The sequence below is a fragment of the Streptomyces yerevanensis genome (assembly GCF_000716805.1).
Lineage (GTDB): Bacteria > Actinomycetota > Actinomycetes > Streptomycetales > Streptomycetaceae > Streptomyces > Streptomyces flaveus.
The window spans coordinates 168,839-226,509 of sequence record NZ_JNWJ01000007.1 but is presented as its reverse complement, the minus strand read 5'-3'; the positions used below and the strand labels follow the sequence as shown (position 1 = coordinate 226,509).

50 protein-coding genes and 3 pseudogenes (1 of these 53 cut by a window edge) are annotated in these 57,671 nt (G+C 68.3%); 20 read left to right on the top strand and 33 right to left on the bottom strand.

The annotated features are described in order from the left end of the window. From OP79_RS09535 to OP79_RS09525, 3 genes are all read left to right on the top strand, one after another. Positions 1–401, top strand: partial view of a response regulator transcription factor gene (locus OP79_RS09535; protein WP_033319588.1) — the 3' portion only. It extends 259 nt beyond the left edge of the window; the window shows 401 of its 660 coding nt (coding positions 260–660); its start codon lies beyond the left edge, outside the window; it ends in the stop codon at positions 399–401. Positions 402–655: 254 nt separating this feature from the next. Beyond that, positions 656–2,587 (top strand): 2-oxoacid:acceptor oxidoreductase subunit alpha, encoded by a 1,932-nt coding sequence (locus OP79_RS09530; protein WP_033319587.1) that lies wholly within the window; start codon positions 656–658, stop codon positions 2,585–2,587. After that, positions 2,580–3,659, top strand: coding sequence for a 2-oxoacid:ferredoxin oxidoreductase subunit beta (locus OP79_RS09525; protein ID WP_033319586.1), 1,080 nt, complete (start codon positions 2,580–2,582; stop codon positions 3,657–3,659). The genes OP79_RS09530 and OP79_RS09525 overlap by 8 nt, the downstream gene beginning before the upstream one ends. A gap of 55 nt (positions 3,660–3,714) precedes the next feature. Here the strand turns inward: OP79_RS09525 and OP79_RS09520 are convergent, their stop codons facing one another. From OP79_RS09520 to OP79_RS09510, 3 genes are all read right to left on the bottom strand, one after another. Continuing rightward, the gene (locus OP79_RS09520; RefSeq protein ID WP_245685259.1) at positions 3,715–3,972 is read right to left on the bottom strand and encodes a hypothetical protein; all 258 of its coding nucleotides are present in this window, start codon (positions 3,970–3,972) and stop codon (positions 3,715–3,717) included. 98 nt (positions 3,973–4,070) lie between these two features. After that, complete coding sequence (locus OP79_RS09515; protein ID WP_051744538.1) at positions 4,071–4,559, bottom strand: DUF6082 family protein; 489 nt, start codon at positions 4,557–4,559, stop codon at positions 4,071–4,073. Between the two features lie 99 nt (positions 4,560–4,658). Next, positions 4,659–5,063 (bottom strand): winged helix-turn-helix transcriptional regulator, encoded by a 405-nt coding sequence (locus OP79_RS09510; protein ID WP_033319585.1) that lies wholly within the window; start codon positions 5,061–5,063, stop codon positions 4,659–4,661. Between the two features lie 92 nt (positions 5,064–5,155). Here OP79_RS09510 and OP79_RS09505 point away from each other — a divergent pair, with 92 nt between their 5' ends. Together OP79_RS09505 and rarD are read left to right on the top strand one after the other, a co-directional pair. Next, positions 5,156–6,010: an SDR family oxidoreductase gene (locus OP79_RS09505; protein WP_033319584.1), complete on the top strand. Its 855-nt coding sequence runs from the start codon at positions 5,156–5,158 to the stop codon at positions 6,008–6,010. Between the two features lie 268 nt (positions 6,011–6,278). Then, complete coding sequence (rarD, locus tag OP79_RS09500; RefSeq protein WP_245685266.1) at positions 6,279–7,202, top strand: EamA family transporter RarD; 924 nt, start codon at positions 6,279–6,281, stop codon at positions 7,200–7,202. A 30-nt stretch (positions 7,203–7,232) separates the two neighbouring features. Here rarD and OP79_RS09495 read toward each other — a convergent pair whose 3' ends face one another. After that, positions 7,233–8,447, bottom strand: coding sequence for a 4-hydroxybenzoate 3-monooxygenase (locus OP79_RS09495; protein WP_033319583.1), 1,215 nt, complete (start codon positions 8,445–8,447; stop codon positions 7,233–7,235). Between the two features lie 184 nt (positions 8,448–8,631). Here OP79_RS09495 and OP79_RS09490 point away from each other — a divergent pair, with 184 nt between their 5' ends. Further along, a complete protein-coding gene (locus OP79_RS09490; protein WP_033319582.1) occupies positions 8,632–9,096 on the top strand; it encodes a VOC family protein in 465 nt (154 codons plus the stop codon). Positions 9,097–9,142: 46 nt separating this feature from the next. Here the strand turns inward: OP79_RS09490 and OP79_RS09485 are convergent, their stop codons facing one another. The 6 genes from OP79_RS09485 to OP79_RS09460 all read right to left on the bottom strand — a co-directional run bounded on the left by OP79_RS09485 (position 9,143) and on the right by OP79_RS09460 (position 16,069). Further along, positions 9,143–10,108: an ABC transporter permease gene (locus OP79_RS09485; RefSeq protein WP_078491691.1), complete on the bottom strand. Its 966-nt coding sequence runs from the start codon at positions 10,106–10,108 to the stop codon at positions 9,143–9,145. Then, positions 10,095–11,087 (bottom strand): ABC transporter ATP-binding protein, encoded by a 993-nt coding sequence (locus OP79_RS09480; RefSeq protein ID WP_033319581.1) that lies wholly within the window; start codon positions 11,085–11,087, stop codon positions 10,095–10,097. Before OP79_RS09480 ends, OP79_RS09485 begins: the two co-directional genes overlap by 14 nt. Positions 11,088–11,163: 76 nt before the next feature. Then, positions 11,164–12,378 carry a LolA family protein gene (locus tag OP79_RS09475; protein ID WP_033319580.1) on the bottom strand — a complete coding sequence of 405 codons (1,215 nt, stop codon included), beginning with the start codon at positions 12,376–12,378 and terminating at the stop codon, positions 11,164–11,166. Positions 12,379–12,668: 290 nt separating this feature from the next. After that, on the bottom strand, positions 12,669–13,703 hold the full coding sequence (locus OP79_RS09470; protein WP_033319579.1) for a CHRD domain-containing protein: 1,035 nt from the start codon (positions 13,701–13,703) through the stop codon (positions 12,669–12,671). Positions 13,704–13,888: 185 nt separating this feature from the next. Then, on the bottom strand, positions 13,889–14,899 hold the full coding sequence (locus tag OP79_RS09465; protein WP_033319578.1) for a polyprenyl synthetase family protein: 1,011 nt from the start codon (positions 14,897–14,899) through the stop codon (positions 13,889–13,891). 312 nt (positions 14,900–15,211) lie between these two features. Continuing rightward, a complete protein-coding gene (locus tag OP79_RS09460) occupies positions 15,212–16,069 on the bottom strand; it encodes a Cof-type HAD-IIB family hydrolase (protein WP_051744537.1) in 858 nt (285 codons plus the stop codon). 262 nt (positions 16,070–16,331) lie between these two features. Between OP79_RS09460 and fahA the strand changes: the two genes are divergently transcribed. Further along, positions 16,332–17,546: a fumarylacetoacetase gene (fahA, locus tag OP79_RS09455; protein ID WP_033319577.1), complete on the top strand. Its 1,215-nt coding sequence runs from the start codon at positions 16,332–16,334 to the stop codon at positions 17,544–17,546. Between the two features lie 47 nt (positions 17,547–17,593). Here the strand turns inward: fahA and recQ are convergent, their stop codons facing one another. The 15 genes from recQ to OP79_RS09380 form a co-directional block, all read right to left on the bottom strand. After that, entirely contained in the window at positions 17,594–19,612 is a 2,019-nt protein-coding gene (gene recQ / locus OP79_RS09450) for a DNA helicase RecQ (RefSeq protein ID WP_051744536.1), read from the bottom strand. A gap of 204 nt (positions 19,613–19,816) precedes the next feature. Continuing rightward, on the bottom strand, positions 19,817–21,466 hold the full coding sequence (nuoN, locus tag OP79_RS09445) for an NADH-quinone oxidoreductase subunit NuoN (protein ID WP_033319576.1): 1,650 nt from the start codon (positions 21,464–21,466) through the stop codon (positions 19,817–19,819). Further along, on the bottom strand, positions 21,463–23,034 hold the full coding sequence (locus tag OP79_RS09440) for an NADH-quinone oxidoreductase subunit M (protein WP_033319575.1): 1,572 nt from the start codon (positions 23,032–23,034) through the stop codon (positions 21,463–21,465). The genes nuoN and OP79_RS09440 overlap by 4 nt, the downstream gene beginning before the upstream one ends. A 5-nt stretch (positions 23,035–23,039) precedes the next feature. Then, positions 23,040–24,986 (bottom strand): NADH-quinone oxidoreductase subunit L, encoded by a 1,947-nt coding sequence (gene nuoL / locus OP79_RS09435; protein ID WP_033319574.1) that lies wholly within the window; start codon positions 24,984–24,986, stop codon positions 23,040–23,042. A 14-nt stretch (positions 24,987–25,000) separates the two neighbouring features. Continuing rightward, complete coding sequence (nuoK, locus tag OP79_RS09430) at positions 25,001–25,300, bottom strand: NADH-quinone oxidoreductase subunit NuoK (RefSeq protein ID WP_033319573.1); 300 nt, start codon at positions 25,298–25,300, stop codon at positions 25,001–25,003. Then, entirely contained in the window at positions 25,297–26,106 is an 810-nt protein-coding gene (locus OP79_RS09425) for an NADH-quinone oxidoreductase subunit J (protein WP_033319572.1), read from the bottom strand. The genes nuoK and OP79_RS09425 overlap by 4 nt, the downstream gene beginning before the upstream one ends. Further along, the gene (gene nuoI, locus OP79_RS09420; RefSeq protein WP_033319571.1) at positions 26,103–26,744 is read right to left on the bottom strand and encodes an NADH-quinone oxidoreductase subunit NuoI; all 642 of its coding nucleotides are present in this window, start codon (positions 26,742–26,744) and stop codon (positions 26,103–26,105) included. The genes OP79_RS09425 and nuoI overlap by 4 nt, the downstream gene beginning before the upstream one ends. Next, the gene (gene nuoH / locus OP79_RS09415; protein ID WP_033319570.1) at positions 26,737–28,116 is read right to left on the bottom strand and encodes an NADH-quinone oxidoreductase subunit NuoH; all 1,380 of its coding nucleotides are present in this window, start codon (positions 28,114–28,116) and stop codon (positions 26,737–26,739) included. Before nuoH ends, nuoI begins: the two co-directional genes overlap by 8 nt. Further along, on the bottom strand, positions 28,113–30,617 hold the full coding sequence (locus OP79_RS09410) for an NADH-quinone oxidoreductase subunit G (protein WP_033319569.1): 2,505 nt from the start codon (positions 30,615–30,617) through the stop codon (positions 28,113–28,115). The genes nuoH and OP79_RS09410 overlap by 4 nt, the downstream gene beginning before the upstream one ends. Further along, a complete protein-coding gene (gene nuoF / locus OP79_RS09405) occupies positions 30,614–31,972 on the bottom strand; it encodes an NADH-quinone oxidoreductase subunit NuoF (RefSeq protein WP_106972336.1) in 1,359 nt (452 codons plus the stop codon). The genes OP79_RS09410 and nuoF overlap by 4 nt, the downstream gene beginning before the upstream one ends. Beyond that, entirely contained in the window at positions 31,969–32,778 is an 810-nt protein-coding gene (gene nuoE / locus OP79_RS09400) for an NADH-quinone oxidoreductase subunit NuoE (protein ID WP_373302372.1), read from the bottom strand. Before nuoE ends, nuoF begins: the two co-directional genes overlap by 4 nt. 50 nt (positions 32,779–32,828) lie before the next feature. After that, a complete protein-coding gene (locus tag OP79_RS09395) occupies positions 32,829–34,151 on the bottom strand; it encodes an NADH-quinone oxidoreductase subunit D (protein WP_033319566.1) in 1,323 nt (440 codons plus the stop codon). After that, complete coding sequence (locus OP79_RS09390) at positions 34,148–34,897, bottom strand: NADH-quinone oxidoreductase subunit C (RefSeq protein ID WP_033319565.1); 750 nt, start codon at positions 34,895–34,897, stop codon at positions 34,148–34,150. The genes OP79_RS09395 and OP79_RS09390 overlap by 4 nt, the downstream gene beginning before the upstream one ends. Then, complete coding sequence (locus tag OP79_RS09385) at positions 34,894–35,448, bottom strand: NuoB/complex I 20 kDa subunit family protein (protein ID WP_010041554.1); 555 nt, start codon at positions 35,446–35,448, stop codon at positions 34,894–34,896. Before OP79_RS09385 ends, OP79_RS09390 begins: the two co-directional genes overlap by 4 nt. 32 nt (positions 35,449–35,480) lie before the next feature. Beyond that, entirely contained in the window at positions 35,481–35,840 is a 360-nt protein-coding gene (locus OP79_RS09380) for an NADH-quinone oxidoreductase subunit A (protein WP_033319564.1), read from the bottom strand. An 813-nt stretch (positions 35,841–36,653) separates the two neighbouring features. On the opposite strand from OP79_RS09380, the gene OP79_RS09375 reads away from it, so the two are divergent. Continuing rightward, positions 36,654–37,499: a C40 family peptidase gene (locus OP79_RS09375; RefSeq protein WP_033319563.1), complete on the top strand. Its 846-nt coding sequence runs from the start codon at positions 36,654–36,656 to the stop codon at positions 37,497–37,499. A 91-nt stretch (positions 37,500–37,590) separates the two neighbouring features. On the opposite strand, the gene OP79_RS09370 is transcribed toward OP79_RS09375, so the two are convergent. Beyond that, on the bottom strand, positions 37,591–38,895 hold the full coding sequence (locus OP79_RS09370) for a geranylgeranyl reductase family protein (protein WP_033319562.1): 1,305 nt from the start codon (positions 38,893–38,895) through the stop codon (positions 37,591–37,593). Between the two features lie 98 nt (positions 38,896–38,993). On the opposite strand from OP79_RS09370, the gene OP79_RS09365 reads away from it, so the two are divergent. Further along, a complete protein-coding gene (locus tag OP79_RS09365; protein WP_033319561.1) occupies positions 38,994–39,500 on the top strand; it encodes a GNAT family N-acetyltransferase in 507 nt (168 codons plus the stop codon). Between the two features lie 183 nt (positions 39,501–39,683). Further along, positions 39,684–39,995, top strand: coding sequence for a PASTA domain-containing protein (locus OP79_RS09360; RefSeq protein ID WP_033319560.1), 312 nt, complete (start codon positions 39,684–39,686; stop codon positions 39,993–39,995). Positions 39,996–40,033: 38 nt separating this feature from the next. Here the strand turns inward: OP79_RS09360 and OP79_RS09355 are convergent, their stop codons facing one another. Then, positions 40,034–40,729, bottom strand: a complete 696-nt coding sequence (locus OP79_RS09355; RefSeq protein ID WP_033319559.1) for a demethylmenaquinone methyltransferase — start codon at positions 40,727–40,729, stop codon at positions 40,034–40,036. 224 nt (positions 40,730–40,953) lie between these two features. Between OP79_RS09355 and OP79_RS09350 the strand changes: the two genes are divergently transcribed. Next, on the top strand, positions 40,954–42,033 hold the full coding sequence (locus OP79_RS09350; protein ID WP_033319558.1) for a chitinase: 1,080 nt from the start codon (positions 40,954–40,956) through the stop codon (positions 42,031–42,033). An 18-nt stretch (positions 42,034–42,051) separates the two neighbouring features. On the opposite strand, the gene OP79_RS09345 is transcribed toward OP79_RS09350, so the two are convergent. The 4 genes from OP79_RS09345 to OP79_RS09330 form a co-directional block, all read right to left on the bottom strand. Then, complete coding sequence (locus tag OP79_RS09345) at positions 42,052–42,504, bottom strand: imidazolonepropionase-like domain-containing protein (protein ID WP_033319557.1); 453 nt, start codon at positions 42,502–42,504, stop codon at positions 42,052–42,054. A gap of 27 nt (positions 42,505–42,531) precedes the next feature. Then, entirely contained in the window at positions 42,532–43,731 is a 1,200-nt protein-coding gene (gene mqnC, locus OP79_RS09340; protein WP_033319556.1) for a cyclic dehypoxanthinyl futalosine synthase, read from the bottom strand. Positions 43,732–43,801: 70 nt separating this feature from the next. Further along, on the bottom strand, positions 43,802–44,467 hold the full coding sequence (locus tag OP79_RS09335; protein ID WP_078491695.1) for a prepilin peptidase: 666 nt from the start codon (positions 44,465–44,467) through the stop codon (positions 43,802–43,804). Between the two features lie 188 nt (positions 44,468–44,655). Then, complete coding sequence (locus OP79_RS09330; protein WP_033319554.1) at positions 44,656–47,652, bottom strand: BTAD domain-containing putative transcriptional regulator; 2,997 nt, start codon at positions 47,650–47,652, stop codon at positions 44,656–44,658. 328 nt (positions 47,653–47,980) lie between these two features. Between OP79_RS09330 and OP79_RS09325 the strand changes: the two genes are divergently transcribed. From OP79_RS09325 to OP79_RS49665, 7 genes and pseudogenes are all read left to right on the top strand, one after another. Further along, on the top strand, positions 47,981–48,622 hold the full coding sequence (locus OP79_RS09325) for a hypothetical protein (RefSeq protein WP_051744534.1): 642 nt from the start codon (positions 47,981–47,983) through the stop codon (positions 48,620–48,622). A gap of 2 nt (positions 48,623–48,624) precedes the next feature. Continuing rightward, positions 48,625–49,692 (top strand): hypothetical protein, encoded by a 1,068-nt coding sequence (locus OP79_RS09320; protein ID WP_033319690.1) that lies wholly within the window; start codon positions 48,625–48,627, stop codon positions 49,690–49,692. 113 nt (positions 49,693–49,805) lie between these two features. Next, entirely contained in the window at positions 49,806–50,360 is a 555-nt protein-coding gene (locus OP79_RS09315; protein WP_033319553.1) for an SUKH-4 family immunity protein, read from the top strand. A 108-nt stretch (positions 50,361–50,468) separates the two neighbouring features. After that, complete coding sequence (locus tag OP79_RS09310) at positions 50,469–51,023, top strand: SUKH-4 family immunity protein (protein ID WP_033319552.1); 555 nt, start codon at positions 50,469–50,471, stop codon at positions 51,021–51,023. Positions 51,024–51,169: 146 nt separating this feature from the next. Further along, positions 51,170–51,399 (top strand): annotated as a pseudogene (locus OP79_RS56860) (IS1380 family transposase); the annotation flags it as partial. Between the two features lie 128 nt (positions 51,400–51,527). Beyond that, positions 51,528–52,304 (top strand): alpha/beta fold hydrolase, encoded by a 777-nt coding sequence (locus OP79_RS09305; protein WP_033319551.1) that lies wholly within the window; start codon positions 51,528–51,530, stop codon positions 52,302–52,304. Between the two features lie 122 nt (positions 52,305–52,426). Further along, a pseudogene (locus OP79_RS49665) lies at positions 52,427–53,828 on the top strand (IS1380 family transposase). A gap of 36 nt (positions 53,829–53,864) precedes the next feature. Here OP79_RS49665 and OP79_RS58475 read toward each other — a convergent pair. Both OP79_RS58475 and OP79_RS09295 read right to left on the bottom strand, forming a co-directional pair. Continuing rightward, positions 53,865–54,090, bottom strand: a pseudogene (locus tag OP79_RS58475) (IS630 family transposase); the annotation flags it as partial. A 2-nt stretch (positions 54,091–54,092) separates the two neighbouring features. After that, on the bottom strand, positions 54,093–54,725 hold the full coding sequence (locus OP79_RS09295; protein WP_033319689.1) for a TetR/AcrR family transcriptional regulator: 633 nt from the start codon (positions 54,723–54,725) through the stop codon (positions 54,093–54,095). Between the two features lie 288 nt (positions 54,726–55,013). Here OP79_RS09295 and OP79_RS09290 point away from each other — a divergent pair, with 288 nt between their 5' ends. After that, entirely contained in the window at positions 55,014–56,411 is a 1,398-nt protein-coding gene (locus OP79_RS09290; RefSeq protein WP_033319550.1) for an MFS transporter, read from the top strand. Further along, positions 56,408–57,631, top strand: coding sequence for an FAD-dependent monooxygenase (locus OP79_RS09285; protein WP_033319549.1), 1,224 nt, complete (start codon positions 56,408–56,410; stop codon positions 57,629–57,631). The genes OP79_RS09290 and OP79_RS09285 overlap by 4 nt, the downstream gene beginning before the upstream one ends. Positions 57,632–57,671 lie beyond the last annotated feature (40 nt).

The window sequence follows — 57,671 nt, the reverse complement described above, 5'->3', positions numbered from 1 at the left end:
TGTCGCAGTATGTGGAGGAGCAGTACGCCACAGAACTCCTCGCCGGTTCCAGCCACGGCGTCGGCTACCTGCTCAAGGACCGGGTAGCCGAAGTACGTGAGTTCGTGGACGCGGTGGTACGAGTGGCCCGGGGCGGCACGGCGCTCGACCCGGAGGTGGTGGCCCAGCTGCTCGGCCGCAGCCGTAAGCAGGACGTACTCGCGGGACTCACCCCCCGCGAGAGAGAGGTCCTGGGACTTATGGCCGAGGGGCGGACGAACTCCGCGATCGCCCGGCAGCTGGTCGTCAGCGACGGCGCTGTGGAGAAGCACGTCAGCAACATCTTCCTGAAGCTCGGCCTGTCCCAGAGCGACGGCGACCACCGACGCGTACTGGCGGTCCTGACCTACCTGAACTCGTGATCAGGTCCCACCCGAGCTCGTGATCCGGCCCTACCCGAACTCATGAAGAACCAAAGGACCAGCCGGGAGCGTCCTCAGAGAAAGGGGCCAGAGGGTGGAAAAGTCGTGGCAATTCGGAGCATCACACCGTCTCAAGGTGGTGTCCATCATGCGAATGGCCGAGGGAAGGCGACCCTTACAGACGTAGGGTTGAAGATGGGAAGGCTTGCGGGAAGGCCGCTCCCAGACAGCCGCCTCGAGGGAGGTCCAGTTCAGTGACCAGCCAGGTCAGTCCAACCGAACAGGCCGACGGAACCGTCGTAGGAGAACAGCGCAAACCGGCGGGCGCGGGCGCGAAGGACGTGCGCCGCCTCGACCGGGTGATCATCCGGTTCGCGGGGGACTCGGGTGACGGTATGCAGCTCACCGGCGACCGCTTCACCTCGGAGACGGCGTCCTTCGGCAACGACCTGTCGACACTGCCGAACTTCCCCGCCGAGATCCGCGCCCCTGCCGGAACCCTGCCGGGCGTCTCGTCCTTCCAGCTCCACTTCGCCGACCACGACATCCTCACGCCGGGCGACGCGCCGAACGTACTCGTGGCGATGAACCCGGCCGCGCTGAAGGCCAACATCGGCGATGTGCCGCGCGGCGCCGAGGTGATCGTCAACACGGACGAGTTCACCAAGCGGGCGATGGCCAAGGTCGGCTACGCGACGAGCCCGCTGGAGGACGGCTCCCTGGACGGCTATCACGTCCACCCGGTCCCCCTCACCACGCTGACGGTCGAGGCGCTCAAGGAGTTCGATCTCTCCCGCAAGGAGGCCGAGCGCAGCAAGAACATGTTCGCGCTGGGCCTGCTGAGCTGGATGTACCACCGGCCGACCGAGGGCACCGAGAGATTCCTGAAGTCGAAGTTCGCCAAGAAGCCGGACATCGCGGCGGCCAACATCGCCGCCTTCCGCGCGGGCTGGAACTTCGGCGAGACCACCGAGGACTTCGCGGTCTCGTACGAGGTCGCCCCGGCCGCGCAGGCCTTCCCGACCGGTACGTACCGGAACATCTCCGGGAACCTCGCCCTGTCGTACGGCCTGATCGCCGCCTCCCGCCAGGCCGACCTGCCGCTGTACCTGGGCTCGTATCCGATCACGCCGGCCTCGGACATCCTGCACGAGCTGTCCAGGCACAAGAACTTCGGCGTACGGACCTTCCAGGCCGAGGACGAGATCGCCGGCATCGGCGCGGCCCTGGGCGCGGCCTTCGGCGGCTCGCTCGCCGTGACCACGACGTCCGGTCCGGGGGTGGCCCTCAAGAGCGAGACCATCGGTCTGGCCGTGAGCCTCGAACTCCCCCTCCTCGTCATCGACATCCAGCGCGGCGGCCCGTCCACCGGCCTGCCGACCAAGACCGAGCAGGCGGACCTGCTGCAGGCGATGTACGGCCGCAACGGCGAGGCCCCGGTCCCGATCGTGGCCCCGCGCACGCCCGCGGACTGCTTCGACGCGGCCTTGGAAGCCGCCCGGATCGCGGTCACCTACCGCACCCCGGTGTTCCTGCTCTCCGACGGCTACCTGGCCAACGGTTCCGAGCCCTGGCGCATCCCGGACATCGACGAACTCCCGGACCTGCGCACGCAGTTCGCACAGGGCCCCAACCACACCCTGGACGACGGCACCGAGGTCTTCTGGCCCTACCAGCGCGACCCGGGGACCCTCGCCCGCCCGTGGGCGATCCCGGGCACGCCCGGCCTGGAGCACCGTATCGGCGGCATCGAGAAGCAGGACGGCACGGGCAACATCTCGTACGACCCGGCCAACCACGACTTCATGGTGCGTACGCGCCAGGCGAAGATCGACGGCATCGACGTACCAGACATCGAGGTCGACGATCCGCACGTCGCGCAGACGCTGGTGCTGGGCTGGGGGTCGACATACGGCCCGATCACCGCGGCGGTACGGCGGCTGCGCGCGGCCGGGGAGAGCATCGCACAGGCCCATCTGCGCCATCTCAACCCGTTCCCGCGGAATCTCGGCGAGGTGCTGGGGCGTTACGACAAGGTGGTGATCCCCGAGATGAACCTCGGGCAGCTCGCCACGCTCGTCCGGGCGAAATACCTGGTGGACGCCCACTCCTACAACCAGGTCAACGGTATGCCGTTCAAGGCTGAGCAGCTCGCCACGGCTCTCAAGGAGGCCATCGATGGCTGAGACGACCACGGAAGGCACGGACACGATCGAGGCGCTTTCCCTTGTGCCCAAGGCCGAGGGCAAGCAGTCCATGAAGGACTTCAAGTCCGATCAGGAAGTGCGCTGGTGCCCCGGCTGCGGCGACTACGCGGTCCTCGCCGCCGTGCAGGGCTTCATGCCCCAACTCGGGCTGGCGAAGGAGAACATCGTCTTCGTCTCCGGCATCGGCTGCTCCTCCCGCTTCCCGTACTACATGAACACCTACGGGATGCACTCCATCCACGGCCGCGCGCCCGCCATCGCGACGGGCCTGGCCTCGTCCCGGCAGGACCTGTCCGTCTGGGTCGTCACCGGTGACGGCGACGCGCTGTCCATCGGCGGCAACCACCTGATCCACGCCCTGCGCCGGAACGTCAACCTCAAGATCCTGCTCTTCAACAACCGGATCTACGGCCTGACGAAGGGCCAGTACTCCCCGACCTCGGAGGTCGGCAAGATCACGAAGTCCACGCCGATGGGCTCGCTGGACGCGCCCTTCAACCCGGTCTCGCTGGCCATCGGCGCGGAGGCGTCCTTCGTGGCGCGCACCGTGGACTCCGACCGCAAGCACCTCACGGAGGTCCTGCGCCAGGCTGCCGCCCACCCCGGCACAGCTCTCGTCGAGATCTACCAGAACTGCAACATCTTCAACGACGGCGCCTTCGAAGCCTTGAAGGACAAGCAGCAGGCCGAGGAGGCGGTCATCCGCCTGGAGCACGGCCAGCAGATCCGCTTCGGCTCGGACGGCGCCAAGGGCGTCGTACGCGATCCGCTGACCGGTGACCTGAAGGTCGTCACCGTCACTCCGGAGAACGAGTCGCAGATCCTGGTCCACGACGCGCACTCCCCGTCCCCCACGACGGCGTTCGCACTGTCGCGCCTGGCGGACCCGGACACCCTGCACCACACCCCGATCGGCGTCTTCCGCTCGGTGGACAGACCGGTGTACGACACCCAGATGTCGGACCAGCTGGACACGGCCATCGAGCAGAACGGGAAGGGTGACCTGGCGGCGCTGCTGGCGGGCGGGGACACCTGGACTGTCGTGGGCTGACCCCGACGCGTAACGCCGAGGGCCTGGGTGCCGTACGACACCCAGGCCCTCGGCGTTACGCGTCGGGGATGTCCCTCTTGGCGCGGATGAGGGTCTCGCGCGTGATCACTACGATGCGCTCGTGGTCGGCGCAGGCTATGTCCTGGGGGAATCGGCGGGCCAGGACGGCGGTGGCTTCCGTACCGATGACGGCGAAATTGCCGTCGCTGAGTTCGAAGATGTCTGGGCAGGTGTGAAAGGTTTCGCAGCCCCTCTTGCGTGGGGAATCGCCGAGGCGCTGTGTGATCCGGACCGGCAGAAAGTCGCTGTGCACTGACTGGGTTCCTTTCAGCGTGGCACGCGGGCCAGCAGTTCCTGACCCGCGATACACCCAATCAGGTTACTAATCTCCAACAGGCGTTCGGAGATAGTTCAGGCATTCGGAGACTCCGGCACAACCACCCACCACTCGTCCAGTTCGTCGCCGCGCTCGTCCATGATGACGTCGATGGCCTTGCCGACCCGCGCCTCCAGACACTCCGCAGGCAGCATCCCCCGCTGCTCGGCCGTCCGTTCCCAATACTCCGCGAAGACGGAGTTCTTGCTCAGGACCTTCAGCGCCCCGAGGAGTTCGCCCCGGTCCAGCGCACCGATGCGATAGCCCAGCAAGAGCAGCCCGTACTCCCGGTTGGCGAAGAGCATCTGGCGGCGCTTGCCCTCGGACAGGCCGTTCAAGGTACTCAACGCGTCAGCGAGCGACGGATCAGCGATCCCCTGGTCCAACTGCTCCACGAAGAAGCGATGCAACTGGATCAGGTTCGCCCGATGCATCTCCTCCGCCACACGGGCAACCCCCTCCGTCATGAGGACGACTCGCTGAATCAACTCCCGCACGAGCTCGTCCTGTTGCGGTACAGCCATGGCGATGCACCCCCGACTCCAGCGTGCCCGCCGACTCAGACGGGCGCGGGAGGCGGACAGGGGGCGCACGGAAGGACGTGCCGGCACTCCGACTCAGAGCTACCCCCTGGCCGCGTCATACATCTCGCGCGCCTCCAGTACCGCGTCCATGCGGCGAGCCGTCCAGTCGGCCAGCGCCCGCACCTGCTCGGCGGCCTCGCGGCCCAGGTCCGTCAGCGAGTAGTCCACTCTCGGCGGGATCACCGGCTTCGCGTCCCGGTGGACCAGGCCATCCCGCTCCAGCGTCTGCAAGGTCTGCGTGAGCATCTTCTCGCTGACCCGCCCGATGGCACGGCGCAGCTCGCTGAAGCGGTGCGGGCGGTCCAGGAGCTGGATCAGGACCAGGACGCCCCAGCGGCTGGTGACGTGCTCCAGTACGAGGCGGTGCGGGCACATCGCCTCGCCCTCGACGCTCCATTTGCCGACTGCTGCGGGACTGGCGACAACTGCATCACTTACGGCCATGCCAGTACCTTACTTCAAAGTGGGTACTTTCGTAGAGTTAGTGCATCCCCTAGGGTTAGTGACCTACCCACCCCGCAAGGAGCTGCAACATCATGAGCATCGTCGTCACCGGAGCCACCGGCCACCTTGGCCGCTTTGTCATCGAAGGACTGCTGGAGAAGGTCCCGGCCGACCAGATCACGGCCGTTGTCCGCAGCGAGGAGAAGGCGGCGGGCTACGCGGCCCGCGGCGTGAAGATCGCGGTCGCCGACTACAGCGCTCCCGAGACCTTCGACAGCGTCTTCTCCGCCGGTGACAAGGTGCTCCTCATCTCCGGCAGCGAGGTCGGCAACGACCGCGTGGGCCAGCACAAGGTCGTCCTCGAAGCCGCCAAGGCCGCCGGGGTCGCGCTCCTCGCGTACACCAGCGCCCCCGGGAGCCTGACCGCCGCACTGGCCGACGACCACCGGGGCACCGAGGCGGCGATCCTCGAGTCCGGCGTGACGTACACCCTGCTGCGCAACGGCTGGTACAACGAGAACTACACCGAGAGCCTCGCCCCGGTCCTGGAGCACGGCGCCGTCGTCCAGGCCGCCGGCGACGGCAAGGTCTCCTCGGCCTCCCGCGCGGACTACGCGGCTGCCGCCGTGGCCGTGCTGACGGGCGAGGGCCACGAGAACAAGACGTACGAGCTCGGCGGCGACACCGCCTGGAGCTTCGCCGAGTACGCGGCCGAGGTGGCCAAGCAGACCGGCAAGGAGATCGCGTACAGCCCCGTCTCCGTCGAGGTCTACACGGGCATCCTGACCGGCGTCGGGCTGCCCGAGCCGCTCGCCGCGACCATCGCCGGCGTGGACGCGTCCGTCGAGAAGGGCGAGCTGGTCGTCACCAGCGGTGACCTGTCCCGGCTGACCGGCCGCCCGACCACCCCGATCGCGGAGTCGATCGCGGCGGCGCTCAAGGGCTGACCTGCTCGAGAGCGATGGCCTTCGAGGGCCGACTCCCCTGCTGCCCTCAAGTGCCGTCCTCGCCCACCCCTGCTTGTAATGACCGTATCGTGGATACGGCCATGACAGGCGGGGGTGTTCGGCGTTACCGTCGTGAGCGGCTGCGCGCTCGCAGCCGCTCGAGAGGGGAGAGGCCGTGCCGGTGGGGTCCAAGGGCGAGCAGCACACAGGTCCGGAGTCCAAGGGCGAGCAGCGCATAGGTCTGCTGAACGGCTTCGCGGCGTACGGCATGTGGGGCCTCGTCCCCCTCTTCTGGCCGCTCCTCGAGCCCGCCGGAGCCATCGAGATCCTCGCCCACCGCATGGTGTGGTCGCTCGGCATCGTCGCGGTCGCGCTGCTGGTGATACGGCGCTGGGCCTGGGCCGGCGAACTGCTGCGGCAGCCGCGCAGACTGGGCCTGGTCGCGGTCGCGGCGACTGTGATCACCATCAACTGGGGCGTCTACATCTGGGCCGTGAACACCGGCCATGTGGTGGAGGCGTCCCTCGGCTACTTCATCAACCCGCTCGTCACCATCGCGATGGGCGTGCTGCTCCTGAAGGAACGGCTGCGGCCCGCCCAGTGGGCGGCGGTCGGTATCGGCTTCGCCGCGGTTCTCGTGCTGACCATCGGGTACGGGCAACCGCCGTGGATCTCCCTCTGCCTCGCCTTCTCCTTCGCGACGTACGGGCTGGTGAAGAAGAAGGTCAATCTGGGTGGTCTGGAATCGCTGGCCGCGGAGACCGCGATCCAGTTCCTGCCCGCGCTGGCGTATCTGCTGTGGCTGGCGGGGCAGGGCGACCTGGTGTTCGGCACCGAGGGTGCCGGGCACGCGGCGCTGCTGGCCGCGACCGGTGTGGTGACGGCGGCGCCGCTCGTCTGCTTCGGGGCGGCTGCGATCCGCGTACCGCTGTCGACGCTCGGGCTGCTCCAGTACCTGGCACCCGTGCTGCAGTTCCTGCTCGGCGTCCTGTACTTCCACGAGGCCATGCCCGCCGAGCGGTGGGCCGGGTTCGCGCTGGTGTGGGCCGCGCTGTCGCTGCTGACGTGGGACGCGCTACGAACGTCACACCGGGCGCGGCTGACTCTGCAGGCGGCAGGGGTCGACGAGGCGGCAGGGGTCGACGCGGACGTCCCGGAAATCCAGAAGCCGACCTCGAGCCCCAGGGCCTAGGCGCCCGGTAGTCGATAGTCGGTAGTCGGGTCAGTAATCGGCGTCCTTGCCGATGTACAGCCCCGCGAACCCGGCCGCGGCGGCGGGCGAGGCGAGGGTCCGCCGCAGCCGGGCCGCGGTGGTGCCCGCCCGGAACAGGTCGCCGGACGAGGCGCCGTGGTAGATGTCCGACAACCACAGCGAGAACTCCTGGTACTGCCACACCCGCCCCAGACAGGCCGCCGAGTAGCCACTGAGCCCGCTCTCGTCGCCCTTGCCGCAGTACGCGATGAGTGCGTCGCCGAGCAGCAGGGCGTCGTGGATCGCGAGATTCATGCCCTTCGCGCCGATCGGCGCGAGGAGGTGGGCCGCGTCGCCGGCCAGATACAGCCGCCCGTACGCCATCGGCTCCGCGACGTAGTTGTGCATGTCCAGGACCCGCTTCTCGATCAGCCGTCCCTCGGTGAGCGGCTGGGTCCCGTCCGCCGCGAGCCGCTCGTGGAGCTCGGCCCAGACGCGTTCGTGCGACCAGTTCTCGGGGTCGTCACCGGGCGGGCACTCCAGGTAGTAACGGGTGACCTGCGGGCTGCGGGCCATATGCCCGGCGAAGCCCCGCGGATGGATGCCGAAGACGACGCAGTCGTTTGACGGCGGCGCCTCGGCGAGCAGCGCCAGCCAGCCGATGCCGTAGTCGTGCCGGGCGATGCTGACGTGCCCCGGCGGCATGCACGCCCGGGTGACACCGCGCGCGCCGTCGCAGCCCGCGACGGCCGCGCAGTCGAGTCGTACGCGCTCGCCCGTGTCCGGATCCGTGTACGACACCGAGGGCTGGTCCGAGTCGATGGCGTGCACCTCCACGTCGCGTACGCCGAAACGGATGTCACCGCCCCGCTCGTCCGCGTACACGCGCACCAGGTCCGTCACCAACAGTGGCTGGGGATAGGCGAAGTGATGGTGCCCGGACATGTCGCCGTACCGGAACCTGTGCCGCTCCCCCGCGATCCGGAACTCGCACTCGCTGTGCACCTGGGCGTTCTCCAGCAGCCGGTCGGCGAGGCCGCGCCGCTCCAGGGCGCGCACCGCCCACTCCTCCAGGAAGCCCGCGCGGGGCCGCTGCTCGATGAACTCCCTGCTCTCCGCCTCCAGCACCACGCAGTCGACGGAGGCGGCACGCAGGATGTTGGCGACGGTGAGACCGGCGGGGCCGGCACCCACGACGACGACCGAGGTGCGCTCTGTGGAGAAGGGGGCGGCGGTGTCCGTCATAGGGCCATTATGTCGGCGAGCACCGCACTGTGTGGTGTGCCCGCGCATCCTCAACTGACCGTCTGCCGGGGTGGGTTGGCGCTCGCCTCGGCTGTCGCTCCGGCCACTCTCGGCCTCGCTCGATCCGGCGGGGGAGAGTAAGGAAGCGGGGGCGAAATCACCCCGTCCGACGTACGGTCCATCCATGACACAGTCGCACACCCCCCTGCACTGGAAGCTCGTCATCGACGCCGCCGACCCACACGCCCAGGCCGACTTCTGGGCCGCCACCCTCCGCTACGAAGTCGAGGACAACAGCGCCCTCATCGAGCGCCTGCTGGGCTTCGGCGCCGTGTCACCGGAGATCACCGTCGAGTCCCACGGCCGCAAGGCCTGGCGCGACCTCGTCGCCGTACGACACCCGGAGGATCCGTACGACAAGGAGAGCGGCACGGGCCTCGGCCGGCGACTGCTCTTCCAACGCGTACCGGAGCCGAAGACCGTCAAGAACCGGCTGCACATCGACGTACACGCCGAGCCCGGGCAACGCGAGGCGGAGATCGCGCGCCTGGCGGACCTGGGGGCGACGGTACTGCGGGAGGTGAAGGAACCGGGCGGCGAGTGGGTGATCATGACGGACCCGGAGGGCAACGAATTCTGCGTGCACTGAGCGCCCGCTGATCCACACATGTGCCCATGCGCCCATGGGCTGGCTCTCAGGCGCTGATGTCCTTCGTCGTGAAGCGCGCCCACGCCGCCGTGCCGAACACCGCCGCGTACAGGCCCTGAAGGCCGAGGTTGCGGAACAGATCGTCCCAGTACACCGGATCGCGCATCAGGTCCGCGAAGGACAGCCAGTAGTGCGAGAAGAAGTACGGCTGTATCGCGTGGAGTTGGGGTATCTGGTCGAGGATCTGGATGGTGATCAGCAGGCCCACGGTCGTCGCCATCGCCGCTATGCCGCTGCTGGTGAGCGTCGAGACGAACAGGCCGAGCGCCGCGATCCCGATCAGCGAAGCGGCGACGATCAGCGCGATCAGAAATGCCCGCCCCAACCCTTCGCCGAAGCTGATCCGCGTGCCGGAGATCGTCGTCAGCTCACCGAGTGGGAACAGCAGGGAGCCCACGATCAGCGCCGACAGCGCCACGACGAGCGTCGCTACGACACAGAACGCCAGCGTGGTCGCGTACTTCGTGAGCAGCAGCCGTGTACGCCCCGCGGGTGAGACCAGCAGATAGCGCAGCGTCCCGGCGTTCGCCTCGCCCGCTATCGCATCCCCCGCGATGACGCCGATCGCCATCGGCAGGAAGAAGGGCAGCGTCGCGGCGAGCGCCGTGAACACCAGGAACAGTCCGTTGTTGGTGATCTGCGTGACGAAGGCCGGCCCTCCGCCCCCGCCCGACGCACCGTCACTCGTCTCGATCTTCACAGCGATCCCGACGAGCACCGGCACCGCGGCCAGCACCCCCAGCAGCGCGAGCGTCCGCCACCGGCGCAGGGTGGTCACCAGCTCGTTGCGCAACAGGCCGAGGGCCCACAACGGACTCGGCTTCCGTAGGCCGACGATCTCGGCGGTGCCGGAGCCGACGCCGACGTCAGTGACCTCCGAAACCTCAGAGATCTCTGAGGCTCGAGAGCCTTCCGAGGCCCCAGAGACCTCAGATGCTTCAGCCCGCGACATCGAAGCCCTCCCCCGTGAGCGCGACGAACGCGTCCTCCAGTGAAGCCCGTTCGAGCCCGAAGCCCCGTACGCGGACGCCCGCCGACACCAGCGCCGCGTTCACCTCGGCGAGGTCGCGGTCCGGGGGCTCACCGGTCACCCGGTCCTCCTCGACAACGACGTCAGCCACGCCCTGCTCCTTCAATACACGGGCCGCGTCGCCCGGATCCGGGGTCGTGACGACCAGGAGGCCACGGGCACCGGCCGCCAGCTCGGCCACCGGCCCCTGGATGATCAGCCGCCCCTGCGCCATCACCGCGGCATGCGAGCACACCTGCTCGATCTCGTCCAGCAGATGCGAGGAGAGGAAGACGGTCGTACCGTCCGACGCCAACTCCCGTACCAGCGAACGGATTTCGCGCATCCCCTGCGGATCGAGCCCATTGGTCGGCTCGTCCAGGACCAGCAGCCGGCGCGGCTGGAGCAGCGCCGCCGCCAGGCCGAGCCGCTGCTTCATGCCCAGCGAGTAGGCCTTCGCCTTCTTGCTCGCGGCGGCCGTCAGTCCGACCCGGTCGAGGGCAGCCGCGACGCGCGTGCGCCGAGTGCGAGGATCGGCGGTCGGGTCGGCGGAGTCGTACCGCAGGAGGTTGTCGCGGCCGGACAGGAATCCGTACAGCGCGGGTCCCTCGATCAGCGCGCCCACCTGCGGGAGCACCGTGCGGGTGGCGCGCGGCATGGCTTGTCCCAGGACGCGCGCCGTGCCCGAGGTCGGCTCGATCAGGCCCATCAGCATTCTGATGGTGGTCGTCTTGCCGGAGCCGTTCGGCCCCAGGAAACCGAAGACGCTGCCCGCCGGGACGGCCAGATCGAGGCCGTCGACAGCGAGCTGTCCACCGCGGAAACGCTTGGTGAGCGCACGGGTGGCGATCACCGTGTCCGGCCCGGTTTCCGGCCCAGTTGTCGGCCCGGTGTCCGGTTCCGCGGTGGACAGTTCCGCCATCGACTCCCTCAACTCCCTGTTGGCGCCCGACCAGAAACCTCCGGTCGGACGCCAACCACCTGTCGTCCTCTGCTTGTTACTTCGCGGCGTTGGCCGCCTTCACCAGCGCGTCCTTCGTGACGGCACCCGCGTACACCTGGCCGTCGTCCGTGATGAGCGCGTTGACCAGTCGGGTCGAGAAGACCGTGCCCGAGCCGAACTCGCCGTTCACCTTCGTGCCCAGCGAGTCGAGGAAGCTGCCCGCGTCGCCGGACGCCGAGGGTATGCCCTCGCCGCCGGTGTCGAACCGGGCGATGGTGGTCCAGCCCTCGCCTATGGTCTTGAGCCCATCGAACCCTTCGAGCCCATGGCCCAGATCCTCCTCGGCCTTCGGAAGCGCCTGGTCCTCGGACTTCGCCTCGTCGCCCTCGGTGACCTTCGCGCCCTTCGGCGGGCTGAAGTCGAAGGTGGACGCATCCGGCTTGCTGAAGTCGACCTTGGTGAAGCCCGCGTCCACGACGGCCGCGCCACCGCTCGCCGGTGTCAGCGTGAACTTCAGCGGCATACCAGTCTTGGAGTCCACCGCTATCGAAATCTGACCGACCGTCGAACCGGACTGCTTCGGCTTGATGACCAGCTTGTACGCATCGCGGCCCGCGACCTGAGCCGTACCGTCGACGGTCACGGATGTCGTGTCGTCGACCGCCTTCAGCGCCTCGTCGGCCATCCCCTTGGGCGTGGTCGGGACGTCCTTCGGTGCCTCTTCCTTCTTGCCCTTGTCCTCGGCGGCACCGGAGGCGTCCTTCATGTGGAACGCCTCGTTCGACGCGCTGTCGTACGCCCACACCTCGTCGCCGTTGTGGATCAGGCTGTACTCGGCAGCCTTGTCCAGCAGCGACACCTTGTGCTTGTCCGGGCCGTCGGCGGCGACCCGCAACGTGTGCGTACCGGACGCCAGTTCCATGAGCTTCGTCGACGGGTCGGCGGAGGAACCCTCGTCCTCGGAACCGCCGGCGCCGCCACCCGGAGCGAAGCTGCTCTCCAGGCCGCCGAGGTCCGGCAGACCCAGATTCGTGCTGACCTTCACCGTGCCGGACAGCTGCTGTACGTCGGACGCGGCGATCTTCTCTATGAGTTGCTCAGCGGTGATCTCCGGCAGGTCGGGATCGCCGGAGCCCGCGAACGCCGGGACCAGCCCGATGGTCGCCGCCGCCAACCCCATCACCGCGACGGGGACGACGTACCGTGCCGCCTTGCGCCGGCCGGTCCGCAGCTCCTCGTTCGTGTCGTCGTCGGATTCGTACGGTGCCATGTGTGCCCTACCTCCGTCGTCGGCGGCGGCTTACCGTCACGCACTCGTCCACCCCGGCCGCCATTGTCACCCGAACTCCTGTGAAGTGGTGTCTCCAATCTGACCAAATCGGCCGACGAGAAGCGTCAGACCTCGGAGCCAACTCCGTGTACTGCTGGGGTATGACACGAGTGGGCGGCGCCCCTCCCGCCCCGTAAGGGTTGTGCGGGAGGACGCCGCCCGTAAGCCGTTCAGAGCCGGCCGGTCATCGCCTCAACAGGCCGTGGATCACCGGCTCGACAGCCTATGGATCACCGGTTGATGAACACGTAGTCCGCCCCGTACGGGACACCCACGATGGTCCCCTCTTCACAGGCCCCGGCGGGAGCCACCCCGCCCACCGTGTTCAGCCGAAGGATCTCGGCCGTACCGGCCAACAGCCCGCGGTGCTTGCCGGACTGAGTGGCCTTGAGGTCCAGCTCCGGGATGTTCTTGTCGCCGTTCGGCGTCTTGGAGATCAGCGCACCGGTGACCGCGCTGCGGTCCGGCGCGATCCACTGCGGCGTACCGGAGTTGGGCTTCACGAAGGAATGCGCGATGCCACCGCCGAGTACGGCGCGCACATCACGCTGCGCGAAGGCGGTGGTGCCGTCGTCCGCCGTCTTGCACTCGTAGATCTGCTTGCCCTTGATGACGGAGGCCTGGAAGTTGTGCAGCGCGTTCCTGAAGTCGAAGTCCGTGGTGACCTTGTGGAGTTGGCCTCGGACGGCTCCGCCCGGGAACTCGGCGGTGTGCAGATTGGCGTAGAAACCACCCGGGTTGGACTTCAGCTGGTCGAGGAGGGCGGTGTCCTCGACTTTGACCGTGCCGGTGACCGTACGGCCCTTGGCCTTCTCCAGCAGCTTGGTGAAGTCGACCTTGACGCCGCCGTTGACGCCCTTGGCGCCCTGGTGGATGTGGAGGAGGGTCGGCTTGTCGGTGCCGCGCCACTTGACCGCGACGGACACCTTGTCGCCCTTGACCTTCACGAACTGGAGCGCCGCGCCGTCCTTGTCGCCGACGGCGGGGCCGCCCTGGACCGGCACCTCGTTCACACCGTTGAGGCTCGCGGCGAGGATGGTGCCGCCGCTGCCACCGCCGCCCGCGAGGCCGCTCTGCACCTCGATGGACTGGCCCCCGTGCTGCGCGTGGTTCGCGCCCTTGTCCTTGGCGCTGCCGTTGGACCGGTTCCCGCTGTCGGCGACCGCCGGGATGACTGCAGCGGCGACACCGGCCGCGGCGGCCACCGCGACACCGGAGATGACCAGGCTCTTACGACGCTTCGCGGACGTAACGAATGTCCCCATGATTCTGTTTTCTCCCCGTAACTCAGCTGACACCCCCTGCGTCAGCTTCTGGGCATAGTTACGGAGTGGATCTGAGTCTGGACTCAATCCAACTATGTGACGTGCGTCACTCTGAATCAGGAGCCTGGAAGGAGCCCTGGGCCGGGAGCCTGGTACGGGACCCTCGTTCAGGGACTGCGGCGGGATCAGCCCGCCCGGTGCACCACCGCGTCGCACAGCTCCACGAGCGCCGCCTTCGCGTCGCACTCCGGCAGCGGTACGAGCGTGGCGCGGGCCTCCTCGGCGTACCGCACGGTGTCACGGCGGGCCTGCTCCAGGGCCGGGTGGGCGCGGATCAGGGAGAGCGCCTCGGCATGCCGGGCGTCGTCCGTCAGGTCCGAGTCGAGCAGCTCGGACAGTGCGATGTCCTCGGCCAGACCGAGCCGCTCCACGCGCTCACGCAGCCGCAGCACGGGGAGGGTGGGGATGCCCTCGCGCAGGTCGGTGCCCGGTGTCTTGCCGGACTCGCGCGAGTCGCTCGCGATGTCCAGTACGTCGTCGGCGAGCTGGAAGGCGACGCCGAGCCGCTCCCCGTACTGCGTGAGCACGTCCACCACGGTCTCGTCGGCGCCCGACATCATCGCGCCGAACCGTCCCGACACGGCGATCAGCGAGCCGGTCTTGCCGCCGATCACGTCCAGGTAGTGGTCGATCGGGTCGCGTCCGTCGCGAGGTCCGGCCGTCTCCAGGATCTGCCCGGTCACCAGGCGCTCGAACGCCTCGGCCTGGATCCGTACCGCCTCCGGCCCGAGGTCGGCCAGGATGTGCGAGGCACGCGCGAACAGGAAGTCGCCGGTGAGGACCGCCACCGAGTTGCCCCAGCGGGTGTTCGCGCTGGGCACTCCGCGGCGTACGTCCGCCTCGTCCATCACGTCGTCGTGGTACAGCGTGGCGAGGTGGGTCAGCTCCACGACCACGGCGGAGGGCACGACGCCCGGCGCGTACGGGTCCCCGAACTGCGCGGCGAGCATCACGAGCAGCGGCCGGAACCGCTTGCCGCCCGCGCGCACCAGGTGCTGCGCGGCCTCCGTGATGAACGGGACCTCGCTCTTGGTGGCCTCGAGCAGGCCTTCCTCGACAGCCGCCAATCCGGCCTGGACATCGGCTTCGAGAGCCTGGTCCCGCACGCTCAGCCCGAACGGCCCGACGACGGTCACGAGGGTCTCCTGTCTGCTGACGCTCTCAAGGGCGGTCTCTGCGTGCTCTTGGTGCGGTTGCTGCTGTTGCTTCTTTGGGTGCTGTATGTGTCGTGTGTGCTGTAAGCGTTTGTCGATGTGTCGCTGCTCGCACTCAAGTCAGCGTATCCGGTCGCCTTTCGATCACAGTGAGCGCCCGCCCGTCCAGACCAGGCACTATCGGATCACTCACGGCAGGTTCCAGCCGACCTGCTATGACAACGAGGCACACGGCACGGAAGGTTCCGTTCCCGCCACCTCGGAGATCGCCCGAGCCCTGGAGGACACCGTGCTTCAGGGCGTACGCCCGCGCACTCGAGGAGCTGTTTCTGTGACGGCCGCCGTTTGGCGGAACAGCCGCTCCAGTACCACCGCGATGCCGTCCTCCTCGTTCGACAAGGTCACCTCGTCGGCCACCGCCTTGAGTTCGGGGTGGGCGTTGGCCATCGCTACGCCGTGGGTTGCCCAGTCGAACATGGGGATGTCGTTCGGCATGTCACCGAAGGCGATCGTTGTGGTGTCTGTGAGACCGAGGTGGGCGGCGGCGAGTGCCAGGCCTGTCGCCTTGGTCACTCCACATGGCTGAAGTTCGACGGTGCCGGGGCCGGACATCGTGACAGTGGCGAGGGAACCGACCGCTCCGCGGGCCGCCGACGCCAACTCGTCGTCCGTCAGGTACGGATGGCGCAGCAGCACCTTGCTGATGGGTTCTGTCCAGAGGTCGTCGCGGTGGAGGATCCGTACCGCCGGCAAGGTCGGATGCGGCATCTCGTAACCCGGTTCGATCAACGTGAGCCCGTCGACACCGTCCTGGTCCACCGCCGCGTACACGTCCCCGACCTCCGCCTCTATCTTGCCGAGCGCCGTCTCGGCCAGTTCCCGGTCCAGGGTCACCGACCACACCATGCGGTCGGCCCCGGCGTCGTACAACTGCGCCCCCTGCCCGCACACCGCCAGCCCCTGACCGCCCAGTTCGTCGAGCAACGGCCGTACGCGCGGCGCCGGGCGCCCCGTCACCACGAGGTGCCGGGCCCCCGCCGTGACCGCCATCGCCAGCGCGGTCCGTGACCGGTCGGAGAGGGTGTCGTCGCCGCGGAGCAGCGTTCCGTCCAGGTCAGTGGCGATAAGTGAATATGCGATCGGTGCGGCCATGATCAGAGAATACGGACCAGAACGGCCCATCGACCCGGCCCGAACCGGACGACGTCCGAAACCTCGACCATCCCCCGCGTCACCGTGGAGGCCACCGGGGCGCCAATCCGCCCGAACTCGTCGCCGACCTCCTGGCGTGGCAGCGAGCCGCGGCGAGCGAGTCGTAAGCCTCCGGCGTGCGAGTCGTAAGCCTCTCGGACGCCCCGCGCGCAACTCCCCCGTAACGTGATCCCCACCCACACGGAAAGCGAGGCAGCACCCGATGCCCCCCTTCGAGGTCCCCGAGGGCGATCCCTTCGGTCCCCACAATCTTCCGTACGGCGTGTTCTCCCCAGCCGGCTCCCAGGAGCGCGGTGTCGGCGTCCGGCTGGGCGACCACGTCCTCGACGTGGGCGGCGCGGCCCGGGCACTCGGCTCCCCGTACGTCCGTTTGCTCGCCCGTCGCTCCCTCGACCCCTTGCTCGCGGCGGGCCGCACAGCCTGGTCGGACGTGCGACGAGCGATCACGGCATGGGTGACCGTGCCCGCCCACCGGGAAACCGTCGAACCCCTGCTGCACCCGCTCTCCGAAGTCACCCTGCACCTCCCCTTCACGGTCGCGGACTACGTCGACTTCTACGCATCGGAAAACCACGCCCGCAACGTCGGCAAGATGTTCCGCCCCGACGCCGCCGACTCCCTCACCCCCAACTGGAAGCACCTGCCGATCGGTTACCACGGCCGGTCCGGCACCGTCGTGGTGTCCGGCACGGATGTGGTACGCCCCTGTGGCCAGCGCAAAGGGCCCACGGACCCCGAGCCGGTCTTCGGGCCGTCCGTCCGCCTGGACATCGAGGCGGAGGTCGGCTTCGTGGTGGGTACGCCCTCCGCCATGGGCTCACGGGTGCCGCTGAGCGACTTCCGCGACCACGTCTTCGGCCTCTGCCTCCTCAACGACTGGTCCGCGCGCGACCTCCAGGCCTGGGAGTACGTCCCCCTCGGCCCCTTCCTCGGCAAGTCCTTCGCCACGTCGGTGTCGGCCTGGATCACACCGCTCGACGCCCTGGATGACGCCCGGGTCGCGCCCCCGTCCCGTACTCACCCCCTGCTCCCCTACCTGGACGACGCCTCCGAGGAACCCGGCGGCTACGACCTGCGTATCTCCGTCGCCCTCAACGGCCATGTCATCTCCGAGCCGCCCTTCTCCACCATGTACTGGACCGCCGCCCAGCAGTTGGCCCACATGACGGTGAACGGCGCCTCTCTGCGCACCGGTGACTTCTACGGTTCGGGAACGGTGAGCGGAGCCGACGAGCGCGAACGCGGCTCGCTGCTGGAGCTGACCTGGAACGGACGCGACACCCTCGAACTCCCCAACGGCAAGCGGACGTTCCTCGAGGACGGCGACGTCGTCACGCTGACGGCCTGGGCACCGGGGCCGAACGGAACCCGGGTGGAACTGGGCGAGGTGACGGGGCAGGTCGTACCGAGCGTGTGACCGCTCATCCGCTCTGCCTCACCCGGCCACCTGTCCCACCCGGTCCCCTATATCCAGTCGTCCGGCCCGTCGGGCTCGTCGGGCTCGCCCCAGTCCTCCGGATCCGGCTCCTGCGTCTCCGAGTCCTCGCCCTCGGCCGCGGGAGCCGGTGACACCGGAGCCAGGGAGGCAAGCACCCCGAGGACCCCATCCCCATACGTCGCGAGCTTCTTCTCGCCCACTCCGCCGATCCCGCCCAACTCCGCGATGGACGTGGGCCCCACCGTGGCGATCTCCCGAAGTGTCGCGTCGTGGAAGATGACGTACGCCGGAACTCCCTGCTCCTTGGCCTGCGCCGCACGCCACGTGCGCAGGGCCTCGAAGACGGGGACCAGCTCCTCGGGCAGCTCGACCGCCGCGGCCTTGGCCTTGCGCTCGCCTCTGGGCGACGCCGACTTCGCGGTCACCGGCTTCTTCGGCTCCTTGCGCAGCGGGACCTCCCGCTCACGCCGCAGCACCGTTCCGCTCGCCTCGGTCAGTACGAGCGTCCCGTACTCGCCCTCGACCGCGAGCAGTCCCTGGGCCAGCAACTGCCGTACGACTCCTCGCCATTCGCCCTCGGACAGCTCCTCGCCGATGCCGAAAACGGACAGCTGGTCATGGTCAAATTGTATGACCTTGGCGGTTCTGTTCCCGAGCAGAATGTCGACGATCTGGACCGCCCCGAACTTCTGCCCGCGCTCGCGCTGCAACCGCACCACCGTGGACAGCACCTTCTGAGCCGCGACCGTGCCGTCCCAGGTCTCCGGAGGGACCAGGCAGGTGTCGCAGTTCCCGCACGCCGTGGTCTCGGCGTCCTGGCCGAAGTAGGCGAGCAGTTGGGCTCGGCGGCACTGAACGGTCTCGCACAGCGCGAGCATCGCGTCGAGGTGCATCGCGGCCCGGCGCCGGAACGCCTCGTCGCCCTCGCTCAACTGGATCAGCTTGCGTTGCTGTATGACGTCGTTCAGGCCGTACGCCATCCAGGCCGTGGACGGCAGTCCGTCGCGGCCCGCGCGGCCCGTCTCCTGGTAGTAGCCCTCGACCGACTTCGGCAGGTCGAGATGGGCGACGAACCGTACGTCCGGCTTGTCGATGCCCATGCCGAAGGCGATGGTGGCGCAGACGACCAGGCCTTCCTCGCGCAGGAACCGCGACTGGTGCGCCGCGCGCGTGCCCGCGTCCAGTCCCGCGTGGTACGGCACCGCCTCGATGCCGTTGCGGCAGAGGAACTCGGCCGTCTTCTCCACGGAGTTGCGCGACAGGCAGTACACGATGCCCGCGTCGCCCGCGTGCTCCTCCTTCAGGAAGGACAGCAACTGCTTCTTGGGGTCGGCCTTCGGCACGATCCGGTACTGGATGTTGGGACGGTCGAAGCTCGCCACGAAATGGCGGGCGTCCGGCATGCCCAGGCGCTGCGTGATCTCCTGGTGCGTCGTGTGCGTGGCCGTCGCGGTCAGTGCGATCCGCGGTACGTCGGGCCAGCGCTCACCCAGCAGTGAGAGCGCCAGATAGTCGGGGCGGAAGTCGTGGCCCCACTGGGACACGCAGTGCGCCTCGTCGATCGCGAAGACCGAGATCTTGCCGCGGGCGAGCAGATCGAGCGTGGACTCCAGGCGCAGCCGCTCCGGCGCGAGGTAGATCAGGTCGAGCTCGCCCGCCAGGAACTCCGCCTCGACCACGCGCCGCTCGTCGAAGTCCTGCGTGGAGTTCATGAACCCGGCGCGCACGCCTAGCGCCCGCAGCGCGTCCACCTGGTCCTGCATCAGCGCGATCAGGGGGGAGACCACCACACCCGTACCGGGTCTGACCAGGGAAGGGATCTGGTAGCAGAGCGACTTGCCGCCGCCCGTCGGCATGAGGACCACGGCGTCGCCGCCGGCCACCACATGCTCGATGACCGCTTCCTGCTCGCCGCGGAACGCCTCGTACCCGAAGACACGTCGGAGCGTGCCCAGCACTTCGCTCTCCGCAAGCTCCGCGGCCCTGCTCTCGCCCAGCCCCACGGCCTGCCCGGCAAGCCCTGCGGCCCTGTCCTCTTCGGTCATCACACCCGTCCCGCCCGTCCCGCCCAACCCGCTCATTGCTCTGTCCCCCGTCGCACGTCGTGCCTCGACCACTGCGTCCACGATAGGCGCCGGCACCGACAGCCTCAGAGTTATCCACAGGTCGCCTTCGATGACTCTCACCCGACACGCACGAGGCCCCGGCTCCCGCGAAGGGAGCCGGGGCCCGACGCACGGGTGCGCACGTCAGCGCACGAACACCCCCGCCTGGCCCGCCAGGTCGAGGAAGTACTGCGGTGCCACCCCGAGTACGAGCGTGACCACCACGCCGAACGCGATCGCCGTCATCGTCAGCGGCGACGGCACGGCCACCGTCGGCCCCTCCGGCTTCGGCTCGCTGAAGAACATGAGCACGATCACGCGGATGTAGAAGAACGCCGCGATGGCCGACGAGATCACACCGACCACGACGATCGCGCCCGCGCCGCCCTCCGCCGCCGCCTTGAACACAGCGAACTTCCCGGCGAAGCCGGAGGTGAGCGGAATGCCCGCGAAGGCCAGCAGGAAGACCGCGAACACCGCCGCCACCAGGGGCGAACGCCGCCCGAGCCCCGCCCACTTGGACAGATGCGTGGCCTCGCCGCCCGCGTCCCGCACCAGGGTCACGACCGCGAACGCCCCGATCGTGACGAAGGAGTACGCCCCCAGGTAGAAGAGCACGGACGAGATTCCGTCCGCCGAGGTCGCGATGACACCGGCGAGGATGAAGCCCGCGTGGGCGATCGACGAGTACGCCAGGAGCCGCTTGATGTCGGTCTGGGTGATCGCGACGATCGCGCCGCCCAGCATGGTGACGATCGCGACGGCCCACATCACCGGCCGCCAGTCCCAGCTCAGGCCCGGCAGTACCACGTACAGCAGCCGCAGCAGCGCCCCGAAGGCGGCCACCTTGGTGGCGGCGGCCATGAAGCCGGTCACCGGTGTCGGCGCGCCCTGGTACACGTCCGGAGTCCACATGTGGAACGGCACCGCGCCCACCTTGAACAGCAGGCCCATGACGAGCATCGCGGCGCCGATGAGCAGCAACGCGTCGTTGCCCATCGTCTCGGCGAGCGCCGGGGTCACGTTCTCGATCGAGCCGTCGACGACCTGCGCGATCGTCGCGTACGACACCGAGCCCGCGTAGCCGTACAGCAGGGCGATGCCGAAGAGCGTGAACGCGGAGGCGAAGGCGCCGAGCAGGAAGTACTTGACCGCCGCCTCCTGCGACATGATCCGCTTGCGGCGGGCCACGGCGCACAGCAGGTAGAGCGGCAGTGAGAAGACTTCCAAGGCGATGAACAGCGTCAACAGGTCGTTGGCGGCCGGGAAGAGGAGCATTCCGCCGATCGCGAAGAGGAGCAGCGGGAACACCTCGGTGGTGGTGAACCCGGCCTTCACGGCGGCCTTTTCGCTGTCGCTGCCCGGCACGGACGCGGCCTGCGCGGCGAACGAGTCGACCTGGTTCCCGTGTGCCACGGGGTCGAGCCGCCGTTCGGCGAAGGTGAACACGCCGAGCAGACCGGCCAGCAGGATCGTGCCCTGCAGGAAGAGTGCCGGCCCGTCGACGGCGATGGCGCCCATCGCCACGATGCCGGCCTTTGTGGTGCCGTATCCCCTGGTCGCGAGCGCGATGACCGCGGCGAAGGCGGCGGCGAGCGAGACAATGGACAGGAACACCTGGGCGTAGTAACGGGACTTGCGCGGCACGAACGCCTCGATGAGCACGCCGATGATCGCCGCGCCGATGACGATCAGGGTGGGCGACAACTGCCCGTATTCGATCTTCGGCGCGTCGATCTTGTCGATCGGATCGGCCGCCATTGTCCACAGGCTGTGGACGGCTGTTGCGCTCACTTGGCCGCCTCCACCTCAGGCTCGGGGTCCTGCTTCTGAACGTCGGACATGGTGTGCTCGACCGCCGGGTTGACGATGTCGGTGAGTGGCTTCGGGAAGACGCCCAGGAAGATCAACAGGGCGATCAGCGGGGTGACGACCACGAGTTCCCGCACCCTCAGGTCGGGCATGGCCGAGACCTCGGCCTTCACCGGGCCCGTCATCGTCCTCTGGTAGAGGACGAGGGTGTAGAGCGCGGCGAGGACGATGCCGAAGGTGGCGATGATCCCGATCACCGGGTAGCGCGTGAACGTGCCGACCAGGACCAGGAATTCACTCACGAAGGGCGCGAGGCCGGGCAGCGAGAGGGTCGCGAGGCTGCCGATCAGGAAGGTGCCGGCGAGTACCGGGGCGACTTTCTGCACTCCTCCGTAGTCGGCGATCAGCCGCGAGCCGCGCCGCGAGATCAGGAAACCGGCCACCAGCATCAGAGCGGCGGTCGAGATCCCGTGGTTGACCATGTAGAGCGTCGCGCCCGACTGGCCCTGGCTGGTCATCGCGAAGATGCCCATGATGATGAACCCGAAGTGCGAGATCGACGCGTACGCCACCAGCCGCTTGATGTCACGCTGCCCGACCGCGAGCAGCGCCCCGTAGACGATGCTGATCAGGGCGAGTACGAGGATGACCGGCGTCGCCCACTTCGATGCCTCCGGGAAGAGCTGGAGGCAGAAGCGCAGCATCGCGAAGGTGCCGACCTTGTCGACGACCGCCGTGATCAGTACGGCGACCGGGGCGGTGGCCTCCCCCATGGCGTTCGGCAGCCAGGTGTGCAGCGGCCACAGGGGCGCCTTCACGGCGAACGCGAAGAAGAAGCCCAGGAAGAGCCACCGTTCGGTGCTGGTCGCCATGTCCAGCGTGCCGTTCGCCCGGGCTTCGGCGATCTCCTGGAGCGAGAAGTTTCCGGCCACTACGTAGAGACCGATCACGGCGGCCAGCATGATCAGGCCGCCGACCAGGTTGTAGAGGAGGAACTTCACGGCGGCGTACGAGCGTTGGGCCGCCGCCTTCTCGTCCGTGCCCGCGTGAGCGCGGTCTCCGAAGCCGCCGATGAGGAAGTACATCGGGATGAGCATGGCTTCGAAGAAGATGTAGAAGAGGAAGACGTCGGTGGCCTCGAAGGAGAGGATCACCATCGCCTCGACGGCGAGGATCAGGGCGAAGAAGCCCTGCGTCGGACGCCAGCGGCTGCTGCGGGTCTCCAGGGGGTCGGCGTCGTGCCAGCCCGCGAGGATCACGAACGGGATCAGCAGCGCGGTCAGCGCGATGAGCGCCACCCCGATGCCGTCCACACCCAGCTCGTAGCGCACTCCGAAGTCCGCGATCCAGGCGTGGGATTCGGTGAGTTGGTAGCGGTCGCCGCCGGGCTCGAAGCGGACCAGGACCACCACGGCGAGTACCAGGGTGGCGAGCGAGACCAGCAGCGCCAGCCATTTGGCGGCGGTGCGGCGCGCGGCCGGCACGGCAGCCGTGGCGATCGCCCCGAGGGCCGGGAGCGCCGCCGTCGCTGTCAGCAGTGGAAAGGACATCGGTATCAGACCGCCCTCATCAGCAGGGTCGCGGCGATGAGGACCGCCGCACCGCCGAACATCGAGACCGCGTACGAGCGCGCGAAGCCGTTCTGCAACCTGCGCAGCCGTCCGGAGAGGCCGCCCATCGAGGCCGCCGTGCCGTTGACGACCCCGTCGACCAGGGTGTGGTCGACGTACACCAGGGAGCGTGTGAGGTGCTCTCCGCCGCGTACGAGGACGACGTGGTTGAAGTCGTCCTGGAGGAGGTCGCGCCGGGCGGCCCTGGTGAGCAGGGAGCCGCGCGGGGCGACGACGGGCACGGGACGGCGCCCGTACTGGGCGTAGGCGAGGCCGACGCCGATGACCATCACGGCCACCGTGGAGAGGGTGACGGTCAGCGCGCTGACCGGCGGGTTCCCGTGGGCGTGGTGAGTCACGGGCTCCAGCCAGTGGATGAACCGGTCGCCGATACCGAAGAACGCTCCCGCGAACACCGAGCCGAAGGCCAGCACGATCATGGGGATCGTCATGGAACTGGGCGACTCGTGCGGGTGGGGTTCGGCGTGCTCGCCGTGCGTCTCGGCGGCGGGCTCCACGCTGGGCTCGGCCGGGGACGGCGTCGGAGCGTGCCGCCAGCGCTCCTCTCCGAAGAACGTCATCAGCATCACGCGCGTCATGTAGTACGCGGTGATGGCCGCGCCGAGGAGGGCCACGCCTCCGAGGATCCAGCCCTCGGTGCCGCCCTTGGCGAAGGCAGCCTCGATGATCTTGTCCTTGGAGAAGAAGCCGGACAGACCGGGGAAGCCGATGATGGCGAGATAACCGAGGCCGAAGGTGACGAAGGTGACCGGCATGTACTTCCTGAGGCCGCCGTACTTCCTCATGTCGACCTCGTCGTTCATGCCGTGCATGACCGAACCGGCACCGAGGAACAGCCCGGCCTTGAAGAAGCCGTGCGTCACCAGGTGCATGATCGCGAAGACGTAGCCGATGGGGCCGAGGCCCGCGGCGAGGATCATGTAGCCGATCTGCGACATGGTCGAGCCGGCGAGCGCCTTCTTGATGTCGTCCTTCGCGCAACCGACGATCGCACCGAACAGGAGCGTGACGGCGCCGACGACGGTGACGGCCAGCTGGGCGTCCGGCGCGGCGTTGAAGATCGTGCCGGAGCGGACGATCAGGTACACGCCCGCGGTCACCATCGTCGCAGCGTGGATCAGAGCCGAGACCGGGGTCGGGCCCTCCATCGCGTCCCCGAGCCAGGACTGCAGCGGCACCTGGGCGGACTTGCCGCAGGCGGCGAGCAGCAGCATCAGGCCGATGGCGGTGAGCTTGCCCTCGCTCGTCTCGCCCGTCGCCTCCAGCACGGGCCCGAAGGCGAAGGTGCCGAACCACGCGAACATCAGCATGATCGCGATCGAGAGGCCCATGTCGCCGACGCGGTTGACCAGGAAGGCCTTCTTCGCGGCCGTGGCAGCGCTGGGCTTGTGCTGCCAGAAGCCGATCAGCAGGTACGAGGCGAGGCCGACGCCCTCCCAGCCGACGTACAGCAGCAGGTAGTTGTCGGCGAGGACGAGCAGCAGCATCGCCGCGAGGAACAGGTTCAGATAGCCGAAGAAGCGGCGGCGCCGCTCGTCGTGCTCCATGTACCCGATCGAGTACACGTGGATCAGCGAGCCGACGCCGCTGATCAGCAGGACGAACGTCATCGACAGCTGGTCGAGTTGGAAGGCGACGTCGGCCTGGAAGCCCTCTACGGGGACCCAGCTGAACAGGTGCTGGGTCATCTCCCGTTCTTCCGCGCCCTTTCCGAGCATGTCGGCGAAGAGGATCGCACCGATCACGAAGGAGGCGGCCGCGAGGACGGTGCCGATCCAGTGGCCGACAGCATCGAGCCGCCGGCCGCCGCACAGCAGTACGGCCGCTCCGAGCAGAGGCGCCGCTACCAGCAGCGCAATCAGATTCTCCACGATTCAGCGACCCCTTAGAGCTTCATCAGGCTGGCGTCGTCGACCGAGGCCGAGTGGCGGGAACGGAACAGGGACACGATGATCGCGAGCCCGACCACGACCTCCGCGGCGGCGACGACCATCGTGAAGAAGGCGATGATCTGGCCGTCGAGATTGCCGTGCATCCGGGAGAAGGCCACGAGCGCGAGGTTGCAAGCGTTGAGCATGAGCTCGACGCACATGAACACCACGATCGCGTTCCGCCTGATCAGGACGCCGGAGGCGCCGATCGTGAACAACAGGGCGGCGAGGTAGAGGTAGTTGACGGGATTCACTTCGTGGCCTCCTCTTCCCGGCCGAGCCGTTCCTCCGCGCGCTGCTCCAGGGCCTTGAGGTCATTGATCGCCTCGTTGGACACATCGCGGATCTGGCCGCGCTCCCGCAGCGTCTTGATGACGGTGAGTTCGGACGCGGTGCCGTCCGGGAGGAGGCCCGCGATGTCCACCGCGTTGTGCCGGGCGTAGACGCCGGGGGCGGGCAGCGGCGGGAGCTGCTTGCCTTCCCGTACGCGCTCCTCGGCCATCTCGCGCTGGGTCTTGGCCCGCTCGGTGCGCTCCCGGTGCGTGAGCACCATGGCGCCGACGGCGGCCGTGATGAGCAGGGCGCCGGTGAGCTCGAAGGCGAAGACGTACTTCGTGAAGATGAGGGCGGCGAGACCCTCCACGTTGCCACCGGCGTTGGCCTGGCCCAGGCCGTTGAACTCGTTCAGGGAGGCGTTGCCGATTCCCGCGCAGAGCAGGATGCCGAAGCCGAGGCCGCACAGGAGAGCCAGCCAGCGCTGCCCCTTGATGGTCTCCTTCAGGGAGTCGGCGGCGGTGACGCCGACGAGCATGACCACGAAGAGGAACAGCATCATGATCGCGCCGGTGTAGACGACGACCTGCACGATGCCCAGGAAGTACGCGCCGTTGGCGAGGTAGAACACCGCCAGGATGATCATGGTCCCGGCGAGGCAGAGCGCGCTGTGCACGGCCTTCTTCATGAAGACGGTGCACAGGGCGCCGATCACGGCGATGGTGCCGAGAACCCAGAACTGGAAGGCCTCTCCGGTGGAGGTGGTGTAGGCGGCGAGATCCGTCATCGACCGATCACCTTCTCCGAAGCCGGCTCGTCCTCGCCGAAGGTCGAGGCGGCCTCCTGCGGCACCTCTCCCTTGGAGAGGGCCACCTGACGCTCCGTACCCGGCGCCGCCTCCGTGACCAGGCCCCGGTAGTAGTCCTGCTCGTCCGTGCCCGGGAAGATCGAGTGCGGAGAGTCGACCATGCCCTCGTCGAGGCCGGCGAGCAGCTGCTCCTTGGTGTAGATGAGGTTGGCGCGGCTGCTGTCGGCCAGCTCGAACTCGTTCGTCATCGTCAACGCGCGCGTGGGGCACGCCTCGATGCAAAGGCCGCACAGGATGCAGCGGGCGTAGTTGATCTGGTAGACGCGGCCGTACCGCTCGCCCGGGGAGTAGCGCTCCTCCTCGGTGTTGTCCGCGCCCTCCACATAGATGGCGTCCGCCGGGCAGGCCCAGGCGCACAGCTCGCAGCCGATGCACTTCTCCAGGCCGTCCGGATGGCGGTTGAGCTGGTGCCGGCCGTGGAATCGCGGAGCGGTGGTCTTCTGCTGCTCCGGATACTGCTCGGTCAGCCGCTTCTTGAACATGGCCTTGAAGGTCACGCCGAAGCCTGCGACGGGATTCTGGAAACCGGGTTTGGTCTCCTTCTGCTCATCAGCCATCGGACGCCTCCTTTCCGTCACGAGGTCCATCAGATTCGTCACTGGCAGTATCGACCCCACCACTGACAATCAACTCCCGCTCCCGGCGCGGGCGTCGCCGCGGCACCGGTGGCAGGGTCTGTCCCGGCAGCGGTGGTACGGGGAATCCGCCCGCCATCGGGTCGAAGGCGACGGCCTCGGCAGGCGCTTCCCGCACCTCCTCGGCGGACTTCCGGTCGCGGAACATGTCGACGAGGAACGAGAGCAACAGCAGGGCGATGACACCGCCGGCGATGTAGAGGGCGATGTCGGCGAAGTCGTAGTTCTCGTTGCGCAGGGTCCGCACGGTCGCGACGGCCATCAGCCACACCACGGAGACCGGGATGAGGACCTTCCAGCCGAGCTTCATCAGCTGGTCGTAGCGGACGCGGGGCAGCGTGCCGCGCAGCCAGATGAAGAAGAACAGCAGCAGCTGCACCTTCACCACGAACCAGAGCATCGGCCACCAGCCGTGGTTGGCTCCCTCCCAGAAGGTGCTGATGGGCCACGGGGCCCGCCAGCCGCCCAGGAAGAGCGTCACGGAGACCGCCGAGACGGTCACCATGTTCACGTACTCGGCGAGCATGAACAGCGCGAACTTGATGGACGAGTACTCGGTGTTGAAGCCGCCGACCAGGTCGCCCTCGGACTCCGGCATGTCGAACGGCGCGCGGTTGGTCTCGCCGACCATCGTCACGATGTAGATCAGGAACGACACCGGCAGCAGGATGATGTACCAGCGGTCGTGCTGCTGGGCGACGATCTCCGACGTCGACATGGAGCCGGAGTACAGGAACACCGAAGCGAAGGCGGCGCCCATGGCGATCTCGTACGAGATCATCTGCGCGCAGGAGCGCAGACCGCCCAGCAGCGGATAGGTGGATCCAGAACTCCAACCCGCCAGCACGATCCCGTAGATGCCCACCGAGGCGACCGCGAGGATGTAGAGCATCGCGATCGGCAGGTCGGTGAGCTGCATCGTGGTGCGGTGACCGAAGATCGAGATCTCGTTGCCGGCCGGCCCGAAGGGGATCACGGCGATCGCCATGAAGGCCGGGATCGCGGCGACGATCGGCGCAAGGATGTAGACCACCTTGTCCGCGCGCTTGACGATGAGGTCTTCCTTGAGCATCAGCTTGATGCCGTCGGCGAGCGACTGGAGCATGCCCCAGGGGCCGTGCCGGTTGGGGCCGATGCGCAGCTGCATCCAGGCGACGACCTTGCGCTCCCACACGATGGAGAAGAGCACGGTCAACATCAGGAAGGCGAAGCAGAAGACCGCCTTGATGACGACCAGCCACCAGGGGTCGCGGCCGAACATGGAGAGGTCCTCCGCGGCGAAGTACGGGGTCATGCCTTCACCTCCTTGGGGGCTTCGGGAGCGAGCGTCGCCGGGCCGATGCGGACGAGGTCACCGGGGAGCGTGCCCGTGTCGGAGGCGACGCCTCCCCCGGCGGAGTTCAGCGGGAGCCACACCACGCGGTCGGGCATCTCCGTGATCTGCAACGGGAATTCGACGACTCCGGAAGGACCGGTCACGGCCAGTACATCGCCGTCCTTGACACCGGCCTCGGCTGCCGTGGCGGGCGACACGCGCGCGCGTGCGGCATGCCGGGTCCCGGCGAGCGCCTCGTCGCCCTCCTGGAGGCGGCCCTGGTCGAGCAGCAACCGGTGCCCGGCGAGCACGGCCTCCCCGGCGGCGGGGCGCGGCAGTTCGGCCGCTGTCTGACGGAGCTCGGTGGCCTGTGCCCCGTCCCAGGCGCCGAGCCGGTCGAGTTCCACTCGCGCGGTGCGCAGATCGGGCAGTCCCAGGTGTACGTCCATGGCGTCCGCGAGCATCTGCAGGACACGGGCGTCGGCCGGCGCCAGACGGCGGGTCATCTGGTCGGGCTTGAGCGCCGCCTCGAAGGACCGTGCCCGGCCCTCCCAGTTGAGGAAGGTGCCCGCCTTCTCCGCGACCGCGGCGACGGGGAGGACGACATCCGCGTGCTCGGTGACCTCACTGGGGCGCAGTTCGAGCGACACCAGGAAGCCCACTTCGGACAGTGCCGCACGCGCGCGTGCCGGGTCGGGCAGGTCCACGACCTCGACGCCGGCCACGACGAGCGCGGCCAGTTCACCGGTGGCGGCGGCCTCGACGATCTGGCCCGTGTCGCGGCCGTACCGGAGCGGGAGTTCGGAGATTCCCCAGGCCGCGGCGACCTCGACCCGCGCGCGCGAGTCGGTGGCCGGACGCCCGCCCGGCAGCAGCGAGGGCAGCGCGCCCGCCTCGATGGCGCCGCGCTCCCCGGCCCTGCGCGGGATCCACACCAGTTCGGCACCGGTCGCGGCGGCGGCCCGTACGGCGGCGGTGAGCCCGCCCGCCACGGCGGCCAGCCGCTCCCCGACGACGATCACGGCACCCTCGGCGCGCAGTGCCTCGGAGGCCGTCGCGCCGTCGCCCTCCAGGCCGACGCCGGACGCCAGCGCGTCGAGCCACTCGGTCTCGGTGCCGGGCGCTGCGGGCAGCAGCGTGCCGCCGGCCTTCTCCAGTCCGCGGGTCGCGTGCGTGGCGAGCGCGAACGTCTTCTGTCCGTGTCCCCGCCAGGCCTTGCGCAGCCGCAGGAAGACCCCGGGCACCTCCTCCTCGGCCTCGATGCCGACGAGCAGGACGGCGGGCGCCTTCTCCAGAGAGGTGTACGTGACGCCCGTACCGTCGAGGTCCCGGCCTCGTCCGGCGACCCGGGCGGCCAGGAAGTCGGCCTCCTCGCCGCTGTGCACGCGCGCGCGGAAGTCGATGTCGTTGGTGTCGAGGGCCACGCGCGCGAACTTGCTGTACGCGTAGGCGTCTTCGACGGTCAGCCGGCCCCCGGTCAGGACACCGGTCCTGGAACGGGCCGCCAACAGCCCCTCGGCCGCCGCCGAAAGGGCCTCGGGCCACGAAGCGGGCTCCAGCTCACCGGATTCACCCCGTACGAGGGGCGTCGTCAGACGGTCCCGCTGCTGTGCGTACCGGAAGCCGAACCGCCCCTTGTCGCACATCCACTCCTCGTTGACTTCGGGGTCGGGAGCCGCGAGCCGCCGCATGACCTTGCCGCGCCGGTGGTCGGTACGGGTCGCGCAGCCGCCGGAGCAGTGCTCGCACACCGAGGGCGAGGAGACGAGGTCGAAGGGGCGCGAGCGGAAGCGGTACGCCGCCGACGTCAGCGCGCCCACCGGGCAGATCTGGATGGTGTTCCCGGAGAAGTACGACTCGAAGGGGTCGCCCTCTCCGGTGCCGACCTGCTGGAGTGCGCCCCGTTCGAGCAGCTCGATCATCGGGTCGCCCGCGACCTGGTTGCTGAACCGGGTGCACCGGGCGCACAGCACGCACCGCTCACGGTCGAGCAGCACCTGGGACGAGATCGGGACGGGCTTCTCGAACGTCCGCTTCTTGCCCTCGAAGCGGGACTCGGCGTTGCCGTGCGACATGGCCTGGTTCTGCAGAGGGCACTCGCCGCCCTTGTCGCAGACCGGGCAGTCCAGCGGGTGGTTGATGAGCAGCAGCTCCATCACACCCTTCTGGGCCTTCTCGGCGACAGGAGAGGTGAGATGGGTCTTGACGACCATGCCGTCCGTGCAGGTGATCGTGCAGGACGCCATGGGCTTGCGCTGGCCCTCGACCTCGACGATGCACTGGCGGCAGGCGCCAGCCGGGTCGAGGAGAGGGTGGTCGCAGAAGCGGGGGATCTCGATGCCGAGCTGTTCGGCGGCGCGGATGACCAGGGTGCCCTTGGGCACGCTGATCTCGATGCCGTCGATGGTCAGCGAGACGAGATCTTCCGGCGGAACCGCCGCCTCTCCGCCCCCGGAGGGAGCGCTGGTGGTCACAGTCATGCGTTCACCTCCGCGTGCTTGTCCTTGTCGGCCCAGGCCGTCGACTTCGCCGGATCGAAGGGACAGCCCCGACCGGTGATGTGCTCCTCGTACTCCTCGCGGAAGTACTTGAGGGAGGAGAAGATCGGCGAGGCGGCGCCGTCGCCGAGGGCACAGAAGGACTTGCCGTTGATGTTGTCGGCGATGTCGTTCAGCTTGTCGAGGTCGGACATGACGCCCTTGCCGGCCTCGATGTCGCGCAGCAACTGCACGAGCCAGTACGTCCCTTCGCGGCAGGGCGTGCACTTGCCGCAGGACTCATGGGCGTAGAACTCCGTCCACCGCGTCACCGCCCGCACGACACACGTCGTCTCGTCGAAGCACTGCAGAGCTTTGGTGCCGAGCATGGAACCCGCGGCACCCACTCCTTCGTAATCAAGAGGGACGTCGAGGTGCTCGTCGGTGAACATCGGGGTCGAAGAGCCGCCCGGCGTCCAGAACTTGAGCCGGTGCCCGGGCCGCATCCCGCCGCTCATGTCGAGCAGCTGGCGCAGCGTGATGCCGAGCGGCGCCTCGTACTGACCGGGACGGGCGACATGGCCGCTGAGCGAGTAGAGCGTGAAGCCCGGGGACTTCTCGCTGCCCATCGACCTGAACCATTCCTTTCCCTTGTTCAGAATCGCGGGAACTGACGCGATCGACTCGACGTTATTTACAACAGTCGGGCACGCGTAGAGCCCCGCGACAGCAGGAAAGGGGGGACGAAGTCGCGGCTGGCCACGGCGGCCCTCGAGCGAGTCGAGCAGTGCGGTCTCCTCACCACAGATGTACGCGCCCGCGCCCGCGTGCACGGTGACCTGGAGGTCGAGTCCGCTGCCCAGGATGTTCTCGCCGAGGTATCCCGCCGCATACGCCTCCCGTACTGCCTCGTGCAGCCGCCTCAGCACGGGGACAACTTCACCGCGCAGATAGATGAAGGCATGCGAAGACCGGATCGCGTAACAGGCGATCACGATGCCCTCGATGAGGCTATGCGGGTTCGCGAAGAGAAGCGGGATGTCCTTGCAGGTGCCCGGTTCCGATTCGTCGGCGTTGACAACCAGATAGTGAGGCTTGCCGTCGCCCTGCGGAATGAACTGCCACTTCATGCCCGTGGGGAATCCCGCGCCGCCGCGTCCGCGCAGACCGGAGTCCTTCACGTACGCGATGAGGTCGTCCGGCGACATGGCGAGGGCCTTGCGGAGCCCCTCGTACCCCTCGTGCCTTCGGTACACGTCCAGCGTCCAGGACTTGTCCTCGTCCCAGAAGGCCGACAGCACGGGTGAGAGCAGCTTCTCCGGGCTGGTGTCTTTGATCTCGGCTGCCAAGGTCATCACTCCCCCTCCTCGGAGACCGGGCCCGCAGGATGCGCGGGGTCGGAGGCCGAGGTTCGCTGCGGCGCGTCATGCGAGCTGAGGTGCTCGGCGGGCGGCTGGTCCTGCGGACCACCGGAGGCCCGCGGGTGCACCACGCGCGCGGGAGTCGTCTCGCCCTTCGCCAGCCGGAGGCCGGTCAGTGAGGCCGGTCCGGCGCTGCCGCCCGCCTCGACGGCTCCGGGGCGCTCGTCGGGGAATCCGGCCAGGACCCGTGCGGTCTCCTTGAACGTGCACATGGGGGCGCCGCGCGTCGGTTCGACCTGTGCTCCCGCGCGCAGGTCGTCCACGAGGCGCTTCGCGGTTTGCACGGTCTGGTTGTCGAAGAACTCCCAGTTGACCATCACGACCGGTGCGAAGTCGCAGGCCGCGTTGCACTCGATGTGCTCCAGGGTGACCTTGCCGTCGTCGGTGGTCTCGCCGTTGCCAACACCGAGGTGGTCCTGGAGGGCCTCGAAGATCGCGTCGCCGCCCATCACCGCGCACAGGGTGTTGGTGCAGACGCCCACCTGGTAGTCACCGGAGGGCTTGCGCCGGTACATGGTGTAGAAGGTGGCGACCGCGGTGACCTCGGCCGTGGTCAGGTCCAGCATGTCGGCGCAGAACTGCATGCCGGTGCGCGTGACATGGCCCTCCTCCGACTGCACGAGATGCAGCAACGGCAGGAGGGCGGACCGGGAGTCCGGGTAGCGGGCGATGACTTCGCGCGCGTCGGCCTCGAGCCGGGCTCGAACGTCGTCCGGGTAGTCGGGCGCGGGCAGTTGGGGCATGCCCAGGCTGACGCCCTGCGCCTGTACGCCCTGCTCGGAAGGAGTGGTGGTCACCGGTCGACGCCTCCCATCACGGGGTCGATGGACGCGACGGCGACGATGACGTCGGCGACCTGGCCGCCCTCGCACATCGCCGCCATGGCCTGCAGATTGGTGAAGGACGGGTCGCGGTAGTGGACCCGGTAGGGGCGGGTGCCGCCGTCGGACACGGCATGCACCCCGAGTTCGCCCTTGGGCGACTCGACGGCGGCGTACGCCTGGCCGGGCGGGACCCTGAAGCCCTCGGTCACCAGCTTGAAGTGGTGGATCAGGGACTCCATCGAGGTGCCCATGATCTGCTTGATGTGGTCGAGGGAGTTGCCCAGGCCGTCCGGGCCGAGGGCCAACTGAGCGGGCCAGGCGATCTTCTTGTCGGCGACCATGACCGGACCGGGCTCCAGCCGGTCCAGGCACTGCTCGATGATCCGCAGCGACTGGCGCATCTCCTCCAGGCGGATCAGGAAGCGCCCGTACGCGTCGCAGGTGTCGGCGGTCGGGACGTCGAAGTCGTACGTCTCGTAGCCGCAGTACGGCTGCGCCTTGCGCAGGTCGTGCGGGAGGCCGGCCGAGCGGAGGATCGGGCCGGTGGCGCCGAGGGCCATGCAGCCGGCCAGGTCGAGGTAGCCGATGTCCTGCATACGGGCCTTGAAGACGGGGTTCCCGGTGGCGAGCTTGTCGTACTCGGGAAGGTTCTTCCTCATCTTCTTCACGAACTCGCGGATCTGGTCCACCGCGCCCGGAGGCAGGTCCTGGGCGAGGCCGCCGGGCCGGATGTACGCGTGGTTCATGCGCAGGCCGGTGATCAGCTCGTAGATGTCGAGAACGAGTTCACGATCACGGAAGCCGTAGATCATGATCGTGGTGGCGCCGAGTTCCATGCCGCCGGTGGCGATGCACACCAGGTGCGAGGAGAGCCGGTTCAGCTCCATCAGGAGCACTCGGATGATGGAGGCGCGGTCGGGGACCTGGTCCTCGATGCCGAGGAGCTTCTCGACGGCGAGGCAGTACCCGGTCTCGTTGAAGAACGAGGTCAGGTAGTCCATGCGCGTCACGAAGGTCGTGCCCTGTGTCCACGTGCGGAACTCGAGGTTCTTCTCGATGCCGGTGTGCAGATAACCGATTCCGCAGCGGGCTTCGGTGACCGTCTCGCCGTCGATCTCCAGGATCAGCCGGAGCACGCCGTGGGTGGACGGGTGCTGCGGGCCCATGTTGACGACGATGCGCTCGTCGTCGGCCCGGGCCGCGGTCTGGACGACCTCGTCCCAGTCGCCACCGGTGACCGTGTAGACGGTGCCTTCCGTGGTCTCGCGTGCGGCTGCTGACTGAGTGCTCATGAGTAGGACCTCCGCTGGTCCGGAGCCGGGATCTGGGCGCCCTTGTACTCGACGGGGATGCCGCCGAGGGGGTAGTCCTTGCGCTGCGGGAAGCCCTGCCAGTCGTCCGGCATCATGATCCGCGTCAGGGCCGGGTGGCCGTCGAAGACGATGCCGAAGAAGTCGTACGTCTCGCGCTCATGCCAGTCGTTCGTCGGATAGACGGAGACCAGGGACGGGATGTGCGGCTCACGGTCCGGGGCGCTGACTTCGAGGCGGATCAGCCGGTTGTGGGTGATCGAGCGCAGGTGGTAGACGGCGTGCAGCTCGCGGCCCTTGTCGCCGGGGTAGTGGACCCCGCTCACCCCCGTGCACAGCTCGAAGCGGAGGGCCGGGTCGTCGCGCAGGGTCTGCGCGACACGGACCAGGTGCTCGCGTTCGATGTGGAAGGTGATCTCGTCGCGGTCGACGACCGTCTTCTCGATGGCGTTCTCGGGGACGAGGCCCTGTTCCTCCAGGGCGCCCTCCAGCTCGTCGGCGACCTCGTCGAACCAGCCGCCGTACGGTCGGCCGGCGGGCCCCGGCAGCCGGACGGAGCGGACCAGGCCGCCGTAGCCGGAGGTGTCGCCGCCGTTGTTGGCGCCGAACATGCCGCGCTGGACGCGGATCTCCTCGCCCTGGTCGCCGCGCTGGCCGGGGAGGTTGGAGGCGGCCAGGTCCTTCTCGGGGTTGACCCCGTTGCCGCCTTTGTCGTTCGCGTCGCTCACCGCAGCAGGCCCTTCATCTCGATGGTGGGGAGCGCCTTGAGCGCCGCTTCCTCCGCCTCGCGGGCCGCCTCCTCGGCGTTCACGCCGAGCTTCGAGGTCTGGATCTTCTGGTGCAGCTTGAGAATCGCGTCCATCAGCATCTCGGGCCGTGGCGGACAGCCGGGCAGATAGATGTCGACAGGGACGATGTGATCGACGCCCTGCACGATCGCGTAGTTGTTGAACATCCCTCCCGACGACGCGCAGACCCCCATGGAGATCACCCACTTGGGGTTCGGCATCTGGTCATAGACCTGCCGCAGCACCGGCGCCATCTTCTGGCTGACACGTCCGGCGACGATCATCAGGTCGGCCTGGCGCGGTGAGCCGCGGAAGACCTCCATGCCGAAGCGCGCCAGGTCGTAGCGGCCGGCGCCGGTCGTCATCATCTCGATGGCGCAGCAGGCGAGGCCGAAGGTGGCGGGAAAGACGGATGACTTGCGCACCCACCCAGCGGCCTGCTCGACGGTGGTCAGCAGAAAACCGCTCGGCAGTTTTTCTTCCAGTCCCATGCTCAGTGGCTCCTCTGTCCCCTATCCGGGGTTCAGTCCCATTCCAGGCCGCCGCGCCGCCATACGTACGCGTACGCGACGAAGACGGTGAGCACGAAGAGCAGCATCTCCACGAGCCCGAATACCCCAAGGGCGTCGAAGGTGACGGCCCAGGGATAGAGGAAGACGATCTCGATATCGAAAATGATGAAGAGCATCGCCGTCAGGTAGTACTTGATGGGGAACCGCCCGCCGCCGGCCGGCGTGGGGGTCGGCTCGATACCGCACTCGTAAGCCTCGAGCTTGGCCCGGTTGTACCGCTTTGGACCGATAAGCGTGGCCATGACCACGGAGAAGATCGCAAAGCCTGCCCCGAGGGCTCCCAGTACGAGGATGGGCGCATACGCGTTCACCGCTCCTCGCTCCTCTCAGTCGGCATTGACTGCTTGCGGGGGTCCCCCCGGCCGGAGGCTGGGGAGGTTCGTCGGACTTCGCCCGCCCCACGAAGCTCACAGGCTCCGTCAGCTTCCCGAGACTCACAAGCCCCGTGCGGCTTCACGAAGATCGCGTACATGTGAAGCAGGTCACAAGCCCAACTGCCACGCATCTTATGCCTGCCGGTCTGTGATCTGCGACACGGGGTACGACAACGTCTTTGTGATCTCCACCACCTGGCGATCGATCATGAAGTCGGAGGTGCAGTGGCCTTCGTTCAGGAGGCGTCCGAGTGATCACCAGAAGTGACAATTTCGCTCGTTAACGCAGGTCCAGCAGTGTGGCCCATTACCAAGAGGCTGCAGCCACAAGCAAATTGGCGCTGGACACCAACACTTGGTAGAGGAACTCGTTCACACTTCGGGGGGAGTTGGGTCACCGGTGTGGACAGACGGGAGTGCGTGCATCCGTTCACGAACGGAACACGAACTTGAGATCCGACTGAGACACAAGAGTTGTCGCGGATCCGGCCGGCGTGTGCGACGCATCCACCGCAGCGGTCGTCCCGTGACCTGCGTCACACTCGAGGTCGGTGCGCACAAACGGGGCTTGGCCATCGGCCTCAACGAATGGTAAGCGGCGGGCAATTCGGACGTAATGCGAAAAGGCCTTGCTCAGGAGCCCGGTGGACGGTGTCCGCTATGCCCGATACGGCGTCAATAAAGAACGCCACGCCCGGGATTTTGGCGGTCCATTGAACAACTGTGGCGCACCACACGTTTCTTGAAGATATGGAGGAGCCCCTGATACCGGTTGGACTCATGTCCCACACCGCTCACATACGCAGCCACCGGAAACCCCGGCCTCGCAGCAGTTCGACGCTCGCGATGCGCGCCGGAGTTGCCGGTGGCGTCCTCAGCACCCTGGCAGTGGGGGCTGCGGCCGGATCGGCGAACGCGGCCGAGCCCGTGACCCAGACGATCGAACTGCCCACGCTCACGGCGGACCTGTCCGCCACCGTGGCCGAGTCCGCGGCTGCCACCCAGCAGGCCGCGGCCGACTACGAGCTGTTGGCCGAGCGTGACGCGGCCGCCGCCAAGGCGGCCAAGCAGGCCAAGGCCGACCTCGCCGACGCGAAGAAGAAGGCGGAGGCCAAGAAGAAGGCCGAGGCCGAGCGCAAGGCCGCCGCGGAGGAGGCCGCCTCACGGGCCGCCGAGCGGACCACCCTGACGGCCTCCGCGCCCTCGAGCTCCGCCGAGACCGATGTCCCGGCCCCGGCGAGCGGCAGCGTCGGTACGGTCATCAGCTTCCTCAAGGCACAGGTCGGCGACGCCTACGTCATGGGCGCCACGGGTCCCGACTCCTGGGACTGCTCCAGCCTGGTCCAGGCCGCGTTCAAGCAGGTCGGCGTCGACCTGCCGCGCGTCTCGCAGGACCAGTCGACGGTCGGGACCGACGTCCCGCTGTCCGACATCCAGGTCGGCGACATCCTGTACTGGGGTGGCAAGGGCTCGGCGTACCACACGGGTGTCTACATCGGCGGGGGCAAGTACCTGGACGCCGCGAACCCCAGCAAGGGTGTCGTCATCCAGGATCTGTCGGGCTACCCGGCGAGCGGCGCTGTGCGCGTTCTCTGACCCTCCGGTCACGCTGCTGAAGGGCCGCCTCCCCAGCGGGGGAAGCGGCCCTTAGACGCGCGCTCAGCCGGCCTCCCGGCCGGCCTCGGAGTTACGCCTTCGGGGCCACCTTGCTCAGCCCGTTGATGATGCGGTCCATCGCGTCGCCGCCCGTCGGGTCGGTCAGGTTGGCGAGCATCTTCAGCGTGAACTTCATCAGCACGGGGTGCGTCAGTCCGCGCTGCGTCGCGATCTTCATGACCTTCGGGTTGCCGATGAGCTTCACGAAGGCGCGCCCGAGGTTGTAGTAGCCGCCGTAGGTGTCCTTGAGGACCTTCGGGTAGCGCTGGAGGGCGAGTTCACGCTGGGCGGGGGTCGACCGGGCGTGCGCCTGGACGATGACGCCGGCGGCGATCTGGCCGGACTCCATGGCGTACGCGATGCCCTCGCCGTTGAAGGGGTTCACCATGCCGCCCGCGTCGCCGACGAGCAACAGGCCCTTCGTGTAGTGCGGTTGGCGGTTGAAGGCCATGGGGAGGGCGGCGCCGCGGATCGGGATCGTCATGTTGTCCGGGGTGTAGCCCCATTCCTCCGGCATCGACGCGCACCAGGCCTTCAGGACCTCACGCCAGTCCAGCTCCTTGAAGGAGGAAGAGGTGTTGAGGACGCCCAGGCCGACGTTCGAAGTGCCGTCCCCCATGCCGAAGATCCAGCCGTAGCCGGGCAGCAGCCGGTCCTCGCCCGGACCGCGCCGGTCCCACAGCTCCAGCCAGGACTCCAGGTAGTCGTCCTCGTGGCGCGGGGACGTGAAGTACGTACGCACCGCGACGCCCATCGGCCGGTCGTCGCGCCGATGCAGACCCATGGCGAGGGACAGCCGTGTCGAGTTGCCGTCGGCCGCCACGACCAGCGGGGCGTGGAAGGTGACTTCGCGCTTCTCCTTCGAGTCGATGTCGCCGAGCTTCGCGTGCACGCCCGTGATGCGGCCCGTGCGGTCGTCGATGATCGGGGCGCCCACATTGCAGCGCTCGTACAGTCGCGCGCCCGCCTTCTGCGCCTGCCGCGCCAACTGCTCGTCGAAGTCGTCCCGCTTCCGTACGAGTCCGTAGTCGGGGTAGGCGGCGAGATCCGGCCAGTCCAGCTGGAGGCGGACACCGCCGCCGATGATGCGCAGCCCCTTGTTCCGGAGCCAGCCCGCCTCCTCGGAGATGTCGATGCCCATCGAGACGAGCTGCTTGGTCGCGCGGGGCGTCAGCCCGTCGCCGCAGACCTTTTCGCGCGGAAACGCGGTCTTCTCCAGGAGCAGGACGTCGAGTCCGGCCTTCGCGAGGTAGTACGCGGTGGTGGAACCGGCTGGCCCGGCCCCGACGACGATCACATCGGCGGTGTGTTCGGAGAGGGGCTGGGGCTCGGTCACGGTGGGGTCTCCCCAAGACTCGAAATCAACGTGCCGACCGGCACTGGACATGGGCAGTCTATTCAGCGGTACTGATCACCCTGCTGAAGGGCCACTCCATGAACCGACCTTCCCCCGTGGTACGACTGCGCGTCCCCACCGACGAGGACGCGATCGCCTGGCACCGGATCTTCGACGACCCGGACGTGATGGAGTTCCACGGCGGAAAGCCGGCCGAGCTGTCCGTCTACGAGGAGTTGACCGCGCGGCAGCGTCGGCACGACGCCGAGTACGGCTTCTGCTTCTGGACCATGCTCGACGAGAAGGACGACGTCATCGGCTTCACGGGCGCCCAGCCGTGGCCGCACGCCTGGGGTCCGAAGGGCGAGATCGAGATCGGGTGGCGGCTCGGACGGGCGTACTGGGGCAAGGGGTACGTGACCGCGGCGGCGTGGAGCACGCTCGACCGGCTGCGGGCGGCGGGCGTCACCAGCGTGGTGGCGATGGTCAACTCCCGTAACGAACGCTCCATCGCGGTGACCAGACGCCTCGGTATGGCCCTCGCCGAGAGGTTCACCTCACCGGCCTCGCAGCAGATGGGCCACTGCTACCGGCTGGACCTCTGAGCCGTCTGAGCCGGTGACGCCTGCCGGGTCGGCCTCCGCGACCGGGTGGCCGGGTGGCCGGGTGGCCGGGTGGCCGGGTGGCCGGGTGACGCCTTGCCGGCGGCGCCCGGCTTCCGGCGGCGGGCGGCAGGGCTTACTCTTCCGGTACCGCTGGGGGTGACGTCTGTGCGTAAACCACCCGATGTGCGTGTACCGCGGCTCGTCGGTCTGATGGCCGTGGACGCGCGCGAGACGGCCGAGGCACGTGGCGTGATGCTCGCCGCGCCTGACCGACCCGACTTCCATCTGACCGTCGTCGACTACGTCGTACGCCAGTACCCGCTGCCCGGCACCGCGGTGCCACGCGGCGCCGTCGTCACCGTGTGGTTCGACTTCGGTGAAGGAGAGGGCGGCGGAGGCGCGGGGGTGCGCGAGCCGCGGCTGCCACGACCGCCGTCCGGCGGGCTGCAGCGCGAACTCGACGCGCCGGGCGACCCGTTCGAGGTCCTGAGGTAGCCGGATCCGTAGCGGTGGTGAACCAGGTCCCGTAGCGGTCAGGCGGGCTTGAAGCCCCGATGCAGCGCCACGATCCCGCCAGTGAGATCGCGCCAGGCCACCTTCGACCAGCCGGCCTTGCGCAGGCGCTCGGCCAGCGCGGGCTGGTCGGGCCAGGCGCGGATGGACTCGGCGAGATAGACGTACGCGTCGGGGTTGGAGGACACCGCCCTCGCGACCGGCGGCAGCGCGCGCATCAGGTACTCCGTGTATACGGTGCGGAAGGGCGCCCAAGTCGGGTGCGAGAACTCGCAGATCACCACGCGTCCGCCCGGCCTGGTCACCCGGTACAGCTCACGCAGGGCCGCGTCCGTGTCCTGTACGTTCCGCAGGCCGAAGGAGATCGTCACCGCGTCGAAGGTGTCGTCCTTGAAGGGCAGCCTCGTCGCGTCGCCCGCCGTCAGCGGCAGCCAGGGGTGGTTCCTCTTGCCGACCTTGAGCATCCCGAGCGAGAAGTCGCACGGCACGACGTACGCCCCCGTCCGCACGAAGGGCAGGGACGAGGTGGCCGTACCCGCCGCCAGGTCCAGCACCTTCTGCGCGGGCCGCGCGTCCACCGCCTTCGCGACCTCCTTGCGCCACCGCCGGTCCTGGCCGAGCGACAGCACGTCGTTCGTCAGGTCGTACCGTTCCGCCACGTCGTCGAACATCGAGGCGACTTCGTGCGGCTGCTTGTTCAGGGAGGCGCGGGTCACGCGCCCATTGTGGCAGCCGAGGGCCGAGCGGGGACGCCCGGCCTGACCGGCCGGGCCTGGATCGACGCCGAGCGTCCCGAGAGCCCTCGACTCCGCGAGGCACCTGTGCAGTCCCTGAGAGAGCCCGTCTTGTCTTCGTGAAGACCGGACGCTGTTGAGACGTTGCCCGTCCCCCGACGTACGTCACGAGAGAGGTGCATGTGCGACAGGGAAGTGGATGTGCAATGAAGAGTCTCCTGAAACCGGCTGCCGGGCTTGTCTTCGCGACGGCGCTGACCTGTAGCGGGTGCTCCTCGGACCCGTCACCCTCGCAGGCGGCCCCCGCACTTCCGAGAACGCCCGCCTCCCCCACGGAGACCTCGCCGGAGCCCCCGTCGAGACCGCCGTCACAGTCACCGCCGGAGACGTCCTTACCGGGCCCCTTGCCGAGTCCCGCGTACGCCCCGTACGTCAGCGCCACCGCGGCCTCCGACACCGAATCGGTGGGCTCCCCGTCGACGTACAACCTGGCCTTCGTGATCGCCGGCCGCGGCGGCTGCACTCCGACGTGGGGCAAGTACGGCATCAGTAAGGCGTCGGTGAAGTCCAGGATCTCGGCGTTGAAGTCGTCCGGCAGCAGCGTGCGGGTCTCCTTCGGCGGCGCCTCCGGCAAGGAGCTCGCCACGACCTGCAAGAGCGTCTCCAAGCTGGCCAGTGCCTACGCGGCCGCGCTCGACGCCGCCGGTGCGACGGAGGCCGACTTCGACATCGAGGGCCCCCCGTTGTCCGACTCCAAGTCGGTCGCCGTGCGCTCCAAGGCCATCGCCCTGCTCCAGAAGCAGCGCCCCGAGGTCCGGGTGTCCTTCACGCTGCCCGTGATGCCGCACGGCCTCAACAAGGACAGCCTGGCCGTGCTGAAGTCCGCCAAAGCCGGCGGCGTGCGGGTCTCCACGGTCAACATCATGACGATGAACTACGGCAGTTCGTACGACGACGACATGGGCACCTATGCGATCAAGGCGGCCAAGGCGACCCACAAGCAGCTGAAGAAGGTCTTCGGCCTCTCGCCCGAGGCCGCATGGAAGGCCCTCGCGCTCACTTCGATGATCGGCGTCAACGACGTCGACAACGAGACGTTCACGTTGTCCGACGCGGCCCAGGTCCGCTCGTTCGCCGAGGAGAAGGACGTGGCGTGGGTGTCGATGTGGGCGGCGGCCCGTGACCGGCAGTGCGCGCGCGGCAAGGCGAAGGCGAACGTCGCGCAGACCGACTGCAGCGGGATCAAGCAGCGTTCGGGCGCGTTCGCGGAGGCGTTCTCGGGCTGACCGCTGTCTGCCTGACCGCTATCTGCGCCGGTGCACCAGCCGCCCCGCGCAGACGGTCGCGACACACGCGCCGGTCTCGTCGAACACGGCGAGGTCGGCGCGCCCGGTCTGCAGGACCGCGGGCCGTCGCGCCGCGCTCGCGAGCACGACGACGTCGTTGCGCTCGGCGGCGGCCCGGAGTTCGGCCGTACCGGCGTACTCCTCCAGAACCGCCACCGCCCCGAGCTTCAGCACCGCATGCACCCGTTCCCGAGGCGTCGGCGCCTCGGGCAGCGGCCCCTCGTGGACGAGGGCGGGCCCGAGAACCCCGGGCCATCGCCGTACGCGAGCGCCCGGGAAGCGTTCCTGGAGGTCTGCGAGCGAACCCGTCGCCGCGACCCGTGCCCCTTCCACCACGACGGCTCCGTCCTTGACCGGAGCGGGATCGTCCCAGGCGTGGCGGAGCTCGTCCGCGGCGTGAATCGTCAGCACAGGAAGGCCAGTTGGAGCTGGTTGGAGTTAGTTGGAGGCGAGGAGCTTCAACTCGGGATGGGCCGTCCCGCCCGCGATCGCCGTGGACGAGATGTGCGACTGAACCCGCTCGTCGACGGGGTCGTTCGCCGGGTCGTCGTGCACGACGAGGTGCTCGTACGTCGTCGCCCGCTGCGCCGGCACCCGCCCGGCCTTGCGGATCAGGTCGATGATCTCCAGCCGGTTGGAGCGATGCTTGGCGCCGGCCGACGAGACGACGTTCTCCTCCAGCATGATCGAACCGAGGTCGTCCGCCCCGTAGTGCAGCGACAGCTGGCCGACCTCCTTGCCGGTGGTGAGCCACGACCCCTGGATATGGGCGATGTTGTCCATGAACAGCCGCGCAATGGCGATCATGCGCAGATACTCGAAGATTGTCGCCTGTGTACGACCCTTGAGGTGGTTGTTCTCGGGCTGGTACGTGTACGGGATGAAGGCCCGGAAGCCGCCCGTCCGGTCCTGTACGTCACGGATCATCCGCAGGTGCTCGATGCGCTCGGCGTTCGTCTCGCCCGTACCCATCAGCATCGTGGACGTGGACTCCACGCCCAGCCGGTGGGCGGCCTCCATGATCTCCAGCCAGCGCTCACCGCTCTCCTTCAGCGGGGCGATCGCCTTGCGCGGCCGCGCGGGCAGCAGCTCGGCACCGGCGCCGGCGAAGGAGTCGAGACCGGCGGCGTGAATCCGCGAGATGGCCTCTTCCACACTCACCTTGGAGATACGGGCCATGTGCTCGACCTCCGAAGCCCCCAGGGAGTGAATGACGAGCTGCGGGTACGCGGCCTTGATGGCGGCGAAGTGCTCCTCGTAGTACTCGACGCCGTAGTCCGGGTGATGCCCGCCCTGGAACATGATCTGCGTACCGCCGAGCTCGACGGTCTCCGCACAGCGCCGCAGGATGTCGTCCAGATCGCGCGTCCAGCCCTTGTCGGTGGCCTTCGGCGGCGCGTAGAAGGCGCAGAACTTGCAGGCCGTGACGCATACGTTCGTGTAGTTGATGTTGCGCTCGATGATGTACGTCGCAATGTGCTCCGTACCGGCGTACCGGCGGCGGCGTACCGCATCGGCGGCGGCGCCCAGCGCGTGCAGCGGGGCGTCCCGGTAGAGGTCGAGCGCTTCCTCCGGGGTGATCCGCCCACCCTCGGCGGCACGGTCGAGGACGGACTGAAGGTCGGCCTTCTCGGTCACCGCAGGGTCCCTTTCGGCGGGGTGTGGACGGACTGATCCAGCGTACGCCAGACGATTGGATCACCCGACGTCAGGCGGCGAGCGCCCCGATAAGGGTGCCGACGAAGGCGCCGGAGATGAGGAAGGGTCCGTACGGCACCGCGGTCTTGCGCCCACCCCTGCGCGTAACGACGAGCCCGACCGCGTAGAACCCCGCGAGAAAGAACCCGGCGAAGGCACCGAGGATCAGTACCGCCCACCCGTACCAGCCGAGGGCGGCCCCCAGCCAGAGCCCGACCTTCACATCCCCGAAGGCCACCCAGTTCGGATTGATGAGAAAACAGACGAAGAACCACCCGGCGTACGCGAGCCCGCCGAGCAGCGCGCGAGTCCAGTCACCGTGGTTCTCCGGCACCAGCGCCACGATCCCCAACAGCCCCGGCACGGCGACGGCCAGCGGCAGATTCACCACGTCGGGCAACCGGTGCACCGAGAAGTCGACCAGGGTGAGCAATACCCCAAAGGGCGCGACCAACAGCCATACGCCCAGCTCAGGCCGAGCACCGGTGGCAGCGGCGAGAGCGGCACACGCCAGCGCGGTGGCAACGACGACGAGCGGCGTACTGGGCCCATACGCCCGCCCCGCACACCGAGCCGGCCCAACCCAGCCGCGGATGTCATGCCCATCCGGACACTGCGCTCGCCACTCCTCCTCGGGCTCGACGGAGAGCCGATAGGCGGCGCGGGGCACGAGCATCCCGGCGAGGCCTCCCCAGAGGGCGGCGCCAAGAATCAAGGCCAGTTCCACGAGAGGCTCCCTGCCACTACCGCACCGCTGTGGGCGAGCGATCCGCTACCGCTGTGGACAGTCGTTCCGCTACCGCTGTGGGCAATCGTTCCGCAGGGCGGAACGGGTGGGCACAGCCACGAGCTCCGGGCAACTTGCTACCCAACGGCCGCAACACCACTACGCCAAGAGGGCAGCAACTCATCCAACAAAGCCTCAGTCCGCGGCGGCAGCCCCCGAGCCCCACTCCGCGACACCAGGTCCGCCGCAAGCCTCTGAAGCCGCGCTTCGTCCCCCGTGGCATGAGTGGCCCGAAGCAGCTCATGCCACAACCGCTCATCGCCCGGCGCGGAGCCGAGCGCCGCGTTCAGCGCCTCAATGGCCTTCCCCGCCCGGTTCTTCTCAAGATGGAACGCGGACAACGCCAGCCCGATATCAGCGACGAGCAAGGGAAGCTGCGCATCGATGATCTCGTGCGTAAGCCACCCGTACCGCCCCGCGGGCCGCTCCGCCAGCAACGGCCCCCGCACCAACACCAGCGCATCGGTCAGCAGCCGCCCTCGCACAGCCCGGCTGTCGACCCCGCGCCCCTGAGTCGCCTCGTGGTACAGCGACCGCAGCACATCCAGGTCGGACACCACCGACTTCGCCAGCTTGAGCCGCCCCGTCGAGTCGGTGCCAAGTCGCGGCGTACCGTCCGGATCGTTGCCCAGCCAGGCCCGCAGCCGCTCGACCAGCGCGTCCCGCACATCCTCGGTGACCCCGCGGGGCCACAGCGCGGACGACAGCACCCGAGGGTGCACGCCCTCCCGGTGCAGCAGCAGCAACGCCAAGGCCTCGTGCAGCAGCGGACTGCGCTCACCGTCCGGCGTATCGAGGCCGATGATCTCGTACGGGCCGACGAGTCGCGCGTACACCGCCGGCCGCCCCTGCTCGCTGATGTCGACGAGGAACGGCGGATCGGAGGCCGGACCGTTGTCCCCGCGCTCGGGATCCGCCTCGACGAACAGCTCGACGACGGCGCGCTGTTGGGCCACCGGCAGCAGCTGCGCGTCGAGTTCGAGCCCGAGGAGCGGCGCGAGGAGCTTGCCCTCGCTGGTGATCTCCATCTCCCAGGCGGCTCCGGGCAGATCGCCCGACTCCGTACCGACGAGATAGCCGATGCCCAACCGGCTTGCGTCGGAGGCGAGTTCGGCAAGCTTGACGGCGTCCTCGGCGGACGGTTCGGCGGCGAGGAGTACGAGGTGCGGGGCCCAACGGGTGTGCTGCGCGGGCCCCGTACGCCCGGTGAGGACGGAGTCGTGACCGGCGGCACCGAGCGCTCCGCGTCGCTGCCGCGTCTCCGCCTCCATGGTTTCGACGAGCGCCTCGATGTCGTCGAGGTGGCGGAGCCGGTTGGGCGCGAGGGGGGTGAGGTCGTGCCCGAAGCCGACGAGGGTGATCGTCATGCGGTCGGACCAGCCGTTGGTCGCCAACTCGGCGGCCACGGAGGCGAACACACCCGCCCGGTCCTCCTCGCTGCCGCTGAGCGAGACGATGCCGGGCACGGACTCCAGGTTGAGCAACAGCCGCGAGTCGTCCATCGTGCCGAGGCTGACGAGCCCGGGGTATGGGGCCGCCGTGTCGACGTCCTCGTACCGCTCGGCGTCCGCCCGTGACAGCATCCAGAACGTCTGGTCCTGCCCGAGCTGCCACGGCGCGGGCGGCCTCCCGGCGGGCTGCGCCAGTTGCAGGTGCAAATCCCCGTTGCTCATCCAGGCCGCGTACACGGTCGGCAACGGCCGCGACTCCTCCGCGAGCGCAGCGGCCAGCCCGCGCAGCGACCGGTCGAGAAGTCGTACGCCCTCGGGGTCGGCCCCCACGAGCAACGCGTCCTGCACATCGGCGGCCGTACCGGTGGGCGTCGGCGGCTCCATCATGCCGCGCCGCCCGCCGACGGCACCGAGGGCCGACTGCCACAGGGCCTGCCGACGCCGACGCCCGAGGGCACCGAGGAGCCCGGCGGCGAGGAGGGGTGCGCCGAGGAGGGCCTGCGGCAGCCCGAAGCCGCCGTCGTCTCCGGCCTCGGCGGCGGGAGTGGCGTGCTCCTGCCCTTGCCGGCCTTGGCTTTGGCTTTGCTGGCCCTGGTCCGGGGCGGGCCGCTGCTCGGGAACGGTGATGCGAGCGGTGTCATGATCAACGACCCCGCTACTACTGCCGCCCTGCTGCCCACTCCCCTGCTGCTGATGGTTGTCGCCCGTCCTGGAGTAGTCGGAGATCTGCTGCTGGACCTCCTTCGACACCTGCGGGGCCTCGTCGGGCATCTCGACGAGGTCGCCGCCGCGGGCGTCGCCGGGCATCTCCAGGATCCAGCCGGGCCGGATGAGACTGGCCTCGGAGAGCTTCGAACCGTCGGGCTGCGCGCGGTCCTTGTTGAGCTGGTAGATCTCCTTGTACCGCCGCCCGTCCCCGAGATGCCGCTCGGCGATCTCCCAGAGGGAGTCGTGATGGCGTCCCTCCGGCGGCTGGATCCGGTAGTACTTCGTGTCGCCGCCGTCGGTGGTGCGCCCGCTCTCGGCGGCGTGCGCGGCGTTCACGGCCTGCTCGGCCAGCGCGGCGGCGGCACTGGAGGCGGCCTGTTCCTGTTGTCCCAGCAGACCGGCGGGCGTCTGCTGCGCCGCGGCGACGGTAGGCCGCTGGTTCTCCTGCAACTGCTGCCCCAGCTGCGAGAGTCCGGGCGCGAAGCTGGCCGCGGTCGCGCCGACCAGCAACAAAGCGGCGACGAGCTGTCGCGCGAGCAACTGACTCGGCCCGGCACCGGGCACCCGGTTCGGCACCCCGACGCCGGACACGGCGGCCTTCATCTCCACCAGTACGCACGCGGTGAACTGGGCCCAGGCAAGCCAGACGAGAACGGTCAGCACATTCAGAAACGTGCCGGTCGTGATCTCCTGCCGAAGCCAGTCCAGACTCGGACTCCCGCTGGGCAGCGGCCACCCCATCTGCGTAGCCAGCGCCCCGGGCACCCCCACCAAAAGGACAGTCAGGGCAATAAAGGCAAAGAATGCCTTGATGAAATCCCCGAACGTACGCCTCCGTCGAGGCAAAGGCTGCGGCGTCCGATTCCGCGGACCCGGCGAACTGCCCGTCGAGCTGGAAGTGGTGCGTCGCGCCATGGCGGGTGTCCTGATGTCGTGTGTGGAGGGAGGCGTGCGGGGGTGTACTGAGCCTACTGAGATCTTAAGGAGGGTGTCGAAGGTCGGGCAGTGGACGAGGGCTTTCGAGCCGACCGCTTCCTCGCCATCCGCCCCCTAAGCCCGACTTGCGCAGCCGGTGGCCGACCGCACCACATCCGGGATGTGAGCCACTTCGCAACTGTCACGTCACACATCTCACGATCCCCACACAATCCCCCATCGCCGCTTCGATGCACGCTACTTGCCCCTGATAGCTTCGTTCTCTGTTGCACACGCCAGAGACGCCTGACACAGGGGGAGTTCACCCGTGGCCCGCCGCTCCGCGCCCATAGCCGCCACGTTCACCGCGACGGCGGCGCTGCTACTCACAGCTTGTGGTGGGGGTGATGAATCGTCTTCACCGGAGGACATCAAGGGGGCGGATACGGGATCGAGCAGTCCGTCGCCTTCGGCCTCCGCTTCCGCGGCGTCGGACGCGGAGCGACCCGCCATCAAGCTTCCGGAGAGTTTCCAGGCGAACTTCGAGGGCTGGACGAACAGCGACCCCGAGCTCCAGACCGTGCTCAATGACGGCAAGGAACGTCTCCGGGCTTCGTACGCCGCCATCATCGCCGGCGATCCCGAGGCCGACTCTCTGTCCTTCTACAGCGGGCAGGCGGCGATGAGCACCGGCTCCGCCTGGGTCAAGGGCTACAAGGGGCTGACAATCACCGGCGAAGTCAAGGTCTACGACCCAGAGGTGACCTATCTGGGCAAGAACAAGACGCGTGCCACGCTGTTCTACTGCGTCGACGAGAGCAAGGGCTACAGCAAGAACCTCAAGACGGGCGAGACCGCAGGAACCCCCGAGGGCGAGTCCCCAAAAGTGCAATACCGCACGAGCCTCGGAAAGGAAGCCAACGGCGTCTGGAAGACGATGACCGTCGAGACCGAACCGGGAGCGTGCTGATCATGCCCACTCCTCGCAAGGCTCTCGGAGGTCTGCTTGCTTCTGTGACGCTGACAGCGGCGCTGGCGCCATCACCGGCCCTCGCCCTCGGCGAGCCGGGACACGAAGGTGAGACGGGCGGCGACTCCGACGCCAACGGCAACATCTTCGCCTCTGCCACCCACTCCAGGATCAAGATCACCCGAGTCAGCGGCCCCACCGGAGGCAACAGCGGCAGCATCTCGTCGACTGACGTGAACTGGGAGCCGCCGCCCTGTTGGTACGAGCCCGTCTTCACGCCGGAACAACTCAAGGAGTTCTCGGAGACGTCCGGCCAGGGATACGTCAGCCCTCACGTGTCCTGGTACGGCGAGGGGCTGTGGACGGACCACTACCGGGACGGTAAGGACGCCACCAACTGGAACGACGACGAGCTGTCCACCGCCAAGGGCTACGACAACTACAACCTCGGCCAGGACGGCTACTTCTGGCGCGGCGTCGCACCGGACACCGCCGACCCGGAGTCGTGGAACTGCGACCGCGTCATGTTCTGGCAGGACGCCGGCGAGATCCCCGACGTACCGAACGCCCCCACGCCGCAGACCCTCGCCGAGTACGCCTACGACAAGGTGAAGGTCCCCGATACCGAGATCGAGCTGAAGCCGGAAGCCAAGTCCACGGTGAACCTGCCCACTTGGGTCTGGCTGGACAAGGGCACCTTCCAGGAGGTCGAGGTCCGCGCCGAGCTGCCCAACACCAACCTCTGGGCGGAGACGACCGCCAAGCCGGTCGCCCTCCACCTGGAGCCGGGCACCGAGGACGCCGAGACCTTCCCCGCCTCCGGCGACTGCGAGATCAACGACGACGGCTCCATCGGCACCCCGTACAAGACGGGCGACGGCGAGAAGACCCCACCGTGCGGCATCAGGTACCTACGGGCCACCAACGGCGAACCGTACGAACTGTCCGCCTCGGTGACCTGGGAGATCACTTGGGAAGGCGCCGGAGGCACAGGCGGCGACCTCCCGAACGGCACCTTCGAAACGACCCAGGACATGAACGTCCAGGAAATCCAGTCGATCAACCGCTGACACACCCCGGCGAAGGCCGGGCAAGCCCGACCTCGCGCTGCCGCTCAGCGAACTCGAGAACCACGGAAGCCGGCTGTGTTCCATCACCACCGTCTACGACGCCCTCGACGACAGTGAGCTTCGCTGTCACACCGGACGAACTCCTCAGCACGTTCGGCCTGTCGGGCGTCGTGTACTTCCCCCGTTACGAATCCCCCGACAACCAACTCGACACACGAACCGCGGACTTCCTCAGCCAGGTGGGACTCCCGCACGACGAGTCATTCAAGTCCAAGGCCAGCGTCGGCCAGGACGAGTCGATCCTCCTGACCGAGTGGTTCCGACCCGAGGACGGAACCCTGCCCGAGGAATGCCACTCATGGCTCGTTCTCGGCTGCTTCGCAGCCTCTGTCATCGCCCTTGACCCCCACACCGGCAATGTATACGCATTCGGCGAGGGCGAACCCTTGAGTGCCTGCACCCCGCTCCACCGCGACGTCGAATCTTTCGTGCATGCCCTGAACCTGTTCAAGAAATTCGACGAACACGAACGAGACGACGCCGCCGACATCGAGGAGCAGGTCGAGGAACTGCGCGCACGTATTCGTGCTTTTGATGCGACGCCCTTCGAAGACGACCAGTCGCAGTGGAATCTCATCCTCGACGAGGTCATCGAAGGCATCTGGTAAGCATCTGGCCACACTCACTTACGGAAGCTGTAGATAGCTGCTGCCATATCGGTACGTCAACGGCTTACACATGGCGCACGGAAAACAACTCCACGACAAGGTAAGATCGTGAACTTCTCGGTTGCCTCCGCCCACTTGGTCCAGGCCTACGGATTGAACAATGTTGTCTATTTTCCGCAATGCCCCGTCGCCAACTTCGACTCGCGCACAGTCAACTTCCTGAGCTCGGTGGGGATTCCTCATTCTGACGCCTTCACGTCTCGCGCAGATGTCGAAGCCCCCTATGAACCAGGAACTGACGCGATCACTCTGGGGAGTCGCTTCGACCAGGATGAAATGAACTGCCCTCCAGAGAGCCGGTCATGGTTGAAACTGGGGTATTTTTTCACATCACTCGTGGCTGTTGACCCCGAATCGGGAAAGGTGTACGCCTTCCCAGAAGGATCCATGGGCTACGTTCAGCTCCACCGGGATGTCGAATCCCTGGTGTACAGCCTCATCGAGTTCCGAAAGCTTGAGGTCGACCACGACAACGATGCCGACCCCGAGGAGCTGGCGACACGTTTCAAGCAAGTGGTCAGCGCCTTCGACTCCACTCCGTTCGCCGACGAGGACTCGCAGTGGAATCTGTCGCTCGAGGAGCTGGAGCACGGCATCTGGTGAGACCCGGACACTCGCACCGGAGAGGCGTTCCAGCCATCGAATACCCGATTGGTTAACCTCGCCGTTTCGGTTGGGTGTGGCGGCTGTCGGGGCGGAAACGCGAAAGTGCCTTCCTGATCTGGCGCAATAAACCTTGCTAAGGGGTTCTGTCGGTCCAGGCGGAGGGCACTTTCTACGTGCAGGGTATCGGGTTGCGTCCCAAGGTCTATGTAAGTGCCGATGATTCGGGGGTGGTCGGTTATGCCGGGGCACGGTTGCTGGCGGATCTCGCCGCGATGCCACTTGGCTGACCGCCGCGTACTCCACCGCTCTCAGGCCGCTGCGGCCTCGCGGAACCGGACATGATCCGGGACGGACCGCCACCGACCTGGCGGTGTGGCCTGACCGGCAAGATTCATCTGGCCTGCGACGCCTTCGGTCGCCCGCTCGCGCTGCTACGCCGTTGAAGCGAATCCTCAAGCCGACGGGATTCCGGGCCCGGCCCGGAGGGGGAGACCCAGCGTTGTGACAGGCCATGTAGCAGGACACGTAATTCCGTATGAGGTACAGGGCAACGGTCCGGAGCGAGTCCTCGCACTCCACCACTGGCTCAGCGACAGGTCGAGTTTCGGCCATCTGCGGCGGTACCTGGACGGAAGCGCGTTCAGTTACGCGTTCGTGGACTGCCGTGGGTACGGCGAGGCGATGGACACCCCCGGCACGTACACGATGGAGGAGGTCGCGGCGGACGCCCTCGCCGTGGCCGACGACCTCGGCTGGAACACCTTCTCGGTCATCGGTCACTCCATGGGCGGCAAGGCGGCCCAGCTGATGTTGCTGGACGCCCCCTTGCGGGTCCGTTCGATCGTCGGCATCTCGCCGGTACCCGCGTCCGGGTTTCCGCTCGAAGGGGAGATGTGGGAGCTGTTCGTCGGGGCCGTGGAGGATTCCGGCAACCGCAGGACGATCTTTGACGTCACCACCGGCAGTCAGCACGACGATGCATGGCTGGATGCCAGGGTGAGCGGCTCGGAACGCTCCTCGTCGGCTGCCCTGCGTTCGTACCTCGAATCCTGGACTCGCGGCTCCGACATCCACGAGCGGCTCGAGGGAAATCCGACCCCGGTGCTTGTCGTGGCTGGTGCGAACGACCCGGCGATGGGCCCTGACACCATGCGGTCCACCTGGCTGCAGTGGTATCCGAACGCCGAGCTCCAGGTCTTCAACGACGCCGGCCACTTCGCCCCGGATGAGAGCCCAGAGGCCCTGGCGACAGTGGTCGAAAGATTCCTCCGCCGGTAGCCTCCGCCTTTTACTTGCGGCGGCGTCCGGATCCAGAGCGGAAACGCGAAAGTGCCTCTCGAACTTGGGATGATGAGGCTTGTATAGGGCTCCTGTCACCACAACAAGAAGGCACTCTCTGCGTGCACACTACCGGGTCGCGTCCCAAGCCCGTCGTCTCAGCCGACGGCCGCGGGGTGGTCAGCCACGCCGGATCCCGCCTGCTGGCCGATCTCGCCGATGTCACTGGCCTGACCGGCGCGTTCACGGACGCGCTGCGTAGGCTGCGACCGCGTGGCTCCGGGCACAACCCCGGCCGGATCGCGGTCGATCTGGCGGTGATGCTCGCCGACGGCGGCGAGGCGATAGCGGACCTGGCCCTGCTACGGGACCAGACGGAGGTCTTCGGCCACGTCGCCTCCACTCCGACCGCCTGGCGCCTGCTGGCGGGCATCGACCCGGCCGCACTCGCCCGCCTGCGCTCGGCGAGAGCTGCTGCCCGGGAAGTCGCCTGGCTGCAGGCCGCCGAGGCCAGGAACGGCATACCCGCGGCCCGCGCCGGCGGACACGACCTGCCGGGCCTCGTCCTGGACATCGACGCCACCCTCGTCACCTGCCACTCCGAGAAGGAACAGGCGGCGGCCACCTATAAACGCGGCTTCGGCTACCACCCGCTGCTGTGCTTTCTGGACAACACCGGCGAAGCCCTGGCCGGAGTGCTGCGGCCGGGCAACGCCGGCGCCAATACCGCCGCCGACCACATCGCCGTCCTGGATGCGGCCCTGGCCCAGATCCCCGACGCCGACCGCCACGGCACCGAAATCCTCATCCGCACGGACAGCGCCGGAGGCGCGAAAGTCTTCCTCGCCCACGTCCGTGCACTGCGCGAGCGGGGTATCCACACCTCCTTCTCCGTCGGATACGCCGTCACCGATCCGATCCGCCGCGCAATCCAGGCCCTGCCCGACCACCTGTGGCACCCCGCCCTGGAGCAGGACGGCACCCTGCGGACCGGCGCTGAAGTGGCAGAACTGACCGGCATGGTGGACCTAGCGGACCACCCGGACGACACCCGGATCATCGTCCGGCGCGCGCCCTCACCCCGGCGCCCAGTTGTCCTTGTTCGATCTGGACGAGGGCATGCGCCACCAGGTCTTCCTCACCGACGCCCCGCACGGCGAAGGCTCCCTGCAGCATCTGGAGGTCCGCCACCGGGCGCACGCCCGCGTCGAGGACCGCATCCGCTGCGGAAAGACCACTGGCTTCGGACGCTTCCCCTCCCGCCAGTTCCAGATCAACGCCGCCTGGCTGGAGCTGTCCCTGACCGCCGTCGATCTGCTCGCCTGGGCCCAGGCCCTATTGCTGGACGGCGAGTTGGCCTCCGCCGAGCCGAAGAAGCTCCGCTACCGGCTGCTGCACGCAGCCGCCCGCATCACCCGCGGAGGCCGCCGCCTCCACCTGCGGATCGCCGCCAGCTGGCCCTGGCGACATGAGCTGGCGAACGCTTTCGCCTGCCTCGCGGCCCTGCCGAGGCCGGCCACCTGACCAACGGTGCTGCCTCTGCCCACCCACGATCCGAGGAACCCGGACCACCGGACGGGCCCCGCGCGGCGCCCAGGTGCGCCCCTTCGGCGGGCTCAGCCCCTGGCCTGCCTCGCCCTCGAAGCAGATGTGGGCGCCCAGGTCGCCGCGGCCCTTTTGCCTGTGGCCGCACCCCCGTCTTCCACACCTCGACGGCCTCCTCGTCGCGCTCGATCGCACGCTGCCGCCGCAGCAGGACGTGAGCGGACCAGCCGCGCCGACGCAGCCCTACCGGGTTCGGTATGCCCGGAGAAAGGTCCGTACTCCCTCGACGACGAGTGGCCGGACGCGGGTGTCCTCCGCGGCATTCGCGGAACCGAGCCTGTCCAGCGCGACGCCGAAGGTCAGCGCGAGGAACTGGTCGGCCGCGAGTCGGGGGTCGGGGACGTCGAGCAGCCCGGCCGCAGCGAAGGCGGCGAACCGCTCAGCAATTGCCTCGTCGGGGGTGTCGGCCAGGGGGTTTTCGCCCCGGTGCGGCAGGTGGCCGGATTCCGCCCGGACCAGTCGTTGCAGCGTTGCGTAATCCGCCGAGCCGAGCATGTCGGTCGCTATACGCATCGAGAACGTGACCAGGGCGTCCTCGAGGTCGGCCGCCTCGGTGAGGTCGGTGAGGGTGTCGTCGAGGGTGCGCCGGATCGTGGTGATCAGTGACTGGCCGACGGCGTCTACGACTGCTTTCAGCAGCGTCTGCTTGTCGCCGAAGTAGTCGTAGACCGTCCGCTTGGACACCTCGGCCCGGGCGGCGACCGCGTCGACGCTGGTCCGGTCGAAGCCGTTGGCGAGGAACAGTTCCCGGGCCGCCGAGAGGATGGCGGCCCGCTTCCGCGTGGACCCCTCGCGCAGTGTCTTCGTGGTCGGCATGGGCATATCTTAGCCGTTCTACACTGCACGGTGTAGTGTAGTGTCAGGTTCGTGGATGGCGCGTGCCGCACTCGTACGCCCGCTCCGCCCGGCGGAGCCGTGCATGCGCCACCTCAGTACCGCTTCCCCGGGTTCACCCCGCCGGACGACCTCGGACCTGTCCGCAAAGCACCATGCGCACCGCGCACCGCGTGAATGGCCGCTGTGTCCGCGCCGGACCCGGCAAGGCGGCAGCGCTACGCGTACGGCCGACCCCTTACTCGCCCGGCAATGACGGAAAGGACGACCATGACCACAACTCTGGCTCCCCCGGTTCGCAGCGGGAAGGCCGCTGTCTGGGCCCTCGGCCTGCTGGCAGTCTCCACCGGTGCCCTGGAGTCGGTGGTGGCGCCGACGCTCCCGCTTCTGCAACGCGAGCTGGATATGAGTCGAGCCGAAGGGGGGTTACTCAGCATCGTGCTCGCCATCACCGGCGCGCTCATCACACCGGTCGCAGGCAAGTTCGGCGACCGCTACGGCGGAAAACGAGTCATGATCCGGCTGATGGCGGTGGTCTCGGCCGGTGGCCTGGTGTCCGCCCTGGCGCCGAACCTGCCCGTGCTGCTGCTCGGCCAGGTACTGCAGGGAGCGATGGTGGGCGCGCTGCCCCTGTCGTTCATCCTGGTGCGCGAACACCTCCCCGAGGGAGATTCGAAGGTGGCCATCGGGGTGGTCAGCGGGTTGTTCGTGGGGGGCGGGATGGCGGGAATGCTGTCGGCCGGGCCCGTGGCGGAACAGCTGTCCCGACACTGGATGTTCGCGCTGCCGACGATCGCGGTCATCGGGTCCACCCTGCTGGTGAACAGGCTGATGCCGCATGACACGCCGCGCCGGTCGGACGACGCCGGGGTCGACTGGCCCGGCCTGGGTCTCCTGAGCGGGACGCTGGTCACGCTCATGCTCGTACTCGCGCTGGCGCCCGACGCCGGCTCGCAGCCACTCGCGTTCGGCGCCCTCATCGTGCTCCTGGCCGCCTTCGTGACCGGATGGACAGCCGTCGAGCGTCGTGCGGCCTCGCCGATGATCGATCTGCGGATGCTGGCACGGCCTGCGATATGGAAGTCGTGTGTGCTGACGTTCGTGATCTGCCTCGGTACCTCGATGGCGGTCTATCTCGTCCCGCAGCTGTTCGATGTGCCCGCCCACGAGTACGGGTTCGGGGCCAGCGCCACCGAGATCGGCTTCTACCTGCTGCCCGGCACCGTGGCCGCGTCGCTGGCCGGGCCGATCAGTGGGATCGGGGCGCGGCGTTTCGGCTCGCGTGCCGTGGCCATCGCCGGGATCTCCATCATGGCCGCCGCCCTGATCGCCCTGGCAGCCGTGCACACCGAGGTATGGCACCTCGTCATCGGCAAAATGATGATCGCGCTTGCCAACGGCCTGTGCGTTACGGCGATGGTGACCCGCACCGCCACTTCCGTCGATCAGAGTGACACCGGCATCGCCACCAGCCTGGTCCTGGTGACCCGCGTGCTCGGCATGGCCGTGGGTTCGCAGGTCGGTGCTGCGCTCCTCGCCGCCGGGACCCCTTCCGGGTCGGATGTCCCGGCCGAATCGGCCTTCGTCACCGGTTTCGTCATCGCCGGCGTCGTCACGGCGCTGTCCCTGCTTGTCGCCCGGACCATGAGCAAAGGAGTCAAGGAATGACCCGCACCGATCAGTTGAGGGATATCCGTTCCACGTCGAGGCGCAAGGTCCTGATATCGGGGGCCAGCATCGCAGGGCCCGCCCTCGCGTTCTGGCTGAACCGCTACGGATTCGCGGTCACGGTGGTCGAGAAGGCGGGCACACTTCGTGACGGTGGTTACCCCATCGACGTACGCGGCACCGCACTCGAGGTCGTCCGGAGGATGGGAATCCTGCCGCGACTGCAGGACGCGCACGTCGACTTACGCCGGCTGACCTTCCTCGACGGGGACGGCGGCGAGGTGGCCTCGCTCAACCCGCACACCGTCACCGGCGGTGTCGCGGGACGGGACCTGGAGATACGGCGTGGGGATCTGACCGGCGCTCTGTACGCGGCGGTCCGTGACGACGTGGAGTTCTTGTTCAACGACTCCATCGACGCCCTCGACCAGTCCGGCCACGGGGTCGACGTCACCTTCCGCGGGGGCAGCATGCGTACGTTCGACATGGTGGTCGGTGCGGACGGTCTGCACTCACGTACCCGCGAGTTCCTGTTCGGCCCCGAAGAGCAGTTCCACCGGTATCTCGGCTACTGCTTCGCCGTGTTCACCATGCGCAACACCTTCGGGCTCTCCCACGAGACCATGATGTGGAACACCCCGGGCAGAGCCGCGGCACTCTACGCCGTGGGGGACAGCGACGAAGTGCACGCCTTCCTGAACTTCGCCCACCCGGAACCGCCGTTCGACGCGTTCCGGAACCCGGAAGCCCAACGGGACCTGGTCGCCACGGTCTTCGCCGACGCGGGATGGGAGGTCCCGGGCATGCTTGCCGCCATGCGCGACGCGGACGACCTGTTCTTCGACGGGGTCAGCCAGATCCGCATGCCCCGCTGGTCGAGCGGACGGGTCGCGCTGGTGGGTGACGCCGCGTACGCGCCCTCGTTCCTTACCGGACAGGGCTCCAGCCTCGCGCTCGTCGGCGCGTACATGCTCGCCGGTTCCCTGGCCGACCGGGACCACGCCGCGGGCTTCGCCGCCTACGAACACAACACCCGTGAGTTTGTGACCGTGAACCAGGAACAGGTCGGCGAGGGCGACGCCACACTCTTCCCCACCACCGCCCGGGCCCTGGAGCAGCGCAACGACATGCTGCGCAAACTCAGCACCATGCCCTCCTCCACGGAGGGGCGACCGGCCCACTCGGCCCTCACCCTGCCCGAATTCATGCCCATGACGTGAGCCCGGGCACGCGCACCGATGACGGGCGCCACCGGCAGCC

Bases quoted from the DNA above. Each gene is read 5' to 3' on its own strand.
- OP79_RS09365 (WP_033319561.1), top strand. From the start codon at position 38,994: ATGAACCGACCTTCCCCCGTGGTACGACTGCGCGTCCCCACCGACGAG.
- OP79_RS09395 (WP_033319566.1), bottom strand. From the start codon at position 34,151: ATGAGCACTCAGTCAGCAGCCGCACGCGAGACCACGGAAGGCACCGTC.
- OP79_RS09460 (WP_051744537.1), bottom strand. From the start codon at position 16,069: ATGGCCGCACCGATCGCATATTCACTTATCGCCACTGACCTGGACGGA.
- OP79_RS09385 (WP_010041554.1), bottom strand. From the start codon at position 35,448: ATGGGACTGGAAGAAAAACTGCCGAGCGGTTTTCTGCTGACCACCGTC.
- OP79_RS09490 (WP_033319582.1), top strand. From the start codon at position 8,632: ATGACACAGTCGCACACCCCCCTGCACTGGAAGCTCGTCATCGACGCC.
- nuoE (WP_373302372.1), bottom strand. From the start codon at position 32,778: ATGCCCCAACTGCCCGCGCCCGACTACCCGGACGACGTTCGAGCCCGG.
- fahA (WP_033319577.1), top strand. From the start codon at position 16,332: ATGCCCCCCTTCGAGGTCCCCGAGGGCGATCCCTTCGGTCCCCACAAT.
- OP79_RS09470 (WP_033319579.1), bottom strand. From the start codon at position 13,703: ATGGGGACATTCGTTACGTCCGCGAAGCGTCGTAAGAGCCTGGTCATC.
- OP79_RS09525 (WP_033319586.1), top strand. From the start codon at position 2,580: ATGGCTGAGACGACCACGGAAGGCACGGACACGATCGAGGCGCTTTCC.
- OP79_RS09335 (WP_078491695.1), bottom strand. From the start codon at position 44,467: ATGCTCGTGCCCCGCGCCGCCTATCGGCTCTCCGTCGAGCCCGAGGAG.
- OP79_RS09350 (WP_033319558.1), top strand. From the start codon at position 40,954: ATGAAGAGTCTCCTGAAACCGGCTGCCGGGCTTGTCTTCGCGACGGCG.
- OP79_RS09375 (WP_033319563.1), top strand. From the start codon at position 36,654: ATGGAGGAGCCCCTGATACCGGTTGGACTCATGTCCCACACCGCTCAC.
- OP79_RS09410 (WP_033319569.1), bottom strand. From the start codon at position 30,617: ATGACTGTGACCACCAGCGCTCCCTCCGGGGGCGGAGAGGCGGCGGTT.
- OP79_RS09320 (WP_033319690.1), top strand. From the start codon at position 48,625: ATGCCCACTCCTCGCAAGGCTCTCGGAGGTCTGCTTGCTTCTGTGACG.
- OP79_RS09505 (WP_033319584.1), top strand. From the start codon at position 5,156: ATGAGCATCGTCGTCACCGGAGCCACCGGCCACCTTGGCCGCTTTGTC.
- OP79_RS09515 (WP_051744538.1), bottom strand. From the start codon at position 4,559: ATGGCTGTACCGCAACAGGACGAGCTCGTGCGGGAGTTGATTCAGCGA.
- OP79_RS09425 (WP_033319572.1), bottom strand. From the start codon at position 26,106: ATGACGGATCTCGCCGCCTACACCACCTCCACCGGAGAGGCCTTCCAG.
- OP79_RS09330 (WP_033319554.1), bottom strand. From the start codon at position 47,652: ATGGCGCGACGCACCACTTCCAGCTCGACGGGCAGTTCGCCGGGTCCG.
- OP79_RS09480 (WP_033319581.1), bottom strand. From the start codon at position 11,087: ATGGCGGAACTGTCCACCGCGGAACCGGACACCGGGCCGACAACTGGG.
- OP79_RS09510 (WP_033319585.1), bottom strand. From the start codon at position 5,063: ATGGCCGTAAGTGATGCAGTTGTCGCCAGTCCCGCAGCAGTCGGCAAA.
- OP79_RS09285 (WP_033319549.1), top strand. From the start codon at position 56,408: ATGACCCGCACCGATCAGTTGAGGGATATCCGTTCCACGTCGAGGCGC.
- OP79_RS09290 (WP_033319550.1), top strand. From the start codon at position 55,014: ATGACCACAACTCTGGCTCCCCCGGTTCGCAGCGGGAAGGCCGCTGTC.
- nuoI (WP_033319571.1), bottom strand. From the start codon at position 26,744: ATGGCTGATGAGCAGAAGGAGACCAAACCCGGTTTCCAGAATCCCGTC.
- OP79_RS09475 (WP_033319580.1), bottom strand. From the start codon at position 12,378: ATGGCACCGTACGAATCCGACGACGACACGAACGAGGAGCTGCGGACC.
- rarD (WP_245685266.1), top strand. From the start codon at position 6,279: ATGTGGGGCCTCGTCCCCCTCTTCTGGCCGCTCCTCGAGCCCGCCGGA.
- nuoH (WP_033319570.1), bottom strand. From the start codon at position 28,116: ATGACCCCGTACTTCGCCGCGGAGGACCTCTCCATGTTCGGCCGCGAC.
- OP79_RS09485 (WP_078491691.1), bottom strand. From the start codon at position 10,108: ATGTCGCGGGCTGAAGCATCTGAGGTCTCTGGGGCCTCGGAAGGCTCT.
- OP79_RS09495 (WP_033319583.1), bottom strand. From the start codon at position 8,447: ATGACGGACACCGCCGCCCCCTTCTCCACAGAGCGCACCTCGGTCGTC.
- OP79_RS09295 (WP_033319689.1), bottom strand. From the start codon at position 54,725: ATGCCGACCACGAAGACACTGCGCGAGGGGTCCACGCGGAAGCGGGCC.
- recQ (WP_051744536.1), bottom strand. From the start codon at position 19,612: ATGACCGAAGAGGACAGGGCCGCAGGGCTTGCCGGGCAGGCCGTGGGG.
- OP79_RS09440 (WP_033319575.1), bottom strand. From the start codon at position 23,034: ATGTCCTTTCCACTGCTGACAGCGACGGCGGCGCTCCCGGCCCTCGGG.